Below are 56,046 nucleotides of genomic sequence, written 5' to 3'. Positions count from 1 at the left end.
CGGGCTGCCACGCTCCACGGAGCTGTCGAACACCTTACCGTCAGTCAACTTACCGGTGTAGTGAACAGTCACGACATCAGTCGGCTTAGGCTGAGGGCCGTCGGCTTTCTTGACCACTTCGTACTGCAGGCCGGAAGCGGTGGTGGTAACACCTTCCTTCTTGCCGTTTTCCTCGAGGAATTTCTTGCCGGCGGCTGCCGACTCTTCGCTCATCTTGGCCATACGCTCTTCGGCACGCTTTTGCAGTGCGGCAAAGGCTTCGACCAGTTCTTCGTCTTTCAGCTTCTGTTCTTTCTTGCCGACGGCATCTTCGATGCCCTGGGCCACTGCTTTGGAGTCCAGGTCATCCATACCTTCCTGAGCCAGGCTTTTGCCCATGTTCAGGCCAATGCCGTAGGAAGCTTTCTGCGCCGGGGTTTTCAGCTCTACGCTGGTCTGCGAGTCACAACCCGCGAGTACCAGGCCAACCAGGGCCACCGCCGCCGCCAACCGATGCTGTTTCATGCTATTTCCTTGTTCATGCGCCAAAAGGGCAATCGAGTAAAGCCGCGAGCTTATCAGGCGGCCACGACCAATGGCTACCGGCATGTGAGCAGCAAAGCACTGATAAGTTCACGGTCCCAAACGCTTTTTAATCCTGGGCGGATGAAGCATCTGTCATCTATTACGTACAGGGACAAATTGCCACTCCCCCGCAGCCCCATCGGTAATGGCCACTTGCCGGCCACGCGGCACTGAGGCATAAGGGCATATCAAAAAAAACAAGGACGTTACTGTGCGCCTGCTATCTCGCCTTCTCTTGTTGCTCCTTGCGCTGCTCGTCATCGCCGTGGCCGTGGTGCTCTATTACGTTGCCAACCCTCGTCTGCCGACCTATACACCGGTGGAACAGGTGCATTATCTGGATCAATGGAGCGCCGCCGAACGCCAGACGTACTATTTCACCCCTCAGGGCACTCAAGTCAAAGGCCTGCGCTACGACTGGTTCACCGCCCTCGAATTGCCGTTTTCGCAACAGCGCTTCGCTTCGCCTGAATACCTGGCTAGATTCGGCTTTCTGGTGGACCCGGCGCAGAAACCCTCGGCGGACAATCCCGGCAATCTGCCCGTAGGTTTCACCCGCCACCAGAATCCGGGCAGCGCCGACCAGTTCCTGGATATCACCTGCGCCGCCTGTCACACCGGTGAGCTGCGCTTCAAGGGCCAGGCGATACGGATCGACGGGGGCTCGGCCCAGCACGTCCTGCCTTCCAGCGTTCCTACATTACGCGGTGGCAGTTTCGGACAAGCATTGGTCGCCAGCCTGGCCTCGACCTACTACAACCCCTGGAAATTCGAACGCTTTGCACGCCAGGTACTGGGGCAGGACTACGACGCCCGCCATGAACAGCTGCGCAAATCATTCAAAGCCTCTCTGGATACGTTCCTGCGTGTGGCCTGGAACGACACTCATCGCGGCCTCTACCCCACCGAAGAAGGACCTGGCCGTACAGATGCCTTCGGACGGATTGCCAATGCCAGCTTCGGCGATGCCATCTCCGACAAGAATTACCGGGTCGCCAACGCACCCGTGGATTACCCGCAGTTGTGGGACATATGGACATTCGACTGGGTGCAGTGGAACGGTTCGGCCCAGCAACCGATGGCCCGCAACGTCGGCGAAGCACTGGGTGTCGGCGCCACATTGAATTTCTTCGACGCCCAGGGCAAACCATTGCAAGGTGAAGCGCGATACCCCTCCAGCGTGCGCGTTCGCGATCTGCACAAGATTGAAGAAACCCTGCAGTTGCTCAAGGCCCCGGAGTGGCCTCAGGAACTGCTTGGCGCTATCGATATGCCGTTGGCCGCACAAGGCCGGGCGCTGTTCGTCGAAAACTGTGCCGGCTGCCATGTCCCCAACGTGGTTCAAGGTCCTGACAGGCCCGTCCAGCACCTGAACATGTTGCCGGTGAAGGTGATCGGCACCGATCCGGGTACCGCTAACAACATTGCCGACCACCGTTTCGATCTGACCAGCCTGCAATGGGATCCGGCCGAACTGGCCAAACTGGACGTACAACTGCATCCGACCCCGACGACGCCGCTGGATTTGAGCCAGGTTTCAGTCGCCAAAGGCTTGGCCTACGTTACCGCGTTCGTGGAAGAGCGGGCTTACCGTGACGCGGGCGTCACACCGCTGGAGCGCCCGGCGCTGGACGGTTTTGGCCTGCCCATCGGCGTGCGCGAGCTGCGCGCCTACAAAGCCCGGCCCCTGGCTGGCGTCTGGGCCACGCCGCCCTTCCTGCATAACGGCTCGGTGCCGACGATCTATCAATTGCTGTCTCCTCAGGACGAACGGGCGATCACCTTCTATAAAGGCAGCTTCGAATACGACCCACGGCACCTGGGCTATCGCACAGAAGCCTTCACGAATGGCTTTTTGTTCGACACCCGGATCACCGGCAACCACAACAGTGGTCATGAGTTTCGCGCTGGTGAGCGGGGTAATGGCGTGATCGGTCGGCTGCTGCAGCCACAGGAACGCTGGGCGTTGCTGGAGTACCTCAAGGTACTGGGCGGGCCGCTGGAGTCGCAACTGTGATGATGAATCCCTCAGGCAAAAGGATTGACCCATGCTGATTACGCTCTGGCTGCGCCTCGGCGCCTTTTTGGGCAAGACGCTCCTGTGGTTGCTGGGCATCGGGCTGCTCGGCTGGGCGCTGGCCACGGCCTGGTTCGCCTGGCAACACAGCGGGCCGGTCTCGGATAAAGAGCAGATTCCACCCGGCGAAGCGGCCATGACCCAGGACATCATCCAGACCGCCATCCGTATCGTCGATCAGCACCGCGCAGGCACGCGCTACCTGCGTGATGCCCATGCCAAAGCCCACGGCTGCGTCATGGCGCAAGTGCAGGTGCCGGACAATCTGCCAGCACCGTTGCGCCAGGGTGTATTTGCCGAGCCGGGGAAGGTCTGGCAAGCGACGATTCGCTTGTCCAACGGCAACGCCTACCCACAGTTCGACAGCCTGCGCGATGCGCGAGGGATGGCGATCAAGCTGCTGGGCGTGCCGGGCAAACAATTGCTGGGGGACCGACAGTCACAAGGTGAACAGGATTTTGTGATGTTCAATCATCCGAACTTCTTCGTCAGCGATGTCGCCGAATATCGTCAGAATGTAGCCGCCCAGGCCGATGGAAAAAAGGCGATGGCGTTCTTTCCGAGCCTGGATCCCCGTAGCTGGCAGATCCGCCACCTGTTCATCGCCCTGGAGACTCTTTCACCGGCCCCTGACAGCCCGACCCAGACCACGTATTTTTCGGTATCGCCCTACAAGTTTGGCGAGGCCAACGCGAAATTTCGCGTAGCGCCCGACCCGGATAACTGCCCGAGCTACACCCTGCCCGCACAAAACCAGGCACTGCCGAATTTCTTGCGAAGTGCACTGACGCAACAGTTATCCACAGACCGGATACCGGCGTGTTTTGTCCTGCAGATCCAGCGCCAGGACCCGAGCAAGTTCATGCCGATCGAAGACACCAGTATTGAATGGCGAGAAAGTGACGCACCGTTCGAGACAGTGGCGCGAATCACCGTGCCGGCCCAGGATTTCGATACGCCCAAGCTGAACCTGGCCTGCGACAACCAGTCCTTCAACCCGTGGTTCGGCATTGAGGCCCATCGCCCCATCGGCGGCATCAACCGTTTGCGTAAAGCGGTGTATGAGGCGGTCAGCGATTACCGTCATAGCCGCAATGCCGAGCAGTAAATAACGGGGCGTGGGATTCAATCTTTTTTTGGGGCTGCTGCGCAGCCCATCGGGGATAAGCGAACAGCCTTGCGCCGTTGCCTCGCCACTTCAACCGTGCTTGGTGTTCACCAGTTCTGCAATCAGAAAATCCTTGAACGCAGAAACCGCCGCCGGCAAATTGCGTCCAGCCATGCTTTGCAGTTCGATGCGCCGTGCCTGCATCCCTTCATCCAGGATTGGCAGGCACTGCAACTGCTTGTCCGCCACCTGTTTGTGCAAGGTCATCTCGCTGGCCAGGCTAATGACGCCTTCCTCGCGGACGAAGCTGTAAAGCGCGGCCACGTAATTAGTGGTCAGTACCGGATCGAACAACAACCCCTGTACACCACAACAAATGTCGAACAGTTGCCGTATCGTGGTATCGGCCTTAGGCAACGCAATGGGCCAGGGTTGCAACTCGGCGAGGCTGACCGCTTCACGCCCGGCCAAGGGGTGGGAATTGGAAACCACTGCAAAAATCGCCCCGCTCAAGACATGTTCGACCTTGATTTCCTTCTGCGGCGACAGGCTGAAGGTCATCGCCAGATCGGCTTCGCCGGAACGTACTTTTTCAGTCGCTTGCGCAGGCGCGCAAACCTCCAATGTGAAATGGATGCCCTGGTACTCACGCCTGAATGCGCTGATGCTCCTAGGCATGTACTCCAATGCAAAACCTTCCGAGCAGGCGACATGCACATGCCCCCGTTGCAAGCCATGCAGCTCGGTAATTTCCAGCACCACCTGCTCAGCCTCAAGTTGCGACTTGCGCGCATAAGCCGCCAATCGCGTCCCGGCCTCGCTGAGCACCATGCCTCGGGCACGACGCTCAAACAGGCTGGCATCCAGAGCCAACTCAAGCTTGGAAATCTGTCGGCTCACTGCTGACGCCGCAACATTGAGCCGCAGCGAAGCTTCACTGACCGATCCGCACCTGGCTACTTCCAGGAAATAGCGCAATGCCGTGGACTGCACGCCATACAGCTGCATCGGAACCTCCGAGCATTGCCTTTTTGGCAAAGAAAGTATCGAAAGATTGTACTTGTGGCATTGATAGCCTTTCCCTACATTCGTGTCCAGACCAAAAAAAACATCGCCTGAGCTTCTCCTCCTCATTTACCGCATTTGCGATTCGCTGCCCTTTGATTCAACCACTCTCGCCAACGGAGACGACGGCATGGGCATCAAAGGTTTCGCCTGCAGTATCGCGCTGATGGGTTTGATCAACAGCTTTGCGGCTCATGCCGACAAAGCCAACGACACCCTGGTTTACGCTTCCGACAGCGAACCTGAAAACGTCAGCCCCTATCACAACGATCTCCGCGAAGGAGTGATTCTCGGCCGGCTGATCTGGGACAACCTGATCTACCGCGATCCCACCAGCGGCGAATACAAGCCCATGCTGGCCATCGGCTGGAAACAGGTCGACGACACCACCATCGACCTTGAGCTGCGCAAAGGCGTCAAATTTCACAACGGCGACCCCTTCACCGCCGACGACGTGGTGTTCACCCTCAACTACGTGGTGTCGCCCGAAGCGAAAGTCGTGACCGTGCAAAACGTAGACTGGATCAAGAGCGCCGAAAAAACCGGTGACTACAGTGTCCGCCTGTATTTGAAGAAGCCTTTCCCTCCTGCGCTGGAATACCTGTCCAACGCCGTTCCGATGTTCCCCAAGCAATACTTCGAGAAGGTCGGCCTGGCCGAATTCAGTCGCAAGCCAGTGGGCACCGGACCGTATAAAGCCCTGTCGGTGGTGGCCGGCGAAGGCGTGAGCATGGCGATCAACAAGGACTACTTTGCGGACAGCCCACAGGGCAAGCCACATATCGCCCACCTCAAGTTTCGGGTAATCCCGGATGCAGAAACTCGCCTGGCCGAGTTGATGACCGGCGGTGTCGACTGGATCTGGCGCGTCACCTCGGATCAGGCAATCGACCTCAAAGGTATACCGAACCTCACCGTGACCAGCGCCGAAACCATGCGCATCGGTTTCCTGATTCTTGATGCTCGAGGCACCTCCAGCGAAAACTCGCCAATGAAAAACCTCAAGGTGCGTCAAGCGATCAACCATGCAATCAACCGCGAGGCACTGGCGACGCAGTTGGTGGGTGGCGAAGCCAAGCCCTTACAGGTTGCGTGTTATCCACGCCAGTTCGGTTGCGATACCTCTGCGGCCACTGTCTACAACTTTGACCCGGCCAAAGCCCGCGCGCTGCTCGCCGAGGCCGGTTACCCAAATGGCTTCGAGACGGAAATATTCGCTTATCGCGACCGTGATTACGTCGAAGCCATCATCGGTAACCTGCGGGCGGTGGGCATCAACGCCAAGCTGCGCTACTTGAAGTACGCCGCCCTGCGTGATCAGCAACGTGGCGGTAAGGTGCCCATGTCGTTCCAGGCCTGGGGCTCGTTCTCGATCCTCGACACCTCGGCGTCGGCCGGCACCTGGTTCAAGGGCAATCCGGACGACAACATCAAAGACCCGCAAGTCCAAAACTGGTTGCAGAGCGCCGATAACGCCCTCGATCCGCAAGTGCGCAAGGACAACTACCGCAAGGCGTTGCAGCGCATCAGCGAACAGGCGTACTGGGCCCCGCTGTTCAACTACTCGATGAACTACGCCTACACCTCCGAACTGGCATTCACGCCGTATCCGGATGAACTGCCGCGTTTCGTTCAGTCCAGTTGGAAGTAGTCCGCAACCGGACGGATTGAGCGAGCGATTCCGTGGCGCGTGGGCCAGCCCCCCACGGCCACGTCCTCCACCTGTCATCCATTGAACATGAGGAAACTTGCCATGCTTGGGTTCCTTCTACGCCGTCTGGGCATCGCTTTTTGCGTCGCCATTACCGTGTCGGTGATCAGCTTCTCTCTGTTGCATTTGTCCGGCGACCTGGCCACGGCCATTGGCGGGCCGGAAGCCACCAGCGAACAGATCGAACAGATCCGTGTGCAATACGGCTTGAACAAACCGCTTCCCACCCAGTACGTCAACTGGCTGGGCGGTTTGCTGCGGCTGGACCTGGGCAACTCCTTTTTCTTTCAGGAGTCGGTCTATAACCTCGTCGCCAGCCGTTTGCCGATTACTCTCGGATTAGGTGCCATGGCGCTGGGAATCGCCTTGCTGGTGGCGATTCCCCTGGGCGTACTGGCCGCGATCAAACGTGACACCTGGGTTGATCGACTGGCCTTGAGCATCGCGGTACTGGGCCAGGCAATGCCCAGCTTCTGGTTTGCGCTGATGTTGATCGTAGTGTTTGCGGTGACGCTCAAGTGGCTGCCAGTCTCCGGCAACTCAAGCATGCTGCATTTCGTCATGCCGGCCATTGCCTTGGGGTACTACGCAACGCCGGCCATCATGCGCCTGACCCGCGCAGGCATGCTGGATGTGCTCAGTTGCGATTACATCCGCACCGCTCGCGCCAAGGGGCTACGCCCTGCGCAGGTGTTGTTCAAGCATGCATTGCGCAATGCATTGATTCCGGTCGTCGCACTGGCAGCGGTGGAGTTCGGCTTCATGCTCGGCGGTTCGGTGGTGATCGAAACCGTGTTCTCCCTGCAAGGCATCGGACAACTCGCCTGGGACGCCATCGCCCGTGACGACTTCCCGGTAGTCCAGGCCGTGGTCCTGCTGATTGCGGTGATCTACATCATCCTCACCTTGCTGGCCGATGTGCTCAACGCACTGCTCGACCCGCGCATTCGCGTGCGCTAGGAGCCCTTCATGAGTACCCCCGTTACCCTGGCAATCAACGACTACCTGCCCCCACCAAGCAGCCTGAGCCGGGTGCTTGGCAAAAGCTTTCGCCACCGCGGCTTCGCCATCGGCAGTGCGTTGCTGCTGATCATTTTTGCTGGTGCGCTGTTCGCGCCATGGCTGGCGCCTTATGACCCTTATGCGCAAGACGTGATGTTGCGCATGAAGCCTCCGGTCTGGATGGCTAACGGCACTTGGGAATATGTCTTGGGCACCGACAAGCTGGGCCGCGATTACCTCTCACGGTTGCTCTACGGCGCCCGTATTTCACTGTTTATCGGCGTTGCGGCGGCGCTGATTTCCGGCGTCATCGGCACCGTCATGGGTCTGCTGGCCGGTTACTACGGTGGCAAGGTGGATGCGTTTATCAGCTACCTGATCACCACTCGGCTGGCGCTGCCTGTGGTCATGGTGGCCCTGGCCTCTGCCTCGTTGATGGGCGGCTCGCTGAAGGTGGTGATCATTCTGCTCGGTTGCCTGCTCTGGGACCGCTTCGCCGTGGTGGTTCGGGCCTCGGTGCAACAGATTCGCGATGCCGAATATGTTGCCTCGGCACAAGCCCTGGGCTGTTCGACCCTGCGCATTCTGGTCAGTGAAATCCTGCCCAATCTGGTTGGCGCGCTGATCGTGGTCGCGACCCTGGAAATGGCCCACGCGATCCTGCTGGAGTCAGCGCTGTCGTTCCTCGGGGTGGGTGTACAACCGCCGACGCCGTCCTGGGGACTGATGATCGCAGAGGGCAAACCCTACATGTTCTTTTCCCCGTGGGTCATCGCCATCCCAGGCATCGCCCTGATGATTCTGGTGCTGGGCATCAATCTGGTCGGCGACGGCCTGCGCGATCTGATCCTGCCCGATGGCCGCAACTGAGACTGATAGAGGAGTACCGGACATGGCACTACTCCATGTTGAAAACCTGCGGGTGGACATTCCCATGGGCCATAACCCGACAGCGGATGACATGCTGCATGCGGTGCGCGGCCTGGATTTTCAGGTCGAGCGCGGCGAGATGCTGTGCATTGTCGGAGAGTCCGGCTGCGGCAAATCCCTGACCTCGCTGGCACTCATGGACCTGCTGCCCCGCAAGGCCAAGCGCACCGCCAGCCGACTGACACTGGACGGCATCGACCTGCTCGGCCAGAGCGAGCGAAGCATGTGCGATCTGCGCGGCAACCGCCTGGCGATGATCTTCCAGGAGCCCATGACCGCGCTGAACCCGGCCTACAGCATTGGCGACCAGCTCAGTGAAGTGCTGACCCGGCACCGCAAGGTGTCGCGCAAGGATGCGCTGGCCCGCGCCGCGCAAATGCTGGAAAAGGTCGGCATCAGCAATGCCGGCGAGCGTCTGCGTCAGTACCCGCATCAACTCTCCGGGGGGTTGCGCCAGCGGGTGATTATCGCCATGGCGTTGATGTGCGAGCCCGACCTGATCATCGCTGACGAGCCGACCACCGCACTGGACGTGACCATTCAGGCGCAAATCCTGCGCCTGATCCGCGATATTCAGAAAGAACTGGGGCTGGCGGTGATCTTTATCACCCACGACCTTGGCCTGGTGGCCCGCATCGCCGACCGGGTGGCCGTGATGTATGCCGGGGAAATCGTCGAAAGCGCTCCCGCCCGACAACTCTTCGAGAACCCGCGGCATCCGTACACCCGTGGCCTGCTGGCCAGCATCCCGATTCCAGGGCGGACCAAACCGGGCGAAGCGCTGGGCTCGATTCCCGGTCTGGTGCCGAGCCTTGTGGGTGAACAACACGGGTGTGCCTTTCGCAATCGTTGCGAGCATACCGTCCAGGCGTGTGCCCGGGACGTGCCCGAAGTGCAACAGGACGGACATATGGCGCGCTGCCTGCTGGCGGCTTCTGGGCCGAAACCGATACTGATCAAAGAGAGTGCCCGGTCATGAAAAAAGACATCGCTCTGGAGCTGTGCGATATCCGTCGCGAGTTCCGTATCAGCAAAGGCTTTTTCAAACCTGCCGCCACACTGAAAGCGGTTGATGGCGTATCACTGCGCCTGATGCGCGGTGAAACCCTCGGTCTGGTGGGTGAGTCCGGTTGCGGCAAAAGCACCCTGGCCAAGATCCTGCTCGGCCTGCTACAGCCCACTCAAGGCGACGTGCTGGTCAATGGCAAACATCTGGCAGCGACAGATCGCAAGGAGATGTCCCGGCGTATCCAGCCGATCTTCCAGGATCCGTATTCATCGCTGAACCCCCGCAAGACCCTGCGCGAAATCATCACCCTGCCGTTGATCGTCCACGACATCGGCACGGCCACCGAGCGCCGCAAGAAAACCGAACAAATGCTGGATGTAGTCGGCCTTCCCAAGCGCGTGATCGATAGCTATCCAGCCCAGTTATCCGGCGGCCAGCGCCAGCGCGTGGCGATTGCCAGGGCGCTGGTCATGCGTCCTGATGTGTTGATCTGCGACGAGCCGACTTCGGCGCTGGACGTGTCAGTGCAGGCGCAGATCCTCAATCTGTTGCAAGACCTCAAGCGCGAATTCGGCCTGACCTATCTGCTGATCAGCCACAACCTGGCGGTTATCGAGCACCTCGCCGATCGGGTGGCCGTGATGTATCTGGGGCGTATTGTCGAAGAACGCACCCGCCAGTCGCTGTTCGCCGAACCCGGCCATCCGTATACCCGCGCATTGCTCGATTCGGTGCTGACCCCCGATCCGCGCTTGGGCATTCCAGACATCGGCCTGCACGGCGCCTTCCCCAACCCGATGTCCCCGCCATCCGGCTGCACCTTTCACCCGCGCTGCCCGAACTGCATGGACCGTTGCAAAACGGCCTATCCGGCCAACGATCCAATTATCGGCGGCAACGTACGTTGCCACCTGCACGACAATCCCACCCAAACACTGGAGCTTGTCCACTCATGAGTCGTTCCCAGGCCATCAGCAACACCCTCGAACAGTTCGACAACGGTGCTTTTTTCAACCTGCTCGAACGTAGTGTCGCCCTGCCCACCGAAAGCCAGGCGCAAGACAGCCAACCTGAGTTGTATCGCTACCTCAACGAGTTCATCACTCCGCATGTCGAGGCGCTGGGTTTCAGCGTAAAAATCTACGACAACCCGGTAGCGGAACGCGGACCATTCATGATCGCCACGCGCATTGAACACCCGCAGCTGCCCACCGTACTCAGCTATGGTCATGGTGATGTGGTGCGCGGCTATGCGGCACAATGGCGTGAAGGCTTGTCACCGTGGCAAGTCACCGTCGAAGGTGATCGCTGGTACGGGCGCGGCACCGCCGATAACAAAGGCCAGCACCTGATCAACATCACCGCGCTGGAGCAGACCCTCAAGGCCCGCGAAGGCAAGCTCGGCTTCAACGTCAAACTGCTGCTGGAAATGGGCGAAGAAGAAGGTTCCCCCGGCCTCAATGCGTTCTGTGCCGCCCACCGCAAGGAGCTGGCGGCGGATATCTTCATCGCCTCGGACGGCCCGCGTCTGGCCGCAACACGGCCTACCATTTTTCTAGGCTCACGCGGGGTGTTCAACTTCGAGCTGGCGGTCAATCTGCGCGAAGGCGCGCACCACTCCGGTAATTGGGGCGGGCTGCTGGCCAATCCCGGCATCATCCTGGCCAACGCCATCGCCAGCATGATCGACGAACATGGCCGGGTAAAAGTCGAGGGCTTGCAGCCCAGCGCACTGCCGGATTCGGTGCGACAGGCGCTGGCCGACATCGAAGTCGGTGGCGGGCCGGATGATCCGCAAATCGACGCCAACTGGGGCCACCCGGATCTGTCGCTGAGCGAGAAAGTCTTTGGCTGGAATACCCTCGATGTCATTGCCTTCAAGACCGGTAATCCAGACGCCCCGGTGCATGCAATCCCCGGCAAGGCCAACGCTCACTGCCATATCCGCTTTGTGGTAAACAGCGATTACACGACCTTTATCCCCGCCGTGCGCGCTCACCTGGATGCCCATGGTTTCAACAATGTCGAGGTCACGCAAAGCCGCATCGATGTCATGCACGCCACCCGGCTGGACCCGCAAAGCCCATGGGTGAACTGGGCGCTTGACTCGTTGACGCAAACCACCGGAAAGAAACCGGCGCTGCTGCCCAATCTTGGCGGCTCCTTGCCCAACGACGTGTTTGCCGACGTGCTCGGCCTGCCGACCTTGTGGGTGCCGCATTCGTACCCGGCCTGTTCACAACATGCGCCCAACGAGCACTTGCTGGCACCGGTGGTCAAAGAAAGTCTGCAGATCATGGCCGGGCTGTTCTGGGACCTGGGCAACGATGCGGCACGTCTGAGCGAGGAACATCGGGCACGGGAGCGTGCGCAATGAGCGAGACCCACCAACAAGCGCTGGACTGGCTCGCCGGCCAGCGCCCCGCCATGGAGTCGTTGTTGCAGCGTCTGGTCGATACCGACTCCAACAGCTATGACAAGGCGGGGGTCGATGCCGTAGGCGCATTGCTCGCAGCGGAACTGGAGGCCGACGGTATCGAGCTCAAGCGGATGCCGGTCGAAGGTTTTGGCGACGTACTGCTTGCCCAAGTGCCCGGCGAGGCTGGCAAGCCGGTGCTGTTGCTGGGCCATCGCGACACGGTATTCCCCAAGGGCACGACCACCACCCGTGGCTTCAGCCGCGATGGCGACCTCGCCTACGGCCCCGGCGTAGCCGACATGAAAGGTGGGTTGGTGCTCAACTGCTTCGCCCTCAAGGCACTCAAGCGCGCCGGTCCTTTGCCCTGCCCGGTGCAGGTGCTCTATACCGGTGACGAAGAAATCGGCTCTGGCAGCGCTCGCAGGCATATCGAAAGCGCCGCCAAATCAGCCCGCGCCGTACTCAATACCGAGCCGGGACGGGCCAGCGGCAATGTGGTCAGCGCCCGTAAAGGCGGGGCCACACTGGTCATCGAAGTCAGTGGCCGCGCTGCGCACTCCGGCGTCAACCATGCCGACGGGGCCAGCGCCATCGAGGCACTGGCCCGAAAGATCGTCAAACTGCATGCCCTGACCGATTACCCCGCAGGCATCACCACCAATATCGGGCTGATCGCCGGCGGCACCTCCAGCAACACTGTCGCGCCCAACGCCTCGGCCAAGCTGGATGTACGGTTTATCGAGTCGCAACACTGGGAGCAGATATTCGCCGCCATCCAAGGCATCGTCGCTGAAGAGGAACTGCCCGGCACGAGCGCCATCCTCAAGGAAGCGACGACCTTCCTGCCGATGGAAGCACGGCACAGCGAGCAACTGCTGCACATCTATCAACAACAAGCACTGGCGCTAGGCTTCAGTGTCGAGGGCGAATTCACCGGCGGCTGCGCCGATTCCGGGTTCACCGCCAGCTTGGGCATTCCAACCCTGTGTGGCCTCGGGCCGGTGGGTGGCAAAGTCCACACCGATCGTGAATACCTGGAACTGGACACGTTGGTTCCACGCGCCCAGGCCTTGGTGGCAACCATTCTGGCCGTCGGCGAGAACCGTTGAGGCAATGAGCCTCTACCCATCACCGGGAGTACTTTCATGCATACGATTTCGCAATCCGCAGTCTGGATAAAAGCGCCATTAACGGATGTGGGTGTCGTTATTGTCACCAGTGCCGAACTGCCCGAATACTTCATCGACACGTTGCAGCTGGCGATCAAGGACTGGGACCAGGTGGCCTATCTGGTCGTCAAGCAGTCGCATGAGTTCATGCTCGACTGGCTCAGAGCCGGGTTTCAGGCATCGGAATCGAATCCATCCAGCCTGTGTCATGCCAGCCAGTTGCTGCGCTCAGTATCGAAAGGCTGCTACCTGCTTGATGTCGAAGTCAGCCCATTGCCCAGCCTGACTTGGCTGGGATCTGTCTGCGGCCACACATTGCGCTTCGTTAAACTGGGTAAGGTCGAGTTAACCGATGCCGCGATGGATAAGCAGGTGGAGAAGATCTTGTCGGTGGCCAGGGACCTGGCAAAAAGTGTCTTGCAAGAGCGCTATAGCGCCTGATGGGGCCGGGTCCCGCGCTGCTCAGCAAGTGCAACATTGAACCTGTGGCAAGGGAGCTTGCTCCCCGCCACAGCTTACTCACCGCTAGCGCTAACGCTTGACGGACTTGAAGCGCAATCATCCGTTGCGGAACAGGAAGCTATAGGCGTTCAGCGCGGGAACCCCGCCCAAATGCGCATAAAGCACTTTCGAGCCTTCAGGGAACTCACCACGACGCACCATATCAATCATCCCGTGCATGGATTTACCTTCATACACCGGGTCTGTCAGTACGCCCTCAAGGCTCGCGCACAGTCGGATAGCTTCCAGCGTGCCGTCGTTGGGCAAGCCATATTCCGGGTAGGCGAAGCGCGTATCGAGGACCACGTCCTCTTCAGTGATCTCCCGACCCAGCTCCACCAGCTCAGCGGTGTGCCGAGCAATGCGCAAAATCTGTGCCTTGGTCTGCTCCGGTTTGGCCGAGGCGTCGATACCGATGACGTTCTTCGAGCGGCCGTCGGCAGCGAAACCGACCACCATGCCGGCCTGGGTACTACCGGTCACCGAACAGACCACAATGTAATCAAACTTGAAGCCCAGTTCTTTTTCCTGCTGCCGTACCTCTTCGGCGAAACCCACGAACCCGAGGCCGCCGTAGGGATGCTCGGAACACCCCGCCGGGATCGGGAATGGCTTGCCACCTCGCTCGATCACGTCGCTCATGGCCTTCTCCCAACTGGGACGAATGCCGATGTCAAACCCGGCGGCGTCCAGACGTACCTCTGCACCCATGATCCGGGACATCTCGATATTGCCCACTCGGTCATACACCGCATCGGAGTAGTTCACCCAGTTTTCCTGCACCAGTACGCACTTCATGCCCAGGTGAGCAGCGACGGCGGCTACCTGGCGGGTCTGGTTCGACTGGATTCCGCCGATGGAAACCAGGGTATCGCAGCCTTGCTCAAGCGCTTCGGGAATCAGGTATTCAAGCTTGCGGGTTTTGTTCCCGCCGAAGGCCAGGCCACTGTTGCAGTCTTCACGCTTAGCATACAACTGCACCTTGCCGCCCAAATGTTCGCTGAGACGCTTCAAGGGGGTGATGGGAGAGGGACCAAAGGTCAGCGGATAACGTTCGAAACGATTCAGGTTCATGACTCTGCTCCTTGTGTATTGAATATCCAAGCACCAGGCCGAAAGACAAAGGCTGCCTTCCAGGCTATTTCAGGGGGGCTTCGATGAGTTCAATATTAAGAAGAATATGAAAAATATGTGTTGCAAGTTTAAGGTACTTAAAGAACTATTATTTACGCAAACAATTACAGAACATACTTTAGTTGTTCGGGAAGAGAGATGAGCGCAACAAATAATCACAAGAAGCCTGAAGAAACAGCTGCGGCGCCGCAACCGCTTGATCGAACCGACCGAGCGATTCTCAAGACCCTGCAGCGCGATGCCTCCATCTCCAATGTGGCGCTTGCAGAGAAGGTGAAACTGAGCGCGCCGGCTTGCCTCAGGCGCGTCGAACGGCTCAAGCAGGCCGGCCTGATCAAGGGCATCGTCGCATTGCTGGACAGTGAGGCGCTGGACGCGGGAATGGTGGTGTTGATCGGCGTGGTACTGGACCGCTCCACACCGCAATCCTTTGCAGATTTCGAAGCGGCCGCACAAAAGGTATCCGGCTGTATGGAATGCCATGTGGTGACGGGAGAATTCGACTATTTCATGTTGCTGCGAACCAAGGACAGCCACAGCTTCAATCGACTGCATGCCGAACAGTTGCTTTACCTGCCCGGTGTTCGGCAGATCCGCTCGTTCATGGGGTTGCGCCAGGTCTTGTCGACGACCCACATACCCATTTGATGCTCATATCCGCCGAGGGGCAGCACCTGCTATATCACGGCCGTGCCGTTTGCTGGGCTGCTGATGGATTGTGATGAAACGCCATAAACGAAAAAAGCGGCCAAAGGCCGCTTATTCGGTAGCTTCCAGGCGTTCAGTGGGCCTAAGTGGAAGCGAATATGGCGCAGCGGACGGGACTCGAACCCGCGACCCCCGGCGTGACAGGCCGGTATTCTAACCGACTGAACTACCGCTGCGCGTAACATTGAAAGCTTGGTGGGTGATGACGGGATCGAACCGCCGACATTCTGCTTGTAAGGCAGACGCTCTCCCAGCTGAGCTAATCACCCTTCACTTTCGATGCGGGGCGCATTCTCTCACAAATTTTCGTAACGTGCTGATTTAATTAACTATTCAGCAAAAAATGTGATTAACGTGCACCGCAGGAACTGCAAACAGCAAAAAGCCCGCGTTAGCGGGCTTTCTGTGGTGATCTGGCGTTCAGTGTTCCAGATTACCGAATATGGCGCAGCGGACGGGACTCGAACCCGCGACCCCCGGCGTGACAGGCCGGTATTCTAACCGACTGAACTACCGCTGCGCGTAACACTTTGGAGCGAATGGTGGGTGATGACGGGATCGAACCGCCGACATTCTGCTTGTAAGGCAGACGCTCTCCCAGCTGAGCTAATCACCCTTCGCTTTCGGTGTGGCGCGCATTCTACGGAGCGTCCTCAAAGCTGGCAAGCACTTTTTAATTTAATTTTTTCAGGCCTTCCAAAGGCTTAGCGAAGGGTTGGCCTATGGCGCCGCGAAGAGAATAATGCCCCCCTTTGTATAAAGGAGAGACTCACCCCATGTGGTTCAAAAACCTGCTTATCTATCGCCTGACCCAAGATCTGCCTTTTGATGCCGAGGCGTTGGAAACTGCACTGGCCAGCAAACTGGCGCGTCCATGTGCAAGCCAGGAGTTGACCACTTACGGTTTCGTCGCGCCGTTCGGTAAAGGCGAAGACGCACCTCTGGTGCACATCAGCCAGGATTTCCTGCTGATCGCCGCACGCAAGGAAGAACGCATCCTGCCAGGCAGCGTCGTACGCGATGCCCTGAAAGAAAAGGTCGAAGAGATCGAAGCCGAACAAATGCGCAAGGTCTATAAAAAGGAACGGGACCAGCTCAAGGATGAAATCATCCAGGCGTTTCTGCCTCGCGCGTTCATTCGTCGCTCGTCCACCTTCGCTGCCATCGCACCGAAACAGGGTCTGATCCTGGTCAACTCCGCCAGCCCGAAACGCGCCGAAGACCTGCTCTCCACCCTGCGCGAAGTCCTCGGCTCGCTGCCGGTGCGCCCACTGACCGTGAAAACCGCACCCACCGCCATCATGACCGACTGGGTCAAGACTCAGAAAGCCGCCGACGATTTCTTCGTGCTGGATGAATGCGAGCTGCGCGACACTCACGAAGATGGCGGCATTGTGCGTTGCAAGCGTCAGGACCTGACCAGCGACGAAATCCAGTTGCACTTGAACACCGGCAAGGTGGTGACCCAACTGTCGCTGGCCTGGCAGGACAAGCTGTCTTTCGTGCTCGACGACAAAATGGTGGTCAAGCGCCTGAAATTCGAAGACTTGCTGCAGGATCAGGCGGAACAGGACGGCGGCGACGAGGCCCTCGGCCAACTGGACGCCAGCTTCACGCTGATGATGTTGACGTTTGGCGAGTTCCTGCCGGCGCTGGTAGAAGCGTTGGGTGGTGAAGAGATGCCTCAGGGGATCTGACAGCCCAATGATTACCCTTGTGGGAGCGAGCCTGCTCGCGATGGCAGAGTGACAGTTACCGACAGGTTGTCTGATACTCCGCTATCGCGAGCAGGCTCGCTCCCACAGTGTTTTTGTGGTGCTACTTAATAATAAGGATCAGGTCATGCGCGCACTGGCTGCATTGAGTCGTTTTGTCGGCAATACCTTCGCTTACTGGGTGCTGTTTTTTGCCGTGCTGGCATTCTTGCTACCGCAATGGTTCGTCGACCTGAAAGTCGCCATCGTCCCCTTGCTGGGGCTGGTGATGTTCGGCATGGGCCTGGCGCTCAAGCTGGAGGACTTTGCCGAAGTGGGCCGTCATCCAGGGCGGGTGGTCCTGGGGGTGATTGCACAATTTGTCATCATGCCTGGCGTGGCGTGGCTGCTCTGCCAAGTATTCAGCCTGCCACCGGAGATTGCCGTCGGGGTGATTCTGGTGGGTTGCTGTCCGAGCGGCACCTCCTCCAATGTCATGACCTGGTTGGCCCGCGGCGACCTGGCTTTGGCCGTGTCGCTTTCGGCCATCACCACCCTGCTCGCGCCTTTGCTGACCCCGGCGCTGATCTGGCTGCTGGCTTCCGCCTGGTTGCCGGTGTCGTTCTCGGCGCTTTTCTGGTCGATCCTGCAGATCGTACTGCTGCCTATCGTGCTAGGCATCGTTGCTCAACGCCTGCTGGGAGAGCGGGTTCGTCACGCGGTGGAAGTGCTGCCGCTGATCTCGGTAGTGAGCATCGTGATCATTGTGGCGGCGGTAGTGGCGGCCAGTCAGGCGAAGATCGCCGAGTCCGGCCTGCTGATCATGGCGATCGTTATGCTGCATAACAGCTTCGGTTACCTGTTGGGTTACTTCACCGCTCGCCTGTTCGGGTTGCCACTGGCCCAGCGCAAGACCTTGTCGCTGGAGGTAGGCATGCAAAACTCCGGTCTGGGCGCAGCCCTGGCCAGTGCGCATTTCTCGCCGCTGGCGGCGGTGCCCAGCGCGCTGTTCAGCGTCTGGCACAATATCTCCGGGGCGCTGCTCTCGACGTATTTCCGCCGTATGAGCGAAAAGCAGGACCGTGAACTGCTCGCCCGCCAAGCGGCGGACTGAAAGACAGACTTGATCGAGTGGTCAATAATGGGCAATCTATATGCCCATCGCGGGGACGACCCCGCCACTCGATCGACCTAAATCCGGGGACGACCCCATCCATCGATGGAGGTGTGTGATGTCCTGGATCATTCTGTTTTTTGCCGGCCTGTTCGAAGTCGGTTGGGCTGTCGGCCTGAAGTACACCGACGGTTTCAGCCGCCCGCTCCCTACCGTATTGACCGTTGCGGCCATGGCTATCAGCCTTGGCCTGCTGGGCCTTGCGATGAAGGAGTTGCCCCTGGGCACGGCCTATGCTATCTGGACCGGTGTCGGTGCCGTGGGCACGGTGATTGCCGGAATCATTCTGTTTGGTGAATCCATGGCGCTGGTTCGGCTGGCCAGTGTGGCGTTGATCGTTGCCGGGTTGATCGGACTTAAGGCCAGCGCCTGAGCTCACCTGCAGGAACAATCTCTGTAGACATCTAGGCTTGTAGGGCTAGACCTGTGGGAGCAAGGCTTGCCCGCGAGGCGGTCTCAAGGACGCTATCGCGAGCAAGCTTTGCTCTCACATACCAACTTTCACAAGGCGTCTCTCGTTATCTGACAGCCCCGCGCAACTCCCCCACCAACGCCTGCAACTTCGCCGGTTCCGCCACCTCAACGGCGACCGCCGGCCCCGCCACCAACGTCACCCGCGACCACAACCGGCGAAACAGCCCCTTGTTCGGGTCACGACTGAAGAAACTGCCCCACAATCCCTGCAACGCCAGGGGAATCACCGGCACGGGGGTTTCCTGAAGAATGCGCGTCAGTCCGCCCTTGAACTCATTGATCTCACCATCGGCCGTCAATTTTCCTTCGGGGAAGATACACACCAACTCGCCGTTCTGCAGGTATTGAGCGATGCGCGTAAAGGCGCTTTCGTAGATATGAATGTCTTCCTGGCGCCCGGCAATCGGAATCGTCCCGGCGGTGCGAAAGATGAAATTGAGCACTGGCAGGTTGTAGATCTTGTAGTACATCACGAAGCGAATCGGCCGACGCACCGCGCCACCGATCAGCAACGCGTCAACGAAGGACACGTGATTGCAGACCAGCAGTGCGGCGCCTTCATCGGGAATCGCATCCAGGTTGCGATGTTCCACGCGGTACATGGAATGGCTCAGCAGCCAGATCATGAAACGCATGCTGAACTCAGGGACGATTTTGAAGATGTAGGTGTTCACGCCAATGTTCAGCAGTGACACCACCAGGAACAGCTGGGGAATCGACAGTTCCAGCAAGCCCAGCAGGACAATGGAGACAATCGCCGAGACCACCATGAACAGCGCGTTGAGAATGTTGTTGGCGGCGATGACCCGCGCCCGCTCATTCTCGGCGGTGCGCGACTGGATCAGTGCGTACAGCGGCACGATGTAGAAACCACCAAAGACACCGAGCCCGAGGATGTCGATCAGCACCAGCCAGGCGTGGCCGAAACCGAGCACTTCGAGCCAGCCGTAGCCCTCGGCGCTGCCAGGAATTCCGCCGGAATGCCACCACAACAGCAGCCCGAATACGGTCAGGCCGAACGAGCCGAAGGGAACCAGGCCGATCTCGACTTTACGCCCGGACAGCTTCTCGCACAGCATCGAACCCACGGCGATCCCCACCGAGAACACCGTCAGGATCAAGGTCACCACGGTTTCATCACCGTGCATCCAGTCCTTGGCGTAGGCCGGGATCTGTGTCAGATAAATCGCCCCGACAAACCAGAACCACGAGTTGCCGACAATGGAGCGGGACACCGCAGGGGTTTGTCCCAGGCCCAGTTTAAGCGTGGCCCAGGACTGGCTGAAAATGTTCCAGTTCAGGCGCATCTGCGGTGAAGCTGCCGCCGCCCGCGGAATGCCGCGACTCGCCAGGTAACCGGCTACGGCGATAACGATAATCGACGTTGCCACGACCGGCGCGTAATGCGCCGAGGACATCATGATCCCAGCGCCGATAGTGCCCAAGAGGATCGCCAGGAATGTGCCCATCTCCACCAGGCCATTGCCGCCGACCAGTTCGTCCTCGCGCAGCGCTTGCGGCAGGATCGAATATTTCACCGGCCCGAACAGCGCCGACTGGGTACCCATGGCGAACAGCGCCGCCAGCATCAACCACAAGTGATCGAACAGGAAACCCACCGCGCCGATCGCCATGATGGCGATTTCGCCGAATTTGATCAGACGAATCAACGCATCCTTGGCGAATTTTTCCCCGAACTGCCCTGCCAGTGCCGAGAACAAGAAGAACGGCAAGATAAACAGCAGCGCACACAGATTGACCCAGATCGAGCGGTCGCCCTCGATGGTCAGCCGATAGAGAATCGCCAGGATCAACGACTGCTTGAACACGTTGTCGTTGAACGCGCCAAGGGACTGTGTGATGAAAAACGGCAGGAAACGCCGCGTGCGGAGCAAGGTGAACTGCGAGGGGTGACTCATCTTCCATGTTCCTGAGTGGCGTGGTCGCTTATTGGAATGAGGTTTTTCGATCCAGGCCACACATTACCTGTCTTTAACGATTATTTCGCCAGCCCCGCAATGCATGGCGACACGAACAGCTCACCGTGCCAGGCGCCGAGCACCGTGCGGCGGCCGACGATCAGCCACATCACCGCCAGCATCGCCACCAGTACACAACCGAACACAGTAAAAAAACCCAGGCTCAGCAAGCTCGCCAGCTTCAGCGTTGCCAGCGCATACACGCCCAAGGGGAAGGTAAAGCCCCACCACCCGAGGTTGAACGGGATGCCAGTGCGCAAATAGCGTGCGGTGATCAGCAGCGCCATCAGCATCCACCAGAACCCGAAGCCCCACAGGGTGATACCGGCCACCACGCCCACGCCGGCGGCGACTTCACCTAAGCCCGGCAAGCCATTGGCGGCAAAAATCAGCGGCGCATCGCCTCCCAGCAACAACATGCCCAGAGCACCGGTCCCGATCGGGCCGAGGGCCAGCCAGCTCGAGGCGGCCATGTTTTCGTGGGGTAGTTTGTGCAGGGCCATGCGCAGCAGCAGAATCGTCAGGATGCTGAACGCTACGGGTAGGGAAAATGCCCAGAGGATGTAGCTGGTGACCAGCATCACCAGTTGCGAATGAGCGTCTGCCAAGTGCGGTGCCAACAACCCGCCACTGGCGGCGGCGACTTCAGCGGCCACCACGGGCAATAGCCACACGGCGGTCATCTGATCGATCCGGTGTTCCTGGCGGGTGAACATCAAAAACGGAATCAGCACGCCGCAGGCCAAGGACATCGCCACGTCGATCCACCACAACGTTTCCGCCAGCGGCACCACGCCCTCGCCCCACCGTGGCAAACCGAATACCAACAAGCCATTGATGAGGGTCGCCAGCCCCATGGGGATGGTGCCGAAGAACATCGAAACCGTTGAATGACCGAAAATCCGCCGGGCCTCGTCGAAGAACAGCACCCAACGGGCGGTGTACAGCCCCGTGAACAACATGAACAACAGGACATTGAACAACCATAACCCTTCGGCCAGGAGGTGCAGGCCTGGGACATCCCCCGGCCATTGCGCCAGGGCCAGGGCCAATACGCCGGTGCCCATGACGACAGCAAACCAGTTAGGCGTGAACTGGCGAATGGCTTCCAATGGCCTGGGCAAATGACTGAGTGGGCGCAAACGGTTGGTTGCAGCACAGCATGGCATGGCGAACTCCTGCTCTGGGACGAGATAGAGCCATGCTAGATTCAAATCGAATATCTATATAACGGGTAATTTCTCTATATATTATCGATTATGCAAATATCGATCAGACGCTGCCCTCGGTCTCGATCACCAGAATTCGCGCTTCTCCCAATGGCTTGGCCAGATGTTCGGTGCCCACCGATGCATAGAAAATATCCCCCGCGCTCAGCAAGGTATCCTTTTCGATACCGTCTTCCCGATAGCACATCTGCACTTGCCCATCGAGCACCACGAAGACTTCCTGACCTTCATTGATGTGCCATTTGTAGGGCTGATCGGTCCAGTGCAGGCGCGTGGTAATGCCGTTCATGTTGGCGATATCCAACGCCGCCCAGGCGCGATCGCCAGTGAAGGATTTACTGCGGATGATGTTCAACTCAGATCGCCCCAAAGAAAACACATAGGCGCCAATGTTAACCCAAACCAGGCGCTGTTCGCGCCTGACGCGACAGCCCCAGCAAGGCAACGATCAACAGCACAATCAACACCGCCCCATAGCCATCGGTGGTCGGGATCAGCCCGTACACACGGGTCAGGCTCCCCGCCAACAGTGACGGCAGGCTGAACGCCAGGTAACTGAGGACATAAAACGCCGACATCAACCCGGCCCGCTCATGGGGCAAGGCCAACGGCATGATGCTGCGCAATGCTCCCAGAAAGCCCGCGCCGAAACCGCTGCCAGTGACCAGCGTGCCGACGAAGAACAATGGCAAGCTAGCAGCGTGCACTGCGAGCAATACCAGCGCCAGACCGACCATCAACAGGCTGGCGGCCAGGCGCAGCATTTTGTCGGCCACCTGGTTGCGCAGCGTGTAGATACTCAACGCTCCGGTGAGCGTCAGCACCGCCACCAGCGCGCCGCCAATCAAATTGGAGGTGGTTCCGGTTGCGACCCGCACCAATGACGGCGCCAGTGACAAGTAGAAGCCGCCCACCGCCCAGGCCACCAGGTTCAAGGGCAGTATCAGCCACAAGGCGCGCCGTGCCTGGATCGGCACATGCAAGGTGGGGCGCAAAGATCGCCAGGCACCCGGTTGCGGGCTGACGCTCTCGGCCAGAAACCAGAGGTAAATGGCCTGGATCAGGAACAATCCCAGCAGAATCCAGTACGTCAGTTGCAGGGGCAACGGCGCGAACTCGGCCAACATGCCACAGCCAAATGCTCCGCAAGCCATGCCCAGCAAGGGCGCGACGCTGGTGATCAGCGGACCTTGCCGACGATCGAAGTCCAGCAAGGCAGCGCCAAGCACACTGGTGGCCATGCCCGTAGCGAAGCCCTGAATCAACCGTGCACCGATCAACCAGGCGATACTGTCGGCGTTGATAAACAGCAGCATTGCCAGCATGTTGAGCAACAGCGCTACGAAAATCACCGGTTTGCGTCCCAGATAATCCGACAACGAACCTACGGTCAGCAAAGCCGCTAACAGACTGAACGCGTACACACCGAAAATCAGCGTCAGGACCCCAGGGGAAAATTGCATCTGTTCCTGGTAGAGGTGATACAGCGGGGTTGGCGCACTGGACGCTGCGAGGAAACCGAGCAGGGTGATCGCCAGGAATATCAAACTGGCACGAGTCGAAGCTGGACGGGACATGGGCACACTCCACAAGGCAATCCACAAAAGCTAATTTTTTGCTTTTGCGGAGTGTGCTATCGACGCGCGCTTAAAGCAAATTCTTTGTGTTAAGGTCCGATCCATGGCTATTAAAGAAGGTTTACGTCCCGGCGGCAGAAGCGCCCGGGTACAAGAGTCGATTCATTCGGCGGTTCGCAGCCTGCTCCAGGAGCAGGACCGCGCCACCCTGACCGTGCCGCAAATCGCGGCCCGCGCAGGCGTAACCCCGTCCACCATTTACCGGCGCTGGGGCGACCTGCCGGCATTGCTGGGCGACGTCGCGATTGCCCGCATGCGCCCGGACTGCGCACCGCTGGACACCGGCAGCCTGCGCGGGGATCTTCGCGCCTGGGCCGAACAGTACCTGGACGAAATGAGCTCCGAGCCCGGTCGCAACATGATGCGCGACATCCAGGCCTGCGCCACGCCGGGCTATTGCGTGGGAATCATCAGCGGCCAGTTGCAGACCATCCTGGATCGCTATCCTGACGAGCCAAACCCCGGGGTCGAGCGACTGATCAATGTGGTGGTCGCGCCGACGGTGTTTCGCATCCTCTTTGCCACCGCGCCGTTGGCGGTTGAGGAGTTGTATCGGTTGGTGGATATCGCGTTGGCCCAGTAATACCGCCATCGCGAGCAGGCTCGCTCCCACATTTGAGCAGTTGTGAATACAAAATCCATATTCGCCGAAGATCCAGTGTGGGAGCGAGCCTGCTCGCGATGAGGCCGACCAGCACACCCCATGCCCCATTGCTGAGCGCAACCGGCGATACCTCGACACGCCTCGACCTTGGTCGACACTGACGAACCCGAGCGGGCATGCGAGACTGTTCTGCCGGGCACTGCCCCCGGGGTCTTTCGTTCAGGAGCTTCCATGTCGTTGTCCAGCGGGCTGATTGCCGTTGTTGCCCTGGCCTATATGGCCATCCTGTTCGCCATCGCCTTCTACGGCGACCGGCGCAGCACACCGTTGCCCCCTCGGGTGCGGGCGTGGGTCTACAGCCTGTCGCTGGCGGTCTATTGCACCAGCTGGACATTTTTTGGCGCGGTGGGCCAGGCTGCCGAACAACTCTGGTCATTCCTGCCGATTTACCTCGGGCCGATCCTGTTGCTGGTGCTGGCCCCGTGGGTCTTGCAGAAAATGGTGATGATCAGCAAGCAGGAAAACATCACCTCCATCGCTGACTTCATCGCCGCCCGCTATGGCAAATCCCAGTCCCTGGCGATTGTGATTGCCCTGATTTGCCTGGTGGGTGTGTTGCCGTACATTGCCTTGCAGCTCAAGGGCATCGTGCTCGGGGTGAACCTGCTCATCGGCGCCGGGGCCGACACCACGGGCACCCGCGCCCAGGACACGGCGCTGATCGTTTCACTGATCCTCGCGCTGTTCACCATCGTGTTCGGCACCCGCAACCTGGACGCCACCGAGCACCACCGAGGCATGGTATTGGCCATTGCCTTTGAATCGCTGGTCAAGCTGTTCGCCTTCCTTGCCGTTGGCGCCTTTGTCACGTACGGGCTCTACGACGGATTCGACGATCTGTTCAACCAGGCGATGCTCGCGCCGCGGCTGGAGCAATACTGGAAAGAAACCATCAACTGGCCGTCCATGGTGGTGCAGACCGGGGTGGCGATGATGGCGATCATCTGCTTGCCGCGGCAGTTTCACGTGACCGTGGTCGAGAACATCGAGCCCCAGGACCTGCGCCTGGCCAAGTGGGTGTTCCCCGCCTACCTGGCCCTGGCGGCGTTGTTCGTGGTGCCCATCGCCCTCGCCGGGCAAATGATGCTGCCCGACTCGGTGCTGCCGGATTCATTCGTCATCAGCCTGCCGTTGGCCCAGGCCCACCCGGCGCTGGCGGTGCTTGCGTTCATTGGCGGCGCCTCGGCGGCCACCGGCATGGTCATCGTGGCGAGTGTCGCGCTCTCCACCATGGTGTCCAACGACATGCTGCTGCCTTGGCTGTTGCGCCGCAACAACGCCGAGCGGCCCTTTGAAGTGTTTCGCCAGTGGATGCTGTCGGTTCGCCGGGTGAGCATTGTGGTGATCCTGCTGCTGGCCTATGTCAGCTACCGCCTGCTGGGGTCGACGGCGAGCCTGGCGACCATCGGCCAGATCGCCTTCGCCGCCGTGACCCAACTGGCGCCTGCCATGCTCGGCGCGCTGTACTGGAAACAGGCCAACCGTCGCGGGGTGTTCGCCGGCCTCGCCATGGGGATTTTCCTGTGGTTCTACACCTTGGTGTTGCCGATCGCGGCCCACAGCCTGGGCTGGTCGCTGAACAGTTTCCCGGGGCTTGCGTGGCTGCATGGCAACCCCTTGAACCTGCCGATTTCACCGCTGACCCAAGGGGTCGTGTTATCCCTGGCCGGTAACTTCACCCTGTTTGCCTGGATCTCCGTGCTGTCGCGCACCCGCGTGTCGGAACACTGGCAGGCCGGACGCTTCATCGGCCAGGAAATCAGCGCCCGCCCCAACCCCCGCTCGATGCTGGCGGTGCACATAGATGACCTGTTGCAACTGGCCGCGCGCTTCGTTGGCGAAGAACGGGCGCGCCAGAGTTTCATTCGCTTTGCCTACCGCCAGGGCAAAGGCTTCAACCCGAACCAGAATGCCGACAGCGAATGGATCGCCCACACCGAACGGCTCCTGGCGGGCGTGCTGGGGGCTTCGTCGACGCGCGCGGTAGTAAAAGCCGCGATTGAAGGTCGGGAGATGCAGTTGGAGGATGTGGTCCGAATCGCGGATGAAGCCTCGGAAGTGCTGCAATTCAACCGTGCACTGCTGCAAGGTGCCATCGAAAACATCACCCAAGGCATCAGCGTGGTCGATCAGTCCCTCAGGCTGGTGGCCTGGAACCGCCGATACCTGGAGCTGTTCAACTATCCGGACGGTTTGATCAGTGTGGGTCGGCCCATCGCCGACATCATCCGCTACAACGCCGAGCGCGGCCTTTGTGGCCCGGGCGAAGCAGAGGTCCATGTCGCTCGACGCCTGCACTGGATGCGCCAGGGCCGTGCACACACCTCTGAACGGCTGTTTCCCAATGGTCGGGTGATCGAGCTGATCGGCAACCCCATGCCCGGCGGCGGTTTTGTCATGAGTTTTACCGACATCACCGCTTTCCGCGAAGCCGAACAGGCCCTGACGGAAGCCAATGAAGGATTGGAGCAACGGGTGGCGGAACGCACCCGGGAACTGTCGCAACTGAACATGGCCCTGACCGAAGCCAAAGGCACCGCCGAGTCGGCCTACCAATCCAAGACACGGTTCCTGGCAGCAGTCAGTCATGACCTGATGCAGCCGCTCAACGCCGCACGCCTGTTCTCCGCAGCGCTGTCCCATCAGCACGACGCCTTGCCGAGCGAGGCACGGCAACTGGTGCACCACCTGGACAGTTCGCTGCGCTCGGCCGAAGACCTGATCACCGACCTGCTGGACATTTCCCGCCTGGAAAACGGCAAGATCAACCCTGACCGCAATCCATTTGCCCTCAACGAACTGTTCGATACCCTGGGCGCCGAGTTCAAGGTACTGGCCCAGGAACAAGGCCTCAAATTCCGGGTGCGGGGCTCACGACTACGGGTCGACAGCGACATCAAGTTGCTACGTCGTGTGTTGCAGAACTTCCTCACCAATGCCTTCCGCTATGCCAAAGGCCCGGTACTGCTGGGCGTTCGCCGTCGCAATGGCGAATTGTGCCTGGAGGTGTGGGATCGCGGCCCGGGCATCGCCGAAGACAAACTGCAGGTCATTTTCGAAGAGTTCAAACGTCTCGACAGCCATCAGACCCGTGCGGAAAAAGGCCTGGGCCTGGGCCTGGCGATCGCCGACGGGCTGTGCCGCGTGCTGGGTCACACCTTGCGGGTGCGTTCCTGGCCGGGGCGCGGCAGTGTCTTCAGCGTCAGCGTACCGCTGGCCCAGGCGCAGACTGCCTTGCCCAAGCCCGCAGCCGAACTCAACGGTCATTTACCAAAAGGCGCCCAGGTGCTGTGTGTCGATAACGAAGACAGCATTCTGATCGGCATGAACAGCCTGCTCACTCGCTGGGGCTGCCAGGTGTGGACGGCGCGCAACCGCCAGGAGTGCGAGCGTTTGCTCAGCGAGGGAGGCCGACCGCAACTGGCCCTGGTGGATTTTCACCTGGACAATGGAGAAACCGGAACCGAGCTGATGGCCTGGTTACGCAGCCGTATGGGTGAACCGATACCAGGCGTGGTGATCAGCGCCGATGGCCGCCCCGAGACGGTGGCGCAGGTGCATGCGGCGGGTCTGGACTACTTGGCCAAACCGGTGAAACCGGCCGCATTGAGGGCGTTGTTGAGTCGGCATTTGCCGTTGTAGAGAATCGATTTCCCACTGTCAGGCACACACTGCCTGGCATCAAGCCCAGGTTTTTACATCAAGCCTGAGGCTTTTCGGTCTCTTCAGGCAGTTCGGGCAGCCCATCGACATCGGTCATTGCCCGTTCGAGCAGTTCGGCTGGCAGGCTTTTGCTGGCCCGGGCGCCGAGCAATTTGAGTTGTTCGCTGCGGCTGATCAGATTGCCACGCCCTTCTGTGAGTTTGTTGCGCGCCGCACTGTAGGCTTTGTCCAGTTGCTGCAAACGGCTGCCTATTTCGTCCAGGTCCTGAATGAACAGTACGAACTTGTCGTACAGCCACCCTGCCCGCTCGGCGATTTCCCGGGCGTTCTGACTCTGGCGCTCCTGTTTCCACAAGCTGTCGATCACCCGCAACGTCGCCAATAGCGTCGTCGGGCTGACGATCACGATGTTGCGGTCGAAGGCTTCCTGGAACAGGTTCGGTTCGGCTTGCAGCGCGGCAGAAAACGCGGCCTCGATCGGTACGAACAACAACACGAAATCCAGGCTGTGCAAACCATCCAGGCGCTTGTAATCCTTGCCGGCCAGACCTTTGACGTGGGCCCGCAAAGAGACCACGTGCTGCTTGAGAGCGAGGTGGCCGATGCTGTCGTCCTCGGCGGCCACATATTGTTGATAGGCCGTAAGACTGACCTTGGAATCCACCACCACCTGCTTGTCGCCGGGCAGGTAAATCAGCACGTCCGGCTGGAACCGTTCGCCGTCCGGGCCCTTGAGGCTGACCTGGGTCTGATACTCGCGGCCCTTCTCCAGGCCGGCGTGTTCAAGCACCCGCTCCAGAATCAGCTCACCCCAGTTACCCTGGGTCTTCTGGCCTTTGAGGGCACGGGTCAGATTGGTCGCTTCATCGCTCAGGCGCAGGTTCAGCTGTTGCAGCCGTTCCAACTCCTTGCCCAGGGAGAAGCGTTCCCGCGCCTCGGCTTGATAGCTTTCCTCGACACGTTTTTCAAAGGATTGGATGCGCTCCTTCAGCGGGTCGAGCAACTGCCCCAACCGCTGCTGACTGGTTTCCGCGAAGCGTTGCTCACGCTCATCGAAGATTTTTCCTGCCAGCTCGGCGAACTGTGCCCGCAACTCGTCTCGCGAACCTTGCAGGTCGTCCAGACGTTGCTGATGACTTTCCTGTTGCTCACGCAGTTCGGCATGCAACGAAGCCGCCTGGGCATCGAGACGCCGCAGTTCCGCTTCTTTTCCGGCACGCTCCAAGTTCCAGGCGTGGGCTGCGTCTCGGGCATTGTCGCGTTCGATCTGCAACAACTCGACTTCGCGACAAGCGGCGGCAAGCTCGGCTTGCCGGGCGGCGTTGGCCTGGCCCAGGTCGCTGATTTCATCGCGGCACGCATCGAGCTGGGCGTTCAAACCGTCGTGGGCCATGTGGGCGGTGGCCAGACGCTCCTCCATTAACGCGAGTTCGGTTTGCGCGGCGCTGGCCTGGCGTTGCAGGTGCCAGGCCAGGGCGAGCAACGGCACCGCAGCACCCGCCAGGCCAAACAACAGGCTGGTCAAATCCATAGCCATGACAATTCCCGCCGATGAAATAAAGCCCGCAGGTTAACCAAGCGGCCAGGGGATGCCCAGCTCAGTCTTCGATTTCACCCAGCGCCTGGCGCGCACGATGATCCCCGGCCCTGGCAGCCTGACGCAGCAGATCCTGGCCAATACGGCGATCGCGCGCGTTCCCGCACTCACGGCACATCAGCTGACCGAGGCGACTTTGCGCAGCTACCACGCCTTCCCGGGCTGGTTGCTTGAGTAAACGGCCGGCCAAGTGTTTGACACTGGTGTTTTCCCCAAGGCGCGGGCTGTCGAGCAGCCATTCGGCCACGCGCATCGAAATGCGTTTGGGTGGGGTAACACCGGCGGGTGTGGAGGTAACAGGATTTGATACTGAGCGAAACTTCATAAAGCACTGTGGGACAGATCAGGAAGGCGCGCCACTCTACTCCTTTTTTCGCACGGGTAAAGTCGAAAAAATCCGGCACGCCCGTGCTAGAGCAAGCGCTTGGGACAATCCACAGAAGCTGTGGATAACTCAGTGGACAACCCCCCCTGAAGTCGCCGTAAGCCCTGTGGAACGGGGCCTGCGCTCAAACTGACGATTTTTTCACCAGTAAAAAAAAGCGATGTTTTTCATTGACTTAAATTTTGGATACAGGCACCCACCCCAGATTGTTTCCACATGACAATACGGTGACAACCACCGCATCGAGTGTGCACAAGTAACACGTGAAATGGTTATATGGTTGCGCCGTTTTGGCTCATTTGCGCGGTAAAACCTGGGGATAACCTGACGACGTGCGGGCCGTTGTCCGTCGGCTAAGCGCAAAACCATTGATCGGTTCCTGTGCTATGGCCGATCACCTATGGGCAAACAAACGATCAGTCGGCGACCAGGCAGGATCTTTTTTTCCCATCGTCCTTCCCTTCGACCACTCGATCCGTTACTATCCGCGGCGTTAGTACCAAGCTGAAAGTCAATTCCGGGTCGAATACATCTCCACGGTCAGCCTTCTTCAAGAGAAGCCTCACCGACAAAAAGAGACCGACCCCCTCGATGGTTTCCAGGTAATTCTTGCGTCAACACTGCCTTTGATCGATTGCAAAGGATGTTGCCAGACTCGTTACTCTGACCGAACCAGCCTGCAAAATTGATCAGGATCTTCACCCCGGGCCCAGAACCTTTGCCCTTGATGTGTTGCCTGCCCTCCTAAGTACCTACCTGCCAGCCCAAGCGCGCACTTTATATAGCGCTCAAACTGGCTGCTTTGTTCCAGTCGGGTTCTTCGTTCGACCAATGGTGGTCGACGTTACTGGAACGTTTTAACGTTGCACGGTTCTTAACCGTGTCATTTGTAGGAACACCCATAACATGTCGACTCAAATCCATACACAGGATGCCATCCGCACCCTAACCAACGCTTTTGCCCCAATGAACTGCCTGATCATGGCCGCTCGCAAAGGCTGCTTCAGCTTCACGCTGGTCAACGAACATGGCATCGCCCGTCACAGCGAACGCCTGTACCCCGATCAGTACTCCAGCGCAGAACCGCTGCAGGCCGTGATCGAGCGTACCCGTCAGGCACTGGTTGCCTGATACGCCGCAAAGGCTGAAACCCTAAGGCCCCGCCCCAAAAGCGGGGTTTTTTATTGCCCAGAATTTCTCGATAAAGCGCAACGGCTTAAGCACCGGGGGATATAACGGTTATAACCGTTCGGCGAAGATGTTTTAAAAACAGTCCTTTACAGCGGGAATATGACACTACACTTCAAGTCAAGCGGCATGATCCGCTTCCGGCGGAGCCTGAACCGAACCACTGCTGCCAAGCCCACACCCATTTCAGGCTCTGCCCCTTTCACGTTTCGAGGGTTTTATGGGTATCGCTGCCAGCGAACTGTGTCGATATGTGATCCGCCCGACGCTCCTGTACCTGGAGCGCCACAGTGCAACGGCGGAATCCTTGTTGCTGGGGATTGCCGCCAGCCAGTCCGCCCTGGGATCAGCCCTGCATGACCGTCGCGGGCACGGCCTGTACCGCATTCCCGAACCCCGCCACCGGGCGCTCTGGGACCATTACCTGGCTCTGGATCCGGAACGAGCCAGCCTGGTTCGGGGCCTGGCCAGCCAGCACGCCTTTCTCAGCGGCCCGCACCTGGAATTGACCGTCAATCTGCGTTACGCCACCGCCATTGCCTGGCTTTTGGTGGAGGAACAGAACCTCGCGCTTCCTGACGCCGATGACCTGTTAGGCATGGCCCGGATCTGGCGCCAGACATTTCACCCTCAAGGGCGCCTGCGGGATTTCACCTGCGCCTGGCAAAGTTGTGTTTCGCCGCTGAATCAGGTCGCCTGCTAAGGTCAGATCTGGAAAGTTCCTACAACAGCCGCGAATTTGGTCTGATTGTCCTACAAAACCGCTCTAAATCAAGCCATACAGCCTATAGCGCTTAAACGAAAATGTTGGTAATTTTCGCCCCGGTGATCACCTGGAGTTCTAACAATGAAAAAAATGATGCTCAAAACCACCCTTGGCCTTGCCGTTACCTTGGCATCCACGCAGATTTTCGCCAGTGGCTTTGCCTTGAACGAACAAAGCATCAGTGGCATGGGCACCGGTTTCGCTGGGCGTTCTTCCTCTGCCGATGATGCAAGCACTGTGTTTGGCAACCCGGCCGGCATGTCGCGCCTCAAGCGCCAGCAAGTTACGGGCGGTATGGCCGCTATCGACGCGTCCACCGACATCAACGACGCCAGCGGTAGCCAATCGGGCACCAACAAGGGCGACATGGTGCCGTTCACTGCCGTTCCGATGGGCTATTACGTCAAGCCTATCGATGATCAATGGGCTTTCGGCCTGGGTGTATACGCACCGTTCGGCCTGATCACCGATTACGAAAGCAGCTTCCAGGGTCGCAACTTCGGCAGCAAGAGCGAAGTGAAAGTCGTCGCCTTCCAGCCCACCGTCAGCTACGCCTTCAACGACAAGGTGTCGATCGGTTTCGGCCCGACCATCAACCACATTTCCGGCGCACTGGAATCGACCCTGACCACGCCGCTTTCACCGAACGATGGCGAAGTGAAGATCAAGGGCGACGACATTGGCTATGGCTACAATATCGGCGTGCTGGTCCAGGCGACCGACACCACTCGTGTTGGCCTGACCTACCACTCCAAGGTCAAGTACAAGCTTGAAGGCCACACCAAGGTAAGCCCGGGTGCCGGCACTCCCGCCGGGTTCCTGAGCGGGGCGCGTTATGACGCTTCGCTGGACATCACGACACCTGAATCGGTGGACTTTTCGGTCACCCAGCAGCTCAACGATGCCTGGACCCTTTATGCCGGCAGCACCTGGACTCGCTGGAGCCGCTTGAAAGAAATCACCGTGGACAACGAAGGCGTCACGCCTGCAAACGGTGGTGCACTGGCCCCTGCGTTCCTTGGCACCATTACCGAGGAACAGAACTGGCATGACACCTGGGCCTACGCCATCGGTACGTCCTACCAGTTGAACAAACAGTGGGTGCTGCGTACCGGCCTGACTTTCGACCAGTCACCTACCAACAACATCGACCGCTCGCCACGCATCCCTACCGGCGACCGGACCATCTTCAGCCTGGGTGCAGGTTGGAGCCCGACCGAAGACCTGACCATCGACGTGGCGTATTCCTATCTCAAGGAAGAGAAAGTCAGCGTCAATCACAGCAACGCTCTGGGCCAGTCCTACAACGCTGAATACGAAAACAGCGCAAATGGCTTCGGTGTCGGTGCAACCTACCGCTTCTGATGATTCACGGCGAGCCTGAACCCCTCGCCATCTGAAGCGAAAAAAGCCCCGCACTCTGCAAAGAGGCGGGGCTTTTTCGTGACTGGCGATCAGGGGCGAGAGGCGATGGCCGCTTCTACCGCCTGGATGAATTCAGGATCGTCGGGTTTGGTCCGACTGGAGAAACTGGCGACGACTTTACCCTGGCGGTCCACGACATACTTGTAGAAATTCCATTTCGGTGCCCCGGACTGTTCGGCCAGATGCCTGAACAACGGGATGGCGTCCGCGCCGCGTACCGGTTGGGGCTCGGTCATGGTGAAGGTCACGCCATAATTGACGTAGCAGACCTTGGCCGTCTCTTCGCCGTCCTTGGATTCCTGTTTGAAGTCATTGGACGGTACCCCCAGCACTTGCAGACCGTCACCTTTATAGCGCTGGTTGAGTGCCTCCAGACCTTTGAACTGCGGGGCGAAACCGCAGAAGCTGGCAGTGTTGACCACCACCAGCGGCTGGCCGGCGAAACGCTGGCACAGATCGATGTTTTCCTTGGCCCGCAACTTGGGCAGCGAGCCCTCCAGCATGGGTGGGCAGTCAGCGGCCCATACGTGCCCGGTCAAAGCCAGCAGCAGAGCGGGTACAGCAAACCTGCGCATCAGCATGTCGCAATCTCCTTGAAAGCACGTCAGACCCCGACGTTACTCCCCCCTGCCCGGCGCCGTCCACCGCTCAGCAGGTGCCCATACCCAGTTGCATCAACGCCAGCCCGCCCTGATGCCACCCCCACCAGGCGACCACCAGCAGCAGGCCGGCACCGGCAGCAATCAACCACGGGCCTACGCGGCTCATGCCGCACCTGCCTGAACTTGCAGCCGCGCCACCGGACGCTCACGCACCGGCCAGTTCAACGCCGCCGCCAGCAGACTGAGCAGGATCGACACCTGCCAGATCAAGTCATAACTGCCGGTTCGGTCGTATACCACCCCACCCAGCCAGCCCCCCAGGAACGAACCTAACTGGTGGAACAGGAACACGATCCCACCCAACATTGAGAGATTTCGTACACCAAACAACGTCGCTACCGTGCCGTTGGTCAAAGGCACCGTCGACAGCCACAAAAAGCCCATCGCCATCCCGAACAGGTAAGCCGTGGTAGTCGTCACCGGCAACCACAGGAACAAGCCAATCACCACCGCCCGCAACAGGTACAACCCGGTCAGCAAGCGCGGCTTGGACATCCGACCGCCCAACCAGCCTGCGGTGTAGGTGCCGAAGATATTGAACAGGCCGACCAGGGCCAGCACGGTCGTGCCGACGCTGGCCGCCAGGTGCTGGTCCACCAGATAGGCCGGCAAATGCACGCCAATGAATACCACTTGGAACCCACAGACAAAAAAGCCAACCGCCAGCAGCCAGAAGCCGGAGTGGCTGCAGGCCTCGCGCAGCGCTTCGGACAAGGTTTGCTCATGACCGGTCAGCGGCGCAGGGGTGTCCTTGAGCATGCTCACCAGCGGCACGATCAGCGCCACCAGCAGCCCCAGCGCCAACAGCGCGGCAGACCAGCCGAGCCAGCCAATCAGCCCCAGCGTGCCCGGCAACATGGCGAATTGGCCGAAGGAGCCGGCAGCGCTGGCGATCCCCATGCCCATGCTGCGTTTTTCCGGCGGCACAGCACGCCCGACCACGCCGAGGATCACCGAAAACGACGTGCCGGACAGACCGATACCAATCAACAGACCCGCGCTCAATGAAAGCGACCATGGCGAGTCGGCCATGCCCATGAAGACCAGACCGAGGGCATACAGCACGCCACCGATGAGCACGACTTTCGCGGCACCGAAGCGGTCGGCCAGCGCCCCGGTAAAGGGTTGCGCCAAGCCCCAGATCAAGTTCTGCAAGGCAATGGCGAAGGCAAACACCTCACGACCCCAGCCAAACTCGGCGCTCATCGGCGCCAGAAACAGCCCGAAGCCATGCCGTACACCCAGGGACAACGCCAGGATCAGCGCGCCGCCCACCAGAACCCAACCACAGGTACGCCACATCGATGTCATTATTATTCTCCGGTCACGGGTATATACCCGCTTATCTTCGAACGAACCGGCTTCACGCCAGTTCATCCAGCAAGGCCAGCAACGTTGCGCGCTTTTCGGCGCCCAGCTTATCGATCAATCGTTGTTGCGCCGCTTCCCAGGCCGGCAACGCCGCCGCCAGCCGGGCATGCCCGGCTTCAGTGAGTTCGACAATGCGATTGCGCAAGTCTTCACCTTCGGCCAGCGCCACCAGCCCCTCACCTTCCAGTACCCGCAGGTTGCGCCCCAGGGTGCTGCGGTCCAGGCCCATGGCCTCGGCCAGGGAAGAGATACTCGGTTGGTCCAGGCGCGCCAGGTTGCTCAGCAAGGAATACTGGGCGACGTTGATCCCGAAGCCGTCGAGGGCGCCGTCGTAATACCTGCTGACGCCCCGAGCAGCGCGACGCAGGTTGATGCACAAACATTGGGAGGCAAGCATAGTGCGTGTATATACCCGCGATTAAGTGAATGCAAATTTTAATTCAGGAAATTTCAAACTGAATCCCCAGCCAGACAGGTAGCGCTCAATTCCAGATCAGCACCAGCCCCACCAACACCACCATTTCAAGCAGCTCCAGCAAGGCGCCTGCCGTATCCCCGGTACAACCTCCCAGCCTGCGCAACATCATCTGGCGCAACCCGATAAATACCGTTAGAGCGATGACCAGCGCCGATACCCCGACCCAGCCCGCCACCAGCACGCCCCCCAGCGCACAGGCCAGCAATACCTGCCAGCCGCTGTGGCGCGGCAGATGGTCGGCGAGCGCCTGCCCTAACCCGCCGGCACGCACGTATGGGGTGGTCAGGAATAACCCCAGCAACGCGCCACGCCCCAACACCGGCACGATGATCAATGCCAGGGTTTGTCGCTGCTCGATCAGGGCCAGCAATGCGGCGAATTTGAGCAGCAGCACCAACACCAGCGTAATCACCGCAATCGGCCCGCTGCGAGGGTCTTTCATGATCAGCAGCGTACGCTCGCGATCGCCAAAACCGCCGAGCCAGGCATCCGCGCTGTCGGCCAGCCCGTCCAGGTGCAGGCCGCCGCTAAGCAGCACCCAAGCGGTGAGCAACAGGGCTCCATGGAGTAGCAGCGGCGTGCCAAGCAACAGGGCATCAAGCCCCCACAACAAGCCTCCGAACAACAGACCTACCAGCGGATAAAACAGCAACGAACGCCCCAACTGCGCAGGCTCAGGCATGCCCGGCAAGCGAACCGGCAGGCTGCTCAGGAACTGCAAGGCGATCCAGAACGCCAGCATCTTCAGCCCTCTTCCTTCAACACCGAACCAGGCGACACCCGAAGAGAAAACAGCGCGCCATGAGCCACTTCTACATTGAGCAACTGCTCCCGAGGCAGACCGCGGGCTCGCGCCAGCAGCAAGCGCATCACCCCGCCATGGCTGACCAGCAATACGCGCTGCCCTGCATACGCGGTCCTCAGGCGTTCAACCGCCGCCAGGACTCGCTTCGAAAACTCCAGCACCGGCTCGCCGTCTGGCGGGGTGAATGCGTAGGGATCGGCCCAAAAGCGGCCCAGCGCCTCGGCGTCGGTGTCCATCAACGCCGCCGCGCTGCAGCCTTCCCAGGCGCCGAAATGCAGCTCCTGCAGATCCTTGTCCAAGTGCACCGGCAAATCGAACTGGACGCCGAGTTGCTCAGTGAAACGAGCGCAGCGCTGCAACGGTGAACTCACCAGCCGATCCCAAGGCCCGCCCGCCGCGACCGCCTCGCGCATCTGCTGCCAGCCCCTGTCCGTCAAGGCATCGTCGAGGCTGCCACGCAGCCCGCCGCCCAGTTCGGTCTCGCCGTGGCGCAGCAGGTCCAGGTGCAAAGTCATGCCGGGCGATCCGCCACAGCCGCTTCGGCAAACGTCGCCATCTGCCCGTGAAGATCACACGCCAGGCGCAACAGCGGCACCGCCAACGCCGCACCACTGCCCTCACCCAGGCGCAGGCCCAGGTCAATGAGCGGCTCAGCGCCGAGGGTTTCCAGAACGTGCCGATGCCCCGGCTCGGCACCGCGATGGCCGAACAACAGCCATTGCCTGCATTGAGGATTGAGACGCACCGCCACCAGTGCTGCGACGCTGCAGATGAAACCATCCACCAGCACCGCAACGCCCTGCTGGGCGCAGGCCAGATACGCGCCAGCCAACGCTGCGATTTCAAACCCGCCCAGGTTGAACAGTGTTTGCAGTGGATCGTTACGCTGTGCACCGTGCAACGCCAGGGCGCGCTCGATGACTTGAGCCTTGCGGCTGACACCCGCGGCGTCCAGCCCGGTGCCCGGCCCGACCAGGTGAGTCACCGGGCAGTCAAGCAAGGCACAGGCCAGGGCACTGGCCGCCGTGGTGTTGCCGATGCCCATTTCGCCGCCGATGAACAGCTGCGTTCCGGCGGCGACCGCGCGCAGCACACTGTCACGTCCGGCCAACAATGCCTGCTCGCCTTGGGTCACGGTCATCGCCGGCCCCTGCACGAAATTCGCGGTACCCGGCCCCACGTTCAGATGCCGCACACCGGGTAGCGCCAGCGAAGGCGTCACAGTGCCCAGGTCAACCACTTCCAACGAGGCGCCCAGTTGCCGCGCCAATACACTGATCGCCGCGCCACCACTGACAAAATTGAGGAGCATCTGCCCGGTGACTTCCTGGGGATAGGCCGATACACCTTCGGCCACCACACCATGATCACCTGCGAAAATTGCGATCCAGAGTTGATCCAGGCTCGGCTTGACCTGCCCTTGCAAACCCGCCAGTTGCACCGCCACTGCCTCGAGTCGCCCCAGGGAGCCGGCCGGCTTGGTCAGTTGTTGCTGACGGACCGCAGCCTGCTCCAGGGCCTGGGTGTCGAGGGGCTTGCACGGGTCCAGCCACCAGCGATGATTCATAACGCAGTACCTTTGAGAGTCAGGGGCAGGCCGGCAACGGTCAGTACGACGCGCTGGCAACGTTCGGCCAAAGCTTGATGCAGCCAACCGGCTTCATCGACATAACGGCGAGTCAACTCGCCCAGCGGCACGACACCCATTCCGGTCTCGTTGCTGACAAAAATGATTTCGCCCGGCAGCGCGCCAACGCACTCCAGCAAAGCGTCACGCTCGGCCGTCAACTGCTCGAGGTTGTCGAGCATCAGCAGATTGGTCAGCCACAGGGTCAGGCAATCCACCAACAGGCAGTGCCCTGAACCTGCGTTATCGCGCAGCACCCGCGCCAGAGCCAACGGCTCCTCCACCAGCGCCCATTCGGCCGGACGGCGAGCGCGGTGTTGGGCGACCCGTTCGTTCATCTCGCCGTCCAGGGGTTGGCTGGTGGCGATGTAGGTAACGGGCAATCGGCTGTCTGTGGCGAGCTTTTCGGCCAGGCGACTCTTACCGGAGCGGGCGCCGCCGAGGATCAGTTGCAGCATGTTTTTTACCTTTCAAATTGGCGGTGTTGCTGCCGGCTTCATCGCGAGCAGGCTCGCTCCCACAGTGGTTGTGCGATGCATACAAGTCCCTTGTGGGAGCGAGCCTGCTCGCGATGAGGCCAGTGCAGCCACCCTAGATCCCACACAGCTCACGCAACAGCCCGGTATCCAAATGCCGCTCCACCAGATCCGCCAACCGCTCGATGTCCCGCTCGCGCAACCCGTGGTAGTCCACCGCCTGCACATTCTGCAACCCGGCCCAACGCAACAAGGCGCTGCTGGCCGCCGGTGACTCGAACAGCCCATGCAGATAGGTGCCGAAAATCTGCCCATCCAGACTCTGGGCGCCATCACAGCGACCGTCATCCAACTGCACCGCCGGGTTTTCCAATGCCGGGCCTGAGGTTACACCGGCATGGATTTCATACCCACTGACCTCGGCCTCTTCCAGGGCCAGTCGACCGCGCACATTGCGCAACTGCTTCTCGTGTTCCAGGGTCGTTTCGAAAGCCAGCAAGCCCAGCCCGGTGCTGGAGCCTGCGGCCCCTTCCAGCCCCAGCGGATCGTGGACCTGCTGGCCGAGCATCTGCAAACCGCCGCAGATGCCTAGCAACTTGCCTCCATAACGCAGGTGACGATGGATGGCCGTCTCCCAACCGTTGGCGCGCAGGTAGGCCAAGTCACTGCGCACGCTCTTTGAACCCGGCAGGATGATCAAGTCAGCCGCGGGAATGGGCTGGCCTGGGCCGATGAATTGCAGATCGACCTGCGGATGCAGGCGCAGCGGATCGAAATCGGTGTGGTTGCTGATGCGCGGCAATACCGGCACCACTACCTTGAGCACCTGCTCGGCCTTGTCGGCCTGCCGTTGATCGAGACCGTCCTCGGCTTCCAGATGCAGGTCCATCACGTACGGCAACACGCCAATCACCGGTTTGCCGGTGCGCGCCTCAAGCCAGTCCAGGCCCGGTTGCAGCAGGGCGATGTCGCCGCGAAAACGGTTGATGATGAAGCCCTTGACCCGCGCCTGTTCGCTGGGCGAAAGCAGCTCCAGGGTACCCACAAGGTGGGCGAAGACGCCGCCGCGATTGATATCGGCAATCAGCAGCACCGGACAGTCCACCGCCTCGGCAAAGCCCATGTTGGCAATGTCACCGGCGCGCAGATTGATCTCCGCCGGGGAACCCGCGCCCTCCACCATCACCACCGGATACGCCGCGCTCAAACGTTCGTGGGAGGCCAGCACCGCTTGCATCGCGATGGCTTTGTAATCGTGATAGGCCACCGCATTCATGGTGGTGACGGCGCGGCCATGGATAATGACCTGGGCACCGGTGTCGCTGTTGGGCTTGAGCAGCACCGGGTTCATGTCGGTATGCGGTTGGAGACCGGCCGCCTGGGCCTGCACGGCCTGGGCACGGCCGATTTCGCCGCCATCGGCCGTTACCGCGCTGTTGAGTGCCATGTTCTGTGGTTTGAACGGCACCACGCTCACCCCCTGACGCCTGACCCAGCGGCACAACGCCGTGACGAGAGTGCTTTTGCCGGCATCGGACGTGGTGCCCTGCACCATTACAGTGGTCATTGGATGTCCTTGGCGTAGGCCTCGAAAGCTTGCTCGAGGCGCAGGAATTCACCGTCATCGGCCGGCAACCCGAAGCGCAGGCTGCTGGTATGGGTAAACAAGCGCAGAAGAATGCCGCGCTGGGCCATGAAATCGTAAAGTGCCTGGGCGTGCTCAGTGACCAGCCATTGGAACAACCCGCAGCCGCCCTGAGGCTTGAAGCCGTGGCGTTCGAGCGTCAGCGCCAGGCGCTGACTAGTGTCTTCGCAGCGTTGGCGCTGGCGGGCCTGGGCGTCGCTGTCCAGCAGGCACGCCTGGCCCACCACCCGGGTCGGCCCGCTGACGGCCCACGGCCCGACTTGTTCGGCGAGCAACTTGAGCAAATGGCGCTCGGCCAATACAAATCCCAGGCGAACCCCGGCCAGGCCAAAAAACTTGCCGAACGAACGCAGCACGATCAATCCGACCTGATGGGCATGGGCGGCCAGGCTCAGTTGTGGCGTAACATCCATGAACGCTTCATCCACCACCAGCCAGCCACCGCGCTGGGCCAGTCGGGCATGCCAATCCAGCAAGCGCTCGGGGCTCAACAGCAAGCCCGTGGGGTTGTTGGGGTTGACCACCACCAGCACGTCAAGGCTGTCGAGGAAGAAGTCCACCTCCGGCTCCAGCACTTCACGCACGATGTAACCACTGCGGCGCCAGGCTTCGGCGTGTTCGGCGTAACAGGGTGAGAGGACGCCGACCTTGCCGGCCCGGCGCAGGCGCGGCAAGAGTTGGATGGCCATCTGCGAACCCGCCACCGGCAGCACATGCATGGCGCCGTAATAATCGCAGGCGGCCTGTTCCAACCCGTCATCGGTCTCAGGCAGGCGTGCCCAAGCCCGCAGTGCAATCGCCGGCACGTCGAACGGCCAGGGCGCCAGGCCGCTGGACAGATCCAGCCAGTGCGCCTCGGCAATCGCGTATTGCCGGGCCGCGTTGCGCAGGCGCCCACCGTGCTCAAGCATAAAACTCAGCTCCCAGGCAGAGAATCAGCAACCACAACCATACGCCACGCTGGACCAGTTGCCAGCCGCGATCAATGGCGTCGGCGTTCGCCGGCGCGCCTTCGCCCAAGGGCGGACGTTGATGCAATTGGCCGTGATACACCGCCGCGCCACCCAGTTCGACCCCCAGCGCACCCGCGCCGGCGGCCATCACGGGCCCGGCATTGGGACTGTCCCAGGTCGGGCCCTGAGTGCGCCAGCACTTGAGCGCCAGGCGGGTTTTTCCAAGCACGGCGTAAGTCAGCGCCACCAGGCGCGCCGGAATGTAGTTGAGCCCATCATCGATCTTGGCCGCTGCCCAACCGAAACGCTCAAAGCGCTCGTTGCGATAGCCCCACATGGCGTCGAGGGTATTGCTCAGGCGGTATAACACCACACCAGGCGCGCCCGCGACGGCGAACCAGAACAGCGCGGCGAATACCGCGTCGCTGCCGTTCTCCAGCACCGACTCAGTGGCGGCACGGGCAACGGCAGTCTCATCCAGTTCGGCGGTTTCACGACTGACCAAGTAGCCGACCCGCCGGCGCGCTTCGTCCAGATCTCCACCGCGCAGAGCCCGGGCTACCGGCTCGACATGCTCCCCGAGACTGCGCAGGCCAAGGGCAAGGTACAGTGCCAGGATTTCCACCAGCCAGCCCACCAACGGCGCCCAGGACAGCGCCGTCGCGAGCAGGGTCAACGGCACCACGGCGATGATCCACGCCGTCACGCCATGGCTGCGCCAGCCACGCCCGCCGGAGTTGAAACGCTGTTCGATACGATCGGCAAAGCGACCGAACGCCACCAGCGGATGCCAGCGTCGGGGTTCGCCCAACAGCGCATCCAGCGCCACCGCGGCAGCACTGAGCAACGCCACACTCATGGGCTTACTCCCCAATGGTTTTCGTAGAGCAATTCATCCAGCGCACGCGGCTGCGCCCAGCCTTCCAAGGCAAGCATCGGTGCCGGGTAAAAACCCTCGACCGGCCCCAGGCACAATATTGCCAGCGGTTTGGCGCCGGCGGGCAGGCCCAACAGCTCGGCCAGGGCCTGGGGCTCGAACAGCGAAACCCAGCCCATCCCCAGCCCTTCGGCGCGAGAGGCCAGCCACAGATTCTGGATCGCGCAGGACAGCGAGGCCAGGTCCATTTCCGGCAGGGTTCGTCGACCGAAGACATAGCGCTCGCGATCATCCATCAACGCCGCCACCAGCACTTCGGCGCAGTCGTTGAGGCCTTCGACCTTGAGCTTCATGAATTCATCGCTGCGCTCACCCAGGGCCTCGGCGGTGCGGATGCGTTCCTGTTCCACCAGTTGACGGATTTGCCCACGCAAGGCGCGGTCGCTGATGCGAATGAACCGCCACGGCTGCATCAGACCCACACTGGGGGCTTGATGCGCGGCTTCCAGCAGGCGGCGCAGCAACGCTGGCTCAACGGTGCCGCCGGTGAAGTGGCGCATGTCGCGGCGTTCGGCGATGGCCCGGTAGACGGCATCGCGTTCGGCCTGAGAGAAAGCGGTGTCTGTCATGGCCGCTTCGCGAGCAGGCTCGCTCCCACAGGGGTCAGGTGATCGGAGGTGGGAGCGAGCCTGTTTGCGATAGCGGCCTCAGGATCAGGTGCAAACAGCGCGGCAATCGCCCTTGGATTCGACGGAAAATAGAAGTGCACATAGGAAGCCGTCATCCGACCCTGCCGGAAAACCGCCTCCGCGCCACGCCCGCCATTGGGACTATGACCTCGGGCAATCGGCTCCAGCCCGGTGCTGGTGAGGGAATGATGATAGGTATGCCCGCGCAAAGTGCCCTCCGGCAACTCCACCGATTGCAGCGCCAGGGCCGCCAGACGCTTTTGCATCTGCGCGTCACCGGCCAGCAACCCAAGCAGCTCGGCACGGGTGCCGTCCACATCCGTCAACGAGTCCAACAGATAAAGCATGCCGCCGCATTCAGCCAGCAAGGGTTTGCCTGCTTGATGGTGCGCGCGGATCGCCGCCAGCATCGGGGCGTTTTGCGCCAGCGCCACATGGTGCAATTCCGGATAGCCACCGGGCAGATACAGGCTGTCCGCCGCCGGCAGTTCGCTGTCATGAATAGGTGAAAAGAAGCTCAGTTGCGCGCCCATGGCTCGCAACAAATCAAGGCTGGCGCCATAGGTGAAGGCGAACGCTTCGTCCCGGGCCACGGCGATGTGCACACCTTCCAGCCACGGCTGCGCGGCAATCACCGCTGGCGCGACGAACTCCACAGCCGGCGGCAACGCCACTTCACAACTGCCAGCCAAGGCATCGGCGGCGGCGTCGAGGCGCAGGTCCAGATCATTCAATTCACTGGCCTGGACCAACCCAAGGTGGCGACTTGGCAGCTCGATACCGGTTTCCCGTGACAGGGCGCCGTACCAGCGCAGGCCTTCGGTCAGGCTGCCTTCGAGCAACTGCGCATGACGCAAGGTGCCGACCCGATTGGCCAGTACCCCGGCGAAAGGCAAGTCCGGCTGATACCGCGCCAGGCCCAGGGCCAGGGCACCGAAGGTCTGGGCCATGGCCGTGCCATCGATCACCGCCAGCACCGGCACGCCGAAGTGCCGGGCCAGATCGGCACTCGATGGCGTGCCATCGAACAGCCCCATCACCCCTTCGATCAGAATCAAGTCGGCTTCGGCAGCAGCTTCCCACAACAATCGACGACTCTCCTGCTCGCCGACCATCCACATGTCCAGTTGGTAGACCGGCGCGCCGCTGGCCCGCTCCAGGATCATCGGGTCGAGGAAATCAGGCCCGCACTTGAAGACCCGCACCCTGCGCCCCTGCTTACGGTGCAAGCGGGCCAGGGCGGCGGTGACCGTGGTTTTGCCCTGCCCGGAAGCAGGAGCGGCGATCAGCACCGCCGGGCAGTGACGACTCGCCAAGGGAACATCGCTCACAGTTCGACGCCCTTCTGCGCCTTGATACCCGCTTGGAACGCGTGCTTGATCATGCCCATTTCGGTGACGGTGTCGGCCAGTTCAATCAATTCCGGCTTGGCGCCGCGACCGGTCACCACCACATGCTGCATCGGCGGACGGGCCTGCAAGTCGCTCAGCACCTGGTCCAGGTCAAGGTAACCGTGCTTGAGGGCAATGTTGAGTTCATCGAGCACCACCAGGCCTATGGACGGGTCGCTCAACAATTGACGCGAAACTGCCCAGGCCGCTTCAGCCGCGGCGATGTCGCGCTGGCGATCCTGGGTTTCCCAAGTGAAGCCTTCGCCCATGACATGAAAGCGCACCTGCTCCGGGAAGCGACGGAAAAACAGCTCTTCACCGGTGCTGTTACGCCCCTTGATGAACTGCACCACGCCGCATTGCATGCCATGGCCCATGGACCGGGCCAGCATGCCGAACGCAGAACTGCTCTTACCCTTGCCGTTGCCGGTCAGCACCAGCAGCAGGCCACATTCGTTTGGCGAGTTGGCGATGCGCTCGTCGATCACGGCTTTCTTGCGCAGCATGCGCGCCAGGTGGCGTTCGTCGCGATCGGGGGTGTGGGTCATGGGAGCTCTCCGTTGGGATTGGATAACGGCGGGCGGGCACAAAAAAGACGGCAACAAGCCTGGCATCGCCCACCGTGATGCCGTTGGATGAATCAGGCCGGTCTCCGGGCTCATGAGCGGCGTGATGCCGGGCTGCGCGCCTTCCCATGTCTACGGACACAGTGGCTTGTGGCCTGTGTAGTGCCAGGCGCAGCGTTGACTCATTTACCGTTGCGGGGGCAGCGCCGGGTTCGTATGCACTCACCGGCTTCCCTGTTTCACTCTGTCGACCCAACGATCGCCCGGTCACAGAGCACCTGAAACAAGCCGCGAAGGTTAGAGGGTTGGGGGTGGAGCGTCAATTAAAGCCGGCACAGGTTCAACAGTGGACATTGGCCCTGATCAATAAAATGACGCCAATCTTGTGCCATGCTGCGGCAAGTGATATCAAATAGGCATCACGACCCGATATCACAATAACAAGAGGGCAAAAACATGCAAGGCATGATCATCAGCAATCCAAAACTGGAATTCCTGCGCCCGGTGCTGGAACGCTGGTTTGACTGTATCGACCGTTACAACGCCGTGCGCGGCGATAACGACACACCTTACTGGTTCGATGAAAAAGCCAATCTTGGCCTGCTCTCGGCCGCAGCCTGGATGGCCGAGATGGTCACGCTGCAGAACACCCCCACTCGCAAACAGAATGAAGAAGGCGAACGCAACGTCAGCGCCGATCTGTTCATCGCCGGCACCGAGGAGCGCGCTTTCATCCAGGCCACTCAACGCTGGCCGAAGGTCAAGAACCTCAATCTTACCCAGCCGCTGCTCGACATCACCAGCGACGCCAAACGTATCAGCTATTCCAGTGACCTGCGATTGGGCTGCTTGTTCGTCGCACCGCAAAAGGCCCAGCAGAGCGCCACGCCGGAAGAGCTGCAGGACATGATCGATGAACTGCAGAAGGAAAATACCTGCGCCGTGGCCTGGTACTTCCCTTATGCCTATCGCAAGTTGCGCAATGAGGCCGGGCAGTATCATCCGGGCATCGCCGTGCTGTTCAAGCAGGCCCACGGCTGACCGGTTGAACCATCGCGGGTCTAAGCTTCTCTATGAATAACCACCATGCACTCATAGGGAAGCCCGCATGCTCAAGCCACCACACCTTCTGATCGTCGCATTGGCCGCAGGGCTTGTTGCTTGCGGCGAGTCCTCCACACTGCAGGTTTCCGACGGCACTGGCCCCTCGCCAAAACTGCCGGAACCGAACAAGACCCTGATCCCCACCGTCAACATTGCCGAGGCTATCGGCTGGCCGGATGGCGCCAAACCTACCCCGGCCCAGGGCCTGCAAGTGGGCGCATTCGCCGAAGGGCTGGATCATCCACGCTGGCTCTACGTGCTACCCAACGGTGACGTGCTGGTGGCAGAAACCAACGCGCCGCCCAAACCGGACGACTCCAAAGGCATTCGAGGCTGGGTCATGGAGAAAGTCATGGGCCGCGCCGGCGCGGGGGTGCCCAGCCCCAATCGCATTACCCTGTTGCGTGATGCCAATCATGACGGCATCGCCGAAACCCGTACGGTCTTTCTGGAAAACCTCAATTCACCGTTCGGCATGACACTGGTGGGCAATGATCTGTACGTGGCCGACACCGACCGACTGATTCGCTTCCCTTATAAAGAGGGCGATACGCAAATCAAGGCGCAGCCGACCAAGGTCGTCGACCTGCCGGGTGGCACGCTCAATCACCACTGGACCAAAAACGTGATCGCCAGCCAGGACGGCAGCAAGCTGTACGTCACTACCGGTTCGAACAGCAATGTCGGGGAAAACGGCATGGAGGCCGAGGAAGGCCGCGCGGCCATCTGGGAAGTGGACCGTGCCAGCGGCAATCACCGCATCTTCGCCTCGGGCCTGCGCAACCCCAACGGCCTGGCCTGGGAGCCGCGCAGTGGCGCGCTATGGACCGCGGTGAATGAGCGCGATGAGATCGGCAGCGACCTGGTCCCGGACTACATCACCTCAGTCAAGGACGGCGCCTTCTATGGTTGGCCCTATAGCTATTACGGGCAGCACGTCGATAAGCGGGTCGAGCCACAAAAACCGGAACTGGTGGCCAAGGCCATCGCCCCGGATTACGCCGTCGGCCCACACACCGCGTCACTGGGGCTGACGTTCGCCGAAGGCAGCACCTTGCCAGCGCCGTTTACCGAAGGGGCTTTCATCGGGCAGCACGGCTCATGGAACCGTAAACCCCACAGCGGCTATAAAGTGATTTTCGTACCCTTCAACGCCGGCAAGCCGGTGGGGCAACCGGTGGATGTGCTGACCGGTTTCCTGAATGCAGATGAAAAAGCCCAAGGCCGACCAGTGGGTGTGGTGATCGACAAACAGGGCGGGCTGTTGGTGGCAGATGATGTGGGGAACAAGATTTGGCGGGTTTGGGCTAAATAACCGCTGAAGAAGCTGACCTGAACACTGGAACCTGTGGCGAGGGATTGTTCTCTCGCCACAAGAGCTCTGCTGAGCCGGCGCAAAAAGCGAACTTGAATCGTCAGGGATTACGCGCCAGATGCGCCGGTTGCAGCACACGCTTGGCACTCAGATAGGCTTTCTGCCAATAAGCCTTGGACAGGCTATCGAGCTTGACCGTACCCCCGGTCGCTGGCGCGTGGACGAAACGCCCCTCCCCGACATAGATCCCGGCATGGCTGACCTGAGAGCCACCGTTGGTGGCGAAGAAAATCAAATCACCGGTCTGCAACGCCTCCTTACCGACACTCGGGGCGCGCATACCAATCATCTCGCGGGTGGAACGCGGCAGGGAGATACCGGCCGCATCGCGATACACATAGCCGATCAGGCCACTGCAATCAAAGCCTGAATCCGGCGTATTACCGCCCCAACGATAGGGTGTCCCCACCAACCCCAGCGCCCGGAACAGCACGTCTTCGGCAACCGGGGAAAAGCTTTGCGCGGGTGCGAATACCACCGGAGCCCGCACGGGCGCAGGTGGCGGAGTACGGCTGGCGCAAGCGCTGAGCAGCGCGGCAAGGAGCATGAGAGCGAGGCGGGCCGACGTCGACATATGCAGAACAATCCTGATCTGGATGCGGCTTTTCTGCCGTGGGCATGAAAACAAAGCCGCCTGCGGAGTACGCAGGCGGATTGCCATCAATCAATGATCATGGATTCTAGCGGCTATGAGGCAAACTTCAAGTAAGACTTTAAGTTTGCCTTACAAACTGTGAGCTTACTTGCGAGCAGTGACCACGGTCGGTGCCATCGCGAGTGCGCGCTTGGCTTCGATGAAGGTCTTGCTCCAGTAGCTGTCGCCCAGGCTGTCGATTCGCACGCCACCGCTGCGACGGCTGCTGGAATGGATGAACTGGTTGTCACCCAGGTAGATACCGGCGTGACTGACGCGACCACGACGACCGTTGGTAGCGAAGAACAGCAGGTCGCCCGGCTCAAGCTCGTTACGAGCAACCAGCGGGGCCTTCACGTTGATCATTTCGCGAGTGGAGCGCGGCAGGCTCATGCCAGCCTCTTCGCGAAACAGATACCCGATGAAACCGCTGCAATCGAAGCCGGCCTCGGAGGAACCGCCAAAACGATAGCGGGTACCGATCAAGGACATGCCCCGCTCCAGGATGCTGTCAGCCAGCACCGGAAGCTGATAAGGCTTGCTGCCGGCGAAGTCTGCCAGCTCTTTGTCGGTGGCCATTTCTTCCTCAAGTGCAACAGAGGAAGACTGGGCAGTAACGGAATTTTGAACCTGTGGTTGTTGCGCTTGCTGGGACACTGGAGAGTGGGCAGCACAACCGAACAACAGGGTAACGAGTGCGAGAGGCACCAGGGGTGCGAAGCGACTTAGCATGGGCACGACCGTGGCTGAAGTTGTAAAGATGGCGAGACTATGCCCACTATCAAGCTCATTTGCAAATTCAATCGATGCAAATGTGACTTCTCGGTTTTAGGTTTACATCTAAGCGCCCCAACCGTTTTCAACCCTCTGCAGCCTGCAGCCCAGAAGGGACGCGGGCTGTGCCGTGGTAGAAACAGGCTATAAGCCACTATTGCTGCGACTTCTACCAGCCAAGGGTTTCTTTCAAAAAAGGGATGGTCAGCTTGCGCTGGGCCTGAAGCGACGCCTGGTCGAGACGTTCGAGCAGTTCGAACAACGCGCTCATGCTGCGGGTGCCGCGGGTAAGGATGAAGTGCCCGACCTCATCGGTCAGGTGCAGGCCACGCCGGGAAGCGCGCAACTGCAATGCACGGAGCTTGTCTTCATCGGAGAGCGGGCGCATCTGGAAAATCAGCGCCAGGGTGAGACGGGACTTGAGATCGGCCAGCTTCACCGGCAGCTCCCGCGGCGACGTCGATGCAGCAATCAGCAAACGCCGGCCGCTGTCGCGTAACCGGTTGAACAGGTGAAACAGCGCTTCTTCCCAATCAGCCTTGCCGGCCACCGCCTGAAGATCATCCAGGCAGACCAGTTCGTACTGTTCAAGATTGTCGAGGATCTCTACGCCGCGATCCAGCAACTCGGCCAATGGCAGATACACCGCCGGCTCACCCAATTGCTCGAACCGCAGGCAAGCGGCCTGCAACAGATGCGTGCGCCCCACCCCGTCCTTGCCCCACAGATAAATCAGGCTCTCGGTCCAGCCGGCGTCGGCTTCGCAAAGCCGCTCGACATAGCCGAGTGCAGCGGCATTGGCGCCTGGGTAGTAGTTGATAAAGGTGGCGTCATCACGCAGACGCACACCTAGGGGCAGCTGAATCGGTTTCATGCTGACTGAACAGTTCCAAAAGAACCGTTAGTGGCCTCTGTGTAAAGTGCGCAAAGTTTATACCCGTGACGCGGACCGCACAATGCGCCGGACCACGAGCAAAATCAAAGGTTTGCAGCGACAGAACGATGGAGCGACGGTTTCCCTGACGCTGGGACAACCGCCGCGCCCGCCATTGGCGCTATAGCTCGGGGTCTTCGACGCCACTGTAGATGTCTGAATCCTTGTACAGATCGTGCATATGACGCACCAGCACCATGATCACCGCCGCCACCGGCAGCGCCAGCAGGACCCCGGTAAAACCGAACAACTCACCCCCTGCCAGGATCGCAAAGATCACCGCCACTGGATGCAGGCCGATGCGATCACCCACCAGCAACGGTGTCAGCACCATGCCTTCCAGCGCTTGCCCGACCATGAACACCGCCACGATGCCGACCATCGGGTACAGATCACCGCCAAACTGGAACAAGCCGGCAATCAACGCCGCGCCGATACCGATGACGAAGCCCATATAGGGCACGATGGCCGCAAGCCCGGCGATCAAGCCGATCAATAGCCCCAGCTCCAGGCCCACCAGCATCAATCCCGCCGCATAGATGAAGCCCAGCGCCACCATCACCAACAATTGCCCTCGCACAAACGCCCCCAACACTTCATGGCATTCGCCGGTCAGGGTCATGATGCGTTCTTCACGATGGCGTGGCAGCAGGCTGCGAATCTTGGCCATCATCAAGTCCCAGTCGCGCAGCAGATAAAAAGCCACCACCGGAATCAACACCAGGTTCGCCAGCCAACCGATCAACGCCAGCCCCGAGGCTGTGGCCTGGCTCAACACCACACCGACGATGTCAGAGGTCTGGCCCATATGCTCGCTGATGGCCGCCTTGACCTTGTCGAACTTCCAGAAGCCTTCAGCCAACCCCAGCCTCGACTGCACCCACGGCACGGCAGTGTGCTGTAACCAGTCGAGCATCTGCGGCGCCAGCTCGTACAGGCGCATCAGTTGCTTGGCCAGCATCGGTATCAGCACCAGCATCAGAGCAATGACAATCAAGATGATCAGCCCAAACACCGACACCACGCCCCAGGTCCTGGACAGGCCGAGTTTTTCCAGGCGATCTACCAGTGGGTCGAACAGATAGGCCAGGAGCAACGCAACCAGGAACGGCGTGAGGATCGGATGCAGCAAATAGATGAACACAAACAGCAGGGCGACCCCACCCAACCAGAACCAACGCCGCGTATCGCCCATGAACCACTCCTAGCTATATAAGAAAGAAAAACTACCAGCGAAACCGCAGGTTGGCGGTCGGCGCTGGCGCTGGCGCGGCGGCCGGAATGGAGCCATCAGCGGCTGGCTGGGGTACTGGCACTGGCGCGACGGCTTCGCCGGCAGGAATTTCCTGCAGTTTCGCCAGGGCCAATTGCGCTTTCAACTGTTCGGCGCTGCCCTTGACCCGATAAATGATCCGGTCCCCTTCAACCCGCTGCAACTGCCCACCGAACGGCTCGATCAAACGCCCAAGCGCCGCATAACGCTCCAGGTTCATGCCCTGCACTTCCAGCAGCTGCTCGGTGGCCACGCCCGGCTTGGTAACGAAACGCGGCGCCAGGCGTTGACTCACCGCCAGCATCACCGCATCAGCCAGGGCGGCAGGGTCGGCGCCCTGGGCATTGCCCTGCTCGCGCTGGTCACCCTGCCACAAGCGCCAAGTCGCCTGCCATTGGCCGCCCTCTTCCTTGGCATGGACCGCCAGCAAGGCGTCTGCACCATAACGCTGCGATGCCTCGCGCAGCGGGGCCGGATCACTGCCTTCCAGGTTTGGTGCGGTAGCAACGATCTGCTCGCTCAAATCCGCCAGGGGCAGGTGCAGCGGCAGGCCGCGGTGCTGGGCGGCGCGGCGCAGTGGCTCGGCACTGCCCTGGCCATCGCCTACCAGGTTGGAACCTTCAGCCGAGTCGTTCAGCCACCAGCCCAGGATCGCAGGCCGATTCGCGCCCCACAGCGACAAGCCCGCCGAGCGCAAGGCCCGGTCAGTGCTCGCTGGATCGAAATCCACCTTGAGGCTTTCCGGCGGCCCGGCGTCGTAACCATATTGAAGAATGATCTGCTGGGGATCCTTGCGGATCGCCGCCAGACCGGGATTCTGCGCGGCCTCGGCATCGCCGGTCAGGCGCAGCACCAGCGTGTCGAGGGCGCGCAAAGTCGCCTGGTCACGCTCTTGCGGGGCCTGGCTGCTGACCGGCTCGAGCACCTGATAGAGGCTATTGAGGTTTTCGGCATGGCTCGCCACGCTGATCAACGACAGGCAGCCCACAGACAAGAGTTTGAAAAAACGCATGGAAGATTCCCGGACATAACGGCTGGAACAGGCCGTGTGAAGAAAATTGAGCATGGCTGTGACCACAGCACCTGGCAAAACATTCACACACCCGCTGGAAGTTTCGCACTGTCATAACCATAGCCGGTTACCGCTACACCTTATACAGACGCATCGCGCAGCACCAATAGGAGAAATATCGGTTTTTTTCCAAGGATATGTCCCTGCCCGTCGGCGCGAGGATGGCCGCTGCCCCTCAAGCCTGATAAAATCGCGCGCCTTCGCAGACCGGCAATGGCTGGGCACCCGGAATAATTCGTACAACGGTTATTCAATGGCCCCGGCGGTCGGTCGTTACCCAGAAATCCCCCCTAAAGGCCTGGATCATGAGCAAGCAACCCTCCCTGAGCTACAAGGACGCCGGTGTAGACATCGACGCCGGTGAAGCATTGGTCGAACGCATCAAGAGCGTCGCCAAGCGCACTGCGCGCCCGGAAGTCATGGGCGGCCTGGGCGGTTTCGGCGCCCTCTGCGAGATCCCGGCCGGCTACAAGCAACCGGTGCTGGTTTCGGGCACTGACGGCGTCGGCACCAAACTGCGTCTGGCCCTGAACCTGAACAAGCACGACAGCATCGGCATCGACCTGGTGGCCATGTGCGTGAACGACCTGGTGGTGTGCGGCGCCGAGCCGCTGTTCTTCCTCGACTACTACGCCACCGGCAAACTGAACGTCGACACCGCCGCCCAGGTGGTAACCGGCATTGGCGCCGGCTGCGAGCTGTCCGGCTGCTCCCTGGTCGGCGGCGAAACCGCTGAAATGCCAGGCATGTACGAAGGCGAAGACTACGACCTGGCCGGCTTCTGCGTCGGTGTCGTGGAAAAATCCGAAATCATCGACGGTTCGAAAGTCGCCACTGGCGATGCCCTGCTCGCCCTGCCATCGTCCGGCCCGCACTCCAACGGTTACTCGCTGATCCGCAAGATCATCGAAGTCTCGGGTGCCGACATCGAGAACACCCAGCTCGACGGCAAGCCACTGGCCGACCTGCTGATGGCCCCGACCCGCATCTACGTCAAGCCGCTGCTCAAGCTGATCAAGGACACCGGCGCCGTCAAGGCCATGGCCCACATCACCGGTGGCGGCCTGCTGGACAACATCCCGCGCGTACTGCCAAAAGGCGCCCAGGCGGTAGTTGACGTGGCGAGCTGGACCCGTCCGGCCGTGTTCGACTGGCTGCAAGAGAAAGGCAACGTCGATGAAACCGAAATGCACCGCGTGCTGAACTGCGGCGTAGGCATGGTGATCTGCGTGGCCCAGGAGCACGTTGAAACGGCCCTGAATGTACTGCGTGAAGCCGGCGAGCAACCTTGGGTCATCGGCCAGATCAGTACCGCCGCCGAAGGCGCTGCCCAGGTCGAGCTGAAAAACCTTAAGGCTCACTGATGCAAGAACAGAAGTCTGCAACCTGTGATGTCGTGGTGCTGTTGTCCGGCACCGGCAGCAACTTGCAGGCCCTGATCGACAGCACGCGGACCGGCGATAGCCCGGTCCGCATCCGCGCGGTGATTTCCAACCGCGCCGATGCCTACGGCCTGCAACGCGCCAGGGATGCGGGTATCGACACCCGCGTCCTGGATCACAAAGCGTTCGATGGCCGCGAAGCCTTCGATGCCGCGCTGATCGAACAGATCGACACGTTCAATCCGCAACTGGTGGTCCTGGCCGGCTTCATGCGCATCCTCAGCGCCGGCTTCGTGCGTCACTACCAGGGCCGCCTGTTCAATATCCATCCATCGCTGCTGCCCAAATACAAAGGGTTACACACTCACCAGCGCGCGCTGGAGGCCGGAGACACGGAGCATGGCTGCTCGGTGCACTTCGTCACCGAGGAACTCGATGGCGGACCACTGGTCGTACAGGCAGTAATACCGGTAGAGTTGCACGACACGCCGCAAAGCCTGGCCCAACGGGTTCACGCCCGGGAACACCAGATCTACCCGATGGCCGTGCGTTGGTTTGCCGAAGGCCGGCTGACCCTCGACGATCGCGGTGCCTCACTGGACGGCCAGTTGCTCGCCGCCAGCGGCCATTTGATTCGATACTAGGAGATTTTATGCGTCGCGCCCTGCTCTTCGCTTGCGCTCTGCTTGCCCTGCCCCTGGCACAGGCCGCAGACCTTCAACCGTTCTCCGCCAGCTACACCGCCGACTGGAAACAGCTGCCCATGAGCGGCACCGCCGAGCGCAGCCTGACCAAAGAGGCCAACGGCACCTGGAAGCTGAGCTTCAAGGCTTCGATGATGATCGCCAGCCTGACGGAAGAAAGCACCCTGACCCTGGACAAGGACACACTGCTGCCACAGTCCTACCACTTTGAACGTGGCGGCTTGGGCAAGGCCAAGAAAGCCGATCTGGATTTCGACTGGAACACGAAGATGGTCACCGGCACCGATCGCGGCGATCCGGTCAAACTGCCACTCAACCGTGGCATGGTCGATAAATCCACTTATCAGTTGGCCCTGCAGCACGACGTGGCGGCCGGCAAGAAAAGCATGAGTTATCAGGTTGTCGATGATGGCGAGATCGACACCTACGACTTCCGCGTACTGGGCCCGGAGAAGGTCGACACCAAGGCCGGCCAGATCGACGCGATCAAGGTCGAGCGCGTGCGCGACCCAACAAAAAGCAAACGCATCACGGTGCTCTGGTTCGCCAAGGATTGGGATTACCTGCTGGTACGCCTGCAACAGGTCGAGACCGACGGCAAGGAGTACAACATCATGCTCCAGGACGGTACGGTCAACGGCAAGGCTGTCAAAGGCAGCTGATCCACACCGATATCAAGAGAAGCCCCGCCCAGTGCGGGGCTTTTTTATGCGCGGATTTCCTGAACACTAAAACTGCACCCGCGCAAAGTCACCCTGTAGAAGATGAATCTGTGGGAGCGAGCCTGCTCGCGATAGCGCTAGGTCAGCCGGCATCGGTATTGACTGATACACCGTTATCGCGAGCAGGCTCGCTCCCACAAGGTGACTGCCCGACATTTCCCCCCCCCCCGAAACATGAAACCTTCTTCATGAAAAACACCCTGCGACCGAATGCCGCGCATTGCCTGACCTGCGGGATCGCTGAGTTTTTCATGAAGTTTTCTTAACAGACCCAGGCATTTACTTAGCCGGCTACCCAAATCTATAACAAAGTCCTGCACACGCCTTGCTGCAGATAACAGAGATTGGAGCTTGCAAGATGACTGTGAAAGTAACTGAACGCGATGACGCTCACATGTCCCACGAAGGTATTGCCGCCGGTATCCGCATCTGGGATGTACACCAACAGGACCTGCTGGTGGGGATGTTCCACTCCGAGACGGATGCCCATAACTACAAAGCCGAGCTGGAATGCCAGGAAAGGCAGCGCTCGGCTGAAATGACAGAATCCTGAACGATAAGAATCCCTGTGGGAGCGAGCCTGCTCGCGATAGCGGTGGATCAGCGACATCAATGTTGGCTGACAGACCGCCATCGCGAGCAGGCTCGCTCCCACAGTTTAGTGTTCAGTTCATCCTTACCACATCAAATCATCAGGGATCTGATACGCCGCATACGGATCATCAGCATCCACTTCTTCGGTCTGGGTATTGAGCTGCACGATGCGCTTGGGATCGCGCTCCTGGATCTTCAGGGCCGCTTCGCGCGGGATCACTTCGTAGCCGCCGGCATGATGGACGATCGCCAGCGAGCCGCTGCTCAACTTGTTGCGCATCAGCGTGTTGACCGAGATGCGCTTGACCTTCTTGTCGTCGACAAAGTTGTAATAATCCTCAGTGGTCAGCTTCGGCAAACGCGAGACTTCGATCAATTGCTTGATCTGCGCGGCCCGAGCTTTCTGCTCGGCTTTTTCCTGCTGCTGACGGTTGAGCTCCTGATCGCGCTTGACCTTCTCGGCCATGGCCTCTTGGGCGGCGCGCTGCTGGGAGTCATCCAGTTCGATCTGGCCCTTGTGGGCCAGGCGCTGCTGTTTCTGTTTCTCTTTGCCGACCTGCTTGGCCTGCTTTTGGTTGACCAGCCCTGCTTTGAGCAACTGGTCGCGAAGGGAAAGGCTCATGGTGCTTACTCACTTAGGCAACAGCCTCAGCCACAGCTGGGCAA

At 60.4% G+C, this 56,046-nt stretch carries 54 protein-coding genes, 4 tRNA genes and 1 riboswitch (2 of these 59 running past the window's edge); of the genes, 25 read left to right on the top strand and 33 right to left on the bottom strand.

Annotated features, from left to right (window positions below; genetic code table 11):
- A protein-coding gene (locus MKS85_RS22360; RefSeq protein ID WP_076383781.1) for an FKBP-type peptidyl-prolyl cis-trans isomerase crosses the window boundary here: on the bottom strand, nt 1-504 show its 5' portion. The gene continues 210 nt to the left of window position 1, outside the view; 504 of the gene's 714 nt are visible here — the first part of the coding sequence; the start codon lies at nt 502-504; its stop codon lies beyond the left edge, outside the window.
- A 271-nt stretch (nt 505-775) separates the two neighbouring features.
- On the opposite strand from MKS85_RS22360, the gene MKS85_RS22355 reads away from it, so the two are divergent.
- Nucleotides 776-2,581: a di-heme-cytochrome C peroxidase gene (locus MKS85_RS22355; protein WP_188252285.1), complete on the top strand. Its 1,806-nt coding sequence runs from the start codon at nt 776-778 to the stop codon at nt 2,579-2,581.
- A 31-nt stretch (nt 2,582-2,612) separates the two neighbouring features.
- Nucleotides 2,613-3,749: a catalase family protein gene (locus MKS85_RS22350; protein WP_188252286.1), complete on the top strand. Its 1,137-nt coding sequence runs from the start codon at nt 2,613-2,615 to the stop codon at nt 3,747-3,749.
- 90 nt (nt 3,750-3,839) lie between these two features.
- Here the strand turns inward: MKS85_RS22350 and MKS85_RS22345 are convergent, their stop codons facing one another.
- Nucleotides 3,840-4,757, bottom strand: coding sequence for a LysR substrate-binding domain-containing protein (locus MKS85_RS22345; protein WP_076383779.1), 918 nt, complete (start codon nt 4,755-4,757; stop codon nt 3,840-3,842).
- Nucleotides 4,758-4,944: 187 nt separating this feature from the next.
- On the opposite strand from MKS85_RS22345, the gene MKS85_RS22340 reads away from it, so the two are divergent.
- The 8 genes from MKS85_RS22340 to MKS85_RS22305 all read left to right on the top strand — a co-directional run bounded on the left by MKS85_RS22340 (nt 4,945) and on the right by MKS85_RS22305 (nt 13,495).
- Nucleotides 4,945-6,465: an ABC transporter substrate-binding protein gene (locus MKS85_RS22340; protein WP_188252287.1), complete on the top strand. Its 1,521-nt coding sequence runs from the start codon at nt 4,945-4,947 to the stop codon at nt 6,463-6,465.
- Nucleotides 6,466-6,567: 102 nt separating this feature from the next.
- Nucleotides 6,568-7,485 carry an ABC transporter permease gene (locus MKS85_RS22335; protein WP_047230470.1) on the top strand — a complete coding sequence of 306 codons (918 nt, stop codon included), beginning with the start codon at nt 6,568-6,570 and terminating at the stop codon, nt 7,483-7,485.
- Between the two features lie 9 nt (nt 7,486-7,494).
- A complete protein-coding gene (locus tag MKS85_RS22330) occupies nt 7,495-8,397 on the top strand; it encodes an ABC transporter permease (RefSeq protein ID WP_047230469.1) in 903 nt (300 codons plus the stop codon).
- A gap of 22 nt (nt 8,398-8,419) precedes the next feature.
- On the top strand, nt 8,420-9,436 hold the full coding sequence (locus tag MKS85_RS22325) for an ABC transporter ATP-binding protein (RefSeq protein ID WP_047230468.1): 1,017 nt from the start codon (nt 8,420-8,422) through the stop codon (nt 9,434-9,436).
- A complete protein-coding gene (locus MKS85_RS22320) occupies nt 9,433-10,422 on the top strand; it encodes an ABC transporter ATP-binding protein (protein ID WP_188252288.1) in 990 nt (329 codons plus the stop codon). The genes MKS85_RS22325 and MKS85_RS22320 overlap by 4 nt, the downstream gene beginning before the upstream one ends.
- On the top strand, nt 10,419-11,843 hold the full coding sequence (locus tag MKS85_RS22315; RefSeq protein ID WP_076383776.1) for a M20 family metallopeptidase: 1,425 nt from the start codon (nt 10,419-10,421) through the stop codon (nt 11,841-11,843). Before MKS85_RS22320 ends, MKS85_RS22315 begins: the two co-directional genes overlap by 4 nt.
- Complete coding sequence (locus tag MKS85_RS22310) at nt 11,840-12,994, top strand: M20 family metallopeptidase (RefSeq protein WP_188252289.1); 1,155 nt, start codon at nt 11,840-11,842, stop codon at nt 12,992-12,994. Before MKS85_RS22315 ends, MKS85_RS22310 begins: the two co-directional genes overlap by 4 nt.
- 36 nt (nt 12,995-13,030) lie before the next feature.
- Nucleotides 13,031-13,495, top strand: coding sequence for a transketolase (locus MKS85_RS22305; RefSeq protein WP_188252290.1), 465 nt, complete (start codon nt 13,031-13,033; stop codon nt 13,493-13,495).
- 117 nt (nt 13,496-13,612) lie between these two features.
- On the opposite strand, the gene MKS85_RS22300 is transcribed toward MKS85_RS22305, so the two are convergent.
- Nucleotides 13,613-14,629 carry a 1-aminocyclopropane-1-carboxylate deaminase gene (locus MKS85_RS22300; protein WP_188252291.1) on the bottom strand — a complete coding sequence of 339 codons (1,017 nt, stop codon included), beginning with the start codon at nt 14,627-14,629 and terminating at the stop codon, nt 13,613-13,615.
- Between the two features lie 198 nt (nt 14,630-14,827).
- On the opposite strand from MKS85_RS22300, the gene MKS85_RS22295 reads away from it, so the two are divergent.
- Nucleotides 14,828-15,337, top strand: a complete 510-nt coding sequence (locus tag MKS85_RS22295; protein ID WP_047230462.1) for an Lrp/AsnC family transcriptional regulator — start codon at nt 14,828-14,830, stop codon at nt 15,335-15,337.
- Nucleotides 15,338-15,496: 159 nt separating this feature from the next.
- Here MKS85_RS22295 and MKS85_RS22290 read toward each other — a convergent pair.
- The 4 genes from MKS85_RS22290 to MKS85_RS22275 all read right to left on the bottom strand — a co-directional run bounded on the left by MKS85_RS22290 (nt 15,497) and on the right by MKS85_RS22275 (nt 16,013).
- Nucleotides 15,497-15,573 (bottom strand) — tRNA-Asp (locus MKS85_RS22290).
- Between the two features lie 17 nt (nt 15,574-15,590).
- Nucleotides 15,591-15,666 (bottom strand) — tRNA-Val (locus MKS85_RS22285).
- A 174-nt stretch (nt 15,667-15,840) separates the two neighbouring features.
- Nucleotides 15,841-15,917 (bottom strand) — tRNA-Asp (locus MKS85_RS22280).
- 20 nt (nt 15,918-15,937) lie between these two features.
- Nucleotides 15,938-16,013, bottom strand: a tRNA-Val gene (locus MKS85_RS22275).
- A 160-nt stretch (nt 16,014-16,173) separates the two neighbouring features.
- On the opposite strand from MKS85_RS22275, the gene rdgC reads away from it, so the two are divergent.
- The 3 genes from rdgC to sugE all read left to right on the top strand — a co-directional run bounded on the left by rdgC (nt 16,174) and on the right by sugE (nt 18,638).
- The gene (gene rdgC / locus MKS85_RS22270) at nt 16,174-17,094 is read left to right on the top strand and encodes a recombination-associated protein RdgC (protein ID WP_047228694.1); all 921 of its coding nucleotides are present in this window, start codon (nt 16,174-16,176) and stop codon (nt 17,092-17,094) included.
- A 145-nt stretch (nt 17,095-17,239) separates the two neighbouring features.
- The gene (locus MKS85_RS22265; protein WP_107321747.1) at nt 17,240-18,205 is read left to right on the top strand and encodes a bile acid:sodium symporter family protein; all 966 of its coding nucleotides are present in this window, start codon (nt 17,240-17,242) and stop codon (nt 18,203-18,205) included.
- 118 nt (nt 18,206-18,323) lie between these two features.
- On the top strand, nt 18,324-18,638 hold the full coding sequence (gene sugE / locus MKS85_RS22260; protein ID WP_047228696.1) for a quaternary ammonium compound efflux SMR transporter SugE: 315 nt from the start codon (nt 18,324-18,326) through the stop codon (nt 18,636-18,638).
- A 145-nt stretch (nt 18,639-18,783) separates the two neighbouring features.
- Here sugE and MKS85_RS22255 read toward each other — a convergent pair whose 3' ends face one another.
- The 4 genes from MKS85_RS22255 to MKS85_RS22240 form a co-directional block, all read right to left on the bottom strand.
- The gene (locus MKS85_RS22255) at nt 18,784-20,658 is read right to left on the bottom strand and encodes an MFS transporter (RefSeq protein ID WP_107321746.1); all 1,875 of its coding nucleotides are present in this window, start codon (nt 20,656-20,658) and stop codon (nt 18,784-18,786) included.
- 80 nt (nt 20,659-20,738) lie between these two features.
- Entirely contained in the window at nt 20,739-21,887 is a 1,149-nt protein-coding gene (locus tag MKS85_RS22250; RefSeq protein ID WP_139049380.1) for a TDT family transporter, read from the bottom strand.
- Nucleotides 21,888-21,990: 103 nt separating this feature from the next.
- Nucleotides 21,991-22,302, bottom strand: a complete 312-nt coding sequence (locus tag MKS85_RS22245) for a cupin domain-containing protein (RefSeq protein ID WP_171061328.1) — start codon at nt 22,300-22,302, stop codon at nt 21,991-21,993.
- Nucleotides 22,303-22,339: 37 nt separating this feature from the next.
- Nucleotides 22,340-23,524 (bottom strand): MFS transporter, encoded by a 1,185-nt coding sequence (locus MKS85_RS22240; RefSeq protein ID WP_139049379.1) that lies wholly within the window; start codon nt 23,522-23,524, stop codon nt 22,340-22,342.
- A gap of 103 nt (nt 23,525-23,627) precedes the next feature.
- Between MKS85_RS22240 and MKS85_RS22235 the strand changes: the two genes are divergently transcribed.
- Together MKS85_RS22235 and MKS85_RS22230 are read left to right on the top strand one after the other, a co-directional pair.
- On the top strand, nt 23,628-24,167 hold the full coding sequence (locus MKS85_RS22235) for a TetR/AcrR family transcriptional regulator (protein ID WP_076383769.1): 540 nt from the start codon (nt 23,628-23,630) through the stop codon (nt 24,165-24,167).
- 252 nt (nt 24,168-24,419) lie between these two features.
- A complete protein-coding gene (locus MKS85_RS22230) occupies nt 24,420-27,890 on the top strand; it encodes a PAS domain-containing hybrid sensor histidine kinase/response regulator (protein WP_047228702.1) in 3,471 nt (1,156 codons plus the stop codon).
- Between the two features lie 58 nt (nt 27,891-27,948).
- Here MKS85_RS22230 and rmuC read toward each other — a convergent pair whose 3' ends face one another.
- Nucleotides 27,949-29,331, bottom strand: a complete 1,383-nt coding sequence (rmuC, locus tag MKS85_RS22225; RefSeq protein ID WP_171061333.1) for a DNA recombination protein RmuC — start codon at nt 29,329-29,331, stop codon at nt 27,949-27,951.
- Nucleotides 29,332-29,509: 178 nt separating this feature from the next.
- On the bottom strand, nt 29,510-29,833 hold the full coding sequence (locus tag MKS85_RS22220) for a hypothetical protein (RefSeq protein ID WP_076383767.1): 324 nt from the start codon (nt 29,831-29,833) through the stop codon (nt 29,510-29,512).
- 966 nt (nt 29,834-30,799) lie between these two features.
- Between MKS85_RS22220 and MKS85_RS22215 the strand changes: the two genes are divergently transcribed.
- From MKS85_RS22215 to MKS85_RS22205, 3 genes are all read left to right on the top strand, one after another.
- Nucleotides 30,800-31,024, top strand: a complete 225-nt coding sequence (locus MKS85_RS22215; protein ID WP_007898912.1) for a hypothetical protein — start codon at nt 30,800-30,802, stop codon at nt 31,022-31,024.
- Nucleotides 31,025-31,301: 277 nt separating this feature from the next.
- Complete coding sequence (locus tag MKS85_RS22210) at nt 31,302-31,784, top strand: hypothetical protein (RefSeq protein ID WP_173406659.1); 483 nt, start codon at nt 31,302-31,304, stop codon at nt 31,782-31,784.
- Nucleotides 31,785-31,928: 144 nt separating this feature from the next.
- Nucleotides 31,929-33,212 carry an OmpP1/FadL family transporter gene (locus MKS85_RS22205; protein WP_047228706.1) on the top strand — a complete coding sequence of 428 codons (1,284 nt, stop codon included), beginning with the start codon at nt 31,929-31,931 and terminating at the stop codon, nt 33,210-33,212.
- 89 nt (nt 33,213-33,301) lie between these two features.
- On the opposite strand, the gene MKS85_RS22200 is transcribed toward MKS85_RS22205, so the two are convergent.
- The 13 genes from MKS85_RS22200 to cobO all read right to left on the bottom strand — a co-directional run bounded on the left by MKS85_RS22200 (nt 33,302) and on the right by cobO (nt 44,794).
- Nucleotides 33,302-33,853 carry a glutathione peroxidase gene (locus MKS85_RS22200; RefSeq protein WP_076383766.1) on the bottom strand — a complete coding sequence of 184 codons (552 nt, stop codon included), beginning with the start codon at nt 33,851-33,853 and terminating at the stop codon, nt 33,302-33,304.
- A gap of 183 nt (nt 33,854-34,036) precedes the next feature.
- Complete coding sequence (locus tag MKS85_RS22195) at nt 34,037-35,245, bottom strand: MFS transporter (RefSeq protein WP_076383765.1); 1,209 nt, start codon at nt 35,243-35,245, stop codon at nt 34,037-34,039.
- Nucleotides 35,246-35,297: 52 nt separating this feature from the next.
- Nucleotides 35,298-35,702: a MarR family winged helix-turn-helix transcriptional regulator gene (locus MKS85_RS22190; RefSeq protein WP_047228709.1), complete on the bottom strand. Its 405-nt coding sequence runs from the start codon at nt 35,700-35,702 to the stop codon at nt 35,298-35,300.
- Nucleotides 35,703-35,787: 85 nt separating this feature from the next.
- Nucleotides 35,788-36,525 (bottom strand): adenosylcobinamide-GDP ribazoletransferase, encoded by a 738-nt coding sequence (locus MKS85_RS22185; RefSeq protein WP_139049377.1) that lies wholly within the window; start codon nt 36,523-36,525, stop codon nt 35,788-35,790.
- A gap of 2 nt (nt 36,526-36,527) precedes the next feature.
- Nucleotides 36,528-37,103 (bottom strand): alpha-ribazole phosphatase family protein, encoded by a 576-nt coding sequence (cobC, locus tag MKS85_RS22180; protein ID WP_139049376.1) that lies wholly within the window; start codon nt 37,101-37,103, stop codon nt 36,528-36,530.
- Nucleotides 37,100-38,155 (bottom strand): nicotinate-nucleotide--dimethylbenzimidazole phosphoribosyltransferase, encoded by a 1,056-nt coding sequence (cobT, locus tag MKS85_RS22175; protein ID WP_076383762.1) that lies wholly within the window; start codon nt 38,153-38,155, stop codon nt 37,100-37,102. The genes cobC and cobT overlap by 4 nt, the downstream gene beginning before the upstream one ends.
- A complete protein-coding gene (gene cobU, locus MKS85_RS22170) occupies nt 38,152-38,673 on the bottom strand; it encodes a bifunctional adenosylcobinamide kinase/adenosylcobinamide-phosphate guanylyltransferase (protein ID WP_188252294.1) in 522 nt (173 codons plus the stop codon). Before cobU ends, cobT begins: the two co-directional genes overlap by 4 nt.
- Nucleotides 38,674-38,806: 133 nt before the next feature.
- Entirely contained in the window at nt 38,807-40,258 is a 1,452-nt protein-coding gene (locus tag MKS85_RS22165; RefSeq protein WP_076383761.1) for a cobyric acid synthase, read from the bottom strand.
- Nucleotides 40,255-41,247 (bottom strand): threonine-phosphate decarboxylase CobD, encoded by a 993-nt coding sequence (cobD, locus tag MKS85_RS22160; protein WP_188252295.1) that lies wholly within the window; start codon nt 41,245-41,247, stop codon nt 40,255-40,257. Before cobD ends, MKS85_RS22165 begins: the two co-directional genes overlap by 4 nt.
- On the bottom strand, nt 41,240-42,148 hold the full coding sequence (gene cbiB, locus MKS85_RS22155; protein ID WP_076383759.1) for an adenosylcobinamide-phosphate synthase CbiB: 909 nt from the start codon (nt 42,146-42,148) through the stop codon (nt 41,240-41,242). Before cbiB ends, cobD begins: the two co-directional genes overlap by 8 nt.
- Nucleotides 42,145-42,795, bottom strand: a complete 651-nt coding sequence (gene bluB / locus MKS85_RS22150) for a 5,6-dimethylbenzimidazole synthase (RefSeq protein WP_139049372.1) — start codon at nt 42,793-42,795, stop codon at nt 42,145-42,147. Before bluB ends, cbiB begins: the two co-directional genes overlap by 4 nt.
- Entirely contained in the window at nt 42,792-44,186 is a 1,395-nt protein-coding gene (locus MKS85_RS22145; protein ID WP_188252296.1) for a cobyrinate a,c-diamide synthase, read from the bottom strand. The genes bluB and MKS85_RS22145 overlap by 4 nt, the downstream gene beginning before the upstream one ends.
- On the bottom strand, nt 44,183-44,794 hold the full coding sequence (gene cobO, locus MKS85_RS22140; RefSeq protein ID WP_047228719.1) for a cob(I)yrinic acid a,c-diamide adenosyltransferase: 612 nt from the start codon (nt 44,792-44,794) through the stop codon (nt 44,183-44,185). The genes MKS85_RS22145 and cobO overlap by 4 nt, the downstream gene beginning before the upstream one ends.
- A gap of 77 nt (nt 44,795-44,871) precedes the next feature.
- A riboswitch (cobalamin riboswitch) is annotated at nt 44,872-45,109 on the bottom strand.
- A gap of 159 nt (nt 45,110-45,268) precedes the next feature.
- Between cobO and MKS85_RS22135 the strand changes: the two genes are divergently transcribed.
- Nucleotides 45,269-45,853, top strand: coding sequence for a hypothetical protein (locus MKS85_RS22135; RefSeq protein WP_047228720.1), 585 nt, complete (start codon nt 45,269-45,271; stop codon nt 45,851-45,853).
- Nucleotides 45,854-45,920: 67 nt separating this feature from the next.
- Complete coding sequence (locus MKS85_RS22130) at nt 45,921-47,231, top strand: sorbosone dehydrogenase family protein (RefSeq protein ID WP_047228721.1); 1,311 nt, start codon at nt 45,921-45,923, stop codon at nt 47,229-47,231.
- Nucleotides 47,232-47,331: 100 nt separating this feature from the next.
- Here the strand turns inward: MKS85_RS22130 and MKS85_RS22125 are convergent, their stop codons facing one another.
- The 5 genes from MKS85_RS22125 to MKS85_RS22105 form a co-directional block, all read right to left on the bottom strand.
- Complete coding sequence (locus tag MKS85_RS22125) at nt 47,332-47,865, bottom strand: C40 family peptidase (protein WP_047228722.1); 534 nt, start codon at nt 47,863-47,865, stop codon at nt 47,332-47,334.
- A 165-nt stretch (nt 47,866-48,030) separates the two neighbouring features.
- Nucleotides 48,031-48,657 (bottom strand): C40 family peptidase, encoded by a 627-nt coding sequence (locus tag MKS85_RS22120; RefSeq protein ID WP_047228723.1) that lies wholly within the window; start codon nt 48,655-48,657, stop codon nt 48,031-48,033.
- Nucleotides 48,658-48,868: 211 nt separating this feature from the next.
- Entirely contained in the window at nt 48,869-49,573 is a 705-nt protein-coding gene (gene hda / locus MKS85_RS22115) for a DnaA regulatory inactivator Hda (protein WP_003178999.1), read from the bottom strand.
- 181 nt (nt 49,574-49,754) lie between these two features.
- Entirely contained in the window at nt 49,755-50,828 is a 1,074-nt protein-coding gene (locus tag MKS85_RS22110) for an AI-2E family transporter (RefSeq protein WP_047228724.1), read from the bottom strand.
- Between the two features lie 31 nt (nt 50,829-50,859).
- Entirely contained in the window at nt 50,860-51,918 is a 1,059-nt protein-coding gene (locus MKS85_RS22105; RefSeq protein ID WP_139049369.1) for a DUF2066 domain-containing protein, read from the bottom strand.
- Nucleotides 51,919-52,283: 365 nt separating this feature from the next.
- Between MKS85_RS22105 and purM the strand changes: the two genes are divergently transcribed.
- The 4 genes from purM to MKS85_RS22085 all read left to right on the top strand — a co-directional run bounded on the left by purM (nt 52,284) and on the right by MKS85_RS22085 (nt 55,339).
- The gene (gene purM, locus MKS85_RS22100; RefSeq protein ID WP_092457205.1) at nt 52,284-53,342 is read left to right on the top strand and encodes a phosphoribosylformylglycinamidine cyclo-ligase; all 1,059 of its coding nucleotides are present in this window, start codon (nt 52,284-52,286) and stop codon (nt 53,340-53,342) included.
- On the top strand, nt 53,342-54,004 hold the full coding sequence (purN, locus tag MKS85_RS22095; RefSeq protein WP_047228727.1) for a phosphoribosylglycinamide formyltransferase: 663 nt from the start codon (nt 53,342-53,344) through the stop codon (nt 54,002-54,004). Before purM ends, purN begins: the two co-directional genes overlap by 1 nt.
- Before the next feature lie 8 nt (nt 54,005-54,012).
- Nucleotides 54,013-54,726, top strand: a complete 714-nt coding sequence (locus tag MKS85_RS22090; RefSeq protein WP_047228728.1) for a DUF3108 domain-containing protein — start codon at nt 54,013-54,015, stop codon at nt 54,724-54,726.
- 418 nt (nt 54,727-55,144) lie between these two features.
- Nucleotides 55,145-55,339, top strand: a complete 195-nt coding sequence (locus MKS85_RS22085; RefSeq protein ID WP_047228729.1) for a hypothetical protein — start codon at nt 55,145-55,147, stop codon at nt 55,337-55,339.
- Between the two features lie 123 nt (nt 55,340-55,462).
- Here MKS85_RS22085 and MKS85_RS22080 read toward each other — a convergent pair whose 3' ends face one another.
- Nucleotides 55,463-56,002, bottom strand: a complete 540-nt coding sequence (locus MKS85_RS22080; protein ID WP_030142404.1) for a DUF2058 domain-containing protein — start codon at nt 56,000-56,002, stop codon at nt 55,463-55,465.
- Between the two features lie 26 nt (nt 56,003-56,028).
- Nucleotides 56,029-56,046, bottom strand: partial view of a nucleoside triphosphate pyrophosphohydrolase gene (mazG, locus tag MKS85_RS22075; protein WP_047228730.1) — the final stretch only. It continues 816 nt past the right edge of the window; only the last 18 of its 834 coding nucleotides appear in the window; its start codon lies beyond the right edge, outside the window — the gene reads right to left on this strand; the stop codon is at nt 56,029-56,031.

The organism is Pseudomonas sp. JL2 (assembly GCF_031570495.1).
GTDB classification, from domain to species: Bacteria; Pseudomonadota; Gammaproteobacteria; order Pseudomonadales; family Pseudomonadaceae; genus Aquipseudomonas; species Aquipseudomonas rhizophila.
Note: the sequence above shows the minus strand (reverse complement) of the source record. Positions and strands in the feature narration are given on the sequence as shown.

What these genes read in the sequence shown, in the direction of transcription:
- MKS85_RS22340 (WP_188252287.1), top strand. Translation starts at nt 4,945, where the DNA reads ATGGGCATCAAAGGTTTCGCCTGCAGTATCGCGCTGATGGGTTTGATC.
- MKS85_RS22320 (WP_188252288.1), top strand. Translation starts at nt 9,433, where the DNA reads ATGAAAAAAGACATCGCTCTGGAGCTGTGCGATATCCGTCGCGAGTTC.
- rmuC (WP_171061333.1), bottom strand. Translation starts at nt 29,331, where the DNA reads ATGGAGGAGCGTCTGGCCACCGCCCACATGGCCCACGACGGTTTGAAC.
- MKS85_RS22265 (WP_107321747.1), top strand. Translation starts at nt 17,240, where the DNA reads ATGCGCGCACTGGCTGCATTGAGTCGTTTTGTCGGCAATACCTTCGCT.
- MKS85_RS22125 (WP_047228722.1), bottom strand. Translation starts at nt 47,865, where the DNA reads ATGTCGACGTCGGCCCGCCTCGCTCTCATGCTCCTTGCCGCGCTGCTC.
- MKS85_RS22220 (WP_076383767.1), bottom strand. Translation starts at nt 29,833, where the DNA reads ATGAAGTTTCGCTCAGTATCAAATCCTGTTACCTCCACACCCGCCGGT.
- MKS85_RS22255 (WP_107321746.1), bottom strand. Translation starts at nt 20,658, where the DNA reads ATGAGTCACCCCTCGCAGTTCACCTTGCTCCGCACGCGGCGTTTCCTG.
- MKS85_RS22350 (WP_188252286.1), top strand. Translation starts at nt 2,613, where the DNA reads ATGCTGATTACGCTCTGGCTGCGCCTCGGCGCCTTTTTGGGCAAGACG.
- MKS85_RS22200 (WP_076383766.1), bottom strand. Translation starts at nt 33,853, where the DNA reads ATGCTGATGCGCAGGTTTGCTGTACCCGCTCTGCTGCTGGCTTTGACC.
- purN (WP_047228727.1), top strand. Translation starts at nt 53,342, where the DNA reads ATGCAAGAACAGAAGTCTGCAACCTGTGATGTCGTGGTGCTGTTGTCC.
- MKS85_RS22190 (WP_047228709.1), bottom strand. Translation starts at nt 35,702, where the DNA reads ATGCTTGCCTCCCAATGTTTGTGCATCAACCTGCGTCGCGCTGCTCGG.
- MKS85_RS22080 (WP_030142404.1), bottom strand. Translation starts at nt 56,002, where the DNA reads ATGAGCCTTTCCCTTCGCGACCAGTTGCTCAAAGCAGGGCTGGTCAAC.
- MKS85_RS22310 (WP_188252289.1), top strand. Translation starts at nt 11,840, where the DNA reads ATGAGCGAGACCCACCAACAAGCGCTGGACTGGCTCGCCGGCCAGCGC.
- MKS85_RS22120 (WP_047228723.1), bottom strand. Translation starts at nt 48,657, where the DNA reads ATGCTAAGTCGCTTCGCACCCCTGGTGCCTCTCGCACTCGTTACCCTG.
- MKS85_RS22210 (WP_173406659.1), top strand. Translation starts at nt 31,302, where the DNA reads ATGGGTATCGCTGCCAGCGAACTGTGTCGATATGTGATCCGCCCGACG.
- MKS85_RS22185 (WP_139049377.1), bottom strand. Translation starts at nt 36,525, where the DNA reads ATGCTGGCGTTCTGGATCGCCTTGCAGTTCCTGAGCAGCCTGCCGGTT.
- MKS85_RS22205 (WP_047228706.1), top strand. Translation starts at nt 31,929, where the DNA reads ATGAAAAAAATGATGCTCAAAACCACCCTTGGCCTTGCCGTTACCTTG.
- MKS85_RS22305 (WP_188252290.1), top strand. Translation starts at nt 13,031, where the DNA reads ATGCATACGATTTCGCAATCCGCAGTCTGGATAAAAGCGCCATTAACG.
- MKS85_RS22165 (WP_076383761.1), bottom strand. Translation starts at nt 40,258, where the DNA reads ATGACCACTGTAATGGTGCAGGGCACCACGTCCGATGCCGGCAAAAGC.
- cobT (WP_076383762.1), bottom strand. Translation starts at nt 38,155, where the DNA reads ATGAATCATCGCTGGTGGCTGGACCCGTGCAAGCCCCTCGACACCCAG.
- cobC (WP_139049376.1), bottom strand. Translation starts at nt 37,103, where the DNA reads ATGACTTTGCACCTGGACCTGCTGCGCCACGGCGAGACCGAACTGGGC.
- MKS85_RS22090 (WP_047228728.1), top strand. Translation starts at nt 54,013, where the DNA reads ATGCGTCGCGCCCTGCTCTTCGCTTGCGCTCTGCTTGCCCTGCCCCTG.
- MKS85_RS22215 (WP_007898912.1), top strand. Translation starts at nt 30,800, where the DNA reads ATGTCGACTCAAATCCATACACAGGATGCCATCCGCACCCTAACCAAC.
- cbiB (WP_076383759.1), bottom strand. Translation starts at nt 42,148, where the DNA reads ATGAGTGTGGCGTTGCTCAGTGCTGCCGCGGTGGCGCTGGATGCGCTG.
- MKS85_RS22105 (WP_139049369.1), bottom strand. Translation starts at nt 51,918, where the DNA reads ATGCGTTTTTTCAAACTCTTGTCTGTGGGCTGCCTGTCGTTGATCAGC.
- cobD (WP_188252295.1), bottom strand. Translation starts at nt 41,247, where the DNA reads ATGCTTGAGCACGGTGGGCGCCTGCGCAACGCGGCCCGGCAATACGCG.
- MKS85_RS22325 (WP_047230468.1), top strand. Translation starts at nt 8,420, where the DNA reads ATGGCACTACTCCATGTTGAAAACCTGCGGGTGGACATTCCCATGGGC.
- MKS85_RS22315 (WP_076383776.1), top strand. Translation starts at nt 10,419, where the DNA reads ATGAGTCGTTCCCAGGCCATCAGCAACACCCTCGAACAGTTCGACAAC.
- MKS85_RS22345 (WP_076383779.1), bottom strand. Translation starts at nt 4,757, where the DNA reads ATGCAGCTGTATGGCGTGCAGTCCACGGCATTGCGCTATTTCCTGGAA.
- MKS85_RS22235 (WP_076383769.1), top strand. Translation starts at nt 23,628, where the DNA reads ATGGCTATTAAAGAAGGTTTACGTCCCGGCGGCAGAAGCGCCCGGGTA.
- MKS85_RS22335 (WP_047230470.1), top strand. Translation starts at nt 6,568, where the DNA reads ATGCTTGGGTTCCTTCTACGCCGTCTGGGCATCGCTTTTTGCGTCGCC.
- MKS85_RS22195 (WP_076383765.1), bottom strand. Translation starts at nt 35,245, where the DNA reads ATGACATCGATGTGGCGTACCTGTGGTTGGGTTCTGGTGGGCGGCGCG.
- bluB (WP_139049372.1), bottom strand. Translation starts at nt 42,795, where the DNA reads ATGACAGACACCGCTTTCTCTCAGGCCGAACGCGATGCCGTCTACCGG.
- hda (WP_003178999.1), bottom strand. Translation starts at nt 49,573, where the DNA reads ATGAAACCGATTCAGCTGCCCCTAGGTGTGCGTCTGCGTGATGACGCC.
- purM (WP_092457205.1), top strand. Translation starts at nt 52,284, where the DNA reads ATGAGCAAGCAACCCTCCCTGAGCTACAAGGACGCCGGTGTAGACATC.
- MKS85_RS22250 (WP_139049380.1), bottom strand. Translation starts at nt 21,887, where the DNA reads ATGCCATGCTGTGCTGCAACCAACCGTTTGCGCCCACTCAGTCATTTG.
- MKS85_RS22230 (WP_047228702.1), top strand. Translation starts at nt 24,420, where the DNA reads ATGTCGTTGTCCAGCGGGCTGATTGCCGTTGTTGCCCTGGCCTATATG.
- MKS85_RS22135 (WP_047228720.1), top strand. Translation starts at nt 45,269, where the DNA reads ATGCAAGGCATGATCATCAGCAATCCAAAACTGGAATTCCTGCGCCCG.
- MKS85_RS22130 (WP_047228721.1), top strand. Translation starts at nt 45,921, where the DNA reads ATGCTCAAGCCACCACACCTTCTGATCGTCGCATTGGCCGCAGGGCTT.
- rdgC (WP_047228694.1), top strand. Translation starts at nt 16,174, where the DNA reads ATGTGGTTCAAAAACCTGCTTATCTATCGCCTGACCCAAGATCTGCCT.
- cobO (WP_047228719.1), bottom strand. Translation starts at nt 44,794, where the DNA reads ATGACCCACACCCCCGATCGCGACGAACGCCACCTGGCGCGCATGCTG.
- MKS85_RS22295 (WP_047230462.1), top strand. Translation starts at nt 14,828, where the DNA reads ATGAGCGCAACAAATAATCACAAGAAGCCTGAAGAAACAGCTGCGGCG.
- MKS85_RS22300 (WP_188252291.1), bottom strand. Translation starts at nt 14,629, where the DNA reads ATGAACCTGAATCGTTTCGAACGTTATCCGCTGACCTTTGGTCCCTCT.
- MKS85_RS22085 (WP_047228729.1), top strand. Translation starts at nt 55,145, where the DNA reads ATGACTGTGAAAGTAACTGAACGCGATGACGCTCACATGTCCCACGAA.
- MKS85_RS22330 (WP_047230469.1), top strand. Translation starts at nt 7,495, where the DNA reads ATGAGTACCCCCGTTACCCTGGCAATCAACGACTACCTGCCCCCACCA.
- cobU (WP_188252294.1), bottom strand. Translation starts at nt 38,673, where the DNA reads ATGCTGCAACTGATCCTCGGCGGCGCCCGCTCCGGTAAGAGTCGCCTG.
- sugE (WP_047228696.1), top strand. Translation starts at nt 18,324, where the DNA reads ATGTCCTGGATCATTCTGTTTTTTGCCGGCCTGTTCGAAGTCGGTTGG.
- MKS85_RS22110 (WP_047228724.1), bottom strand. Translation starts at nt 50,828, where the DNA reads ATGGGCGATACGCGGCGTTGGTTCTGGTTGGGTGGGGTCGCCCTGCTG.
- MKS85_RS22240 (WP_139049379.1), bottom strand. Translation starts at nt 23,524, where the DNA reads ATGTCCCGTCCAGCTTCGACTCGTGCCAGTTTGATATTCCTGGCGATC.